This is a genomic window from Curtobacterium sp. NPDC089991 (assembly GCF_044748425.1).
GTDB lineage: Bacteria > Actinomycetota > Actinomycetes > Actinomycetales > Microbacteriaceae > Curtobacterium.
Window position 1 is genome coordinate 287,284 of sequence record NZ_JBIVGB010000002.1, and the last position, 53,649, is coordinate 340,932.

Sequence of the window (53,649 nt, forward strand, 5' to 3'; positions counted from 1 at the left end):
TCGAACCTGCCCAGTGCAGCCGTCGCGCGGTCGTCGTCGAGCACGCGGGCGAGCTGCACGGGGACGAGCGACGTGTAGCGACGGGGAGCCGCTGGGCCGGTGACGAGCTGGTCCACGGCGTCCGCGAACGCCGTGGCGTCGAAGTGCCCCGGTGCCACGACGACCGGCGTCGTCCCCGCGGCGATCGAGCGGGTCAGGACGTTGAGGCCCGCGATGTAGTGCGTGGGCAGCGCCAGCACCCAGCTGCCCGGTCCGCCGAGCGCTGCGTCCGCCGCTGCGGCACCGGCGAGGAGCGCCTCGGACGAGAGGGCCACGCGCTTGCCGGTGCCGGTGGACCCGCTCGTCTCGACCACCAGGGCGACCCGCTGCCGGACGTCGGCCGGTGGCGGGGTCGGCAGCGCCGGTGTCCCTTCGGCGACGGGGAGCAACGCGGGGCCGCCGGCGAGCGCTGCCTCCAGGCCGCGGAGCACCGCCAGCGGATCCGACGTGCCCAGCGCGACCAGCGGACGGGTCATGCCGGCACCGCCGGGCTCAGTAGTGCCACGGGAACGACGTCCACTCGGGGGCGCGCTTCTCGAGGAACGAGTCGCGGCCCTCGACGGCCTCGTCGGTGCCGTAGGCGAGCCGCGTCGCCTCGCCCGCGAAGACCTGCTGGCCGACCATCCCGTCGTCGACGGCGTTGAACGCGTACTTGAGCATCCGGATCGCCGTCGGGGACTTGCCGAGGACGATCTCACCCCAGCGGATCGCCTCACGCTCGAGGTCCTCGTGCGGGACGACCGCGTTCACCGCACCCATCTCGTACGCACGCTGCGCCGAGTACTCCTGCGCGAGGAAGAAGACCTCGCGCGCGAACTTCTGGCCGATCTGCTTGGCGTAGTAGGCGCTGCCGTAGCCGCCGTCGAACGACCCGACGTCGGCGTCGGTCTGCTTGAACCTGCCGTGCTCGGCGCTCGCGATGGTCAGGTCGCAGATCGCGTGCAGCGAGTGCCCGCCGCCGGCTGCCCAACCGGGGACCACGGCGATGACGACCTTGGGCATCATGCGGATCAGGCGCTGCACCTCGAGGATGTGCAGTCGTCCCATCGACGCCTGCGCGGCGGCCGGGTCGACTCCCTCGGGCGGCGCACCCTCGTCGCCGACGTACTGGTAGCCGCTGCGCCCCCGGATGCGCTGGTCGCCGCCGGAGCAGAACGCCCAGCCGCCGTCCTTCGGGCTCGGGCCGTTGCCGGTCAGCAGGACCACGCCGACGCGGGGGTCCTGGCGGGCGTCGTCGAGCGCCCGGTAGAGCTCGTCGACGGTGCGCGGACGGAAGGCGTTCCGTACCTCGGGCCGGTCGAACGCGACCCGGACGATCCCCTTCGAGACGTGCTTGTGGTACGTGATGTCCGTGAACTGCTCCGCGATCGGAGCCGCGGTCCAGACGTCGGGGTCGAACAGGTCGGAGACGGGAGCAGCCATGCCCCCAACGTACCGCCGCCGGTCAGGCGCCCATGCCGGTCAGGACCTCGGGTGCGACGAACACCAGGATCACGATGAGGATCACCGGGTTGGCGAAGAAGGCCACCACGACACCGATCGCCCCGTACCACCGGCCGAGGCCACCGACGGCCGCGACGAAGCCGAGCACCGCCGCGATGAGGGTCAGGAAGACCACGACGAAGCAGATCCCGAACGCGAACTCGGTGTCACCGCCCATGAAGACCGCGAAGGCGCTGGCGTCCACCGCGGCGGACACCACCGCGAGGCCGAGGGCGATCTTGCCGACGATCGGGCTGCGGCGCTTCCGACCCGCCGTCTGGCGGACGTCGACGGTGTTCTGCTGCATGAGCCGCGCGAACTCGTCGGTGTCGCGACCGGGGCGCTGCGCACGCTGCTGCGGTTCCCGCGCCACCGCGCCTCCCTCGTTCCGGACGGTTCGATCCGGGTCGTGACCAGTGCCGACCGAGGCCGACCGATGCATGCTAATGCCCTGCCCTGGCGGTCCCCTCCGAGGAACCGGCAGGTGCCCTGGGTGCGGTGGGAGGATGGCCGACGTGCTCCCCGACCTCGCCGAACTCACCGCCGACGCGCACGTGGTCGCCCTGCCCATGCGGGTGCAGTTCCGCGGCATCACCACGCGCGAGGCGCTCGTCCTCCGCGGCCCCTCGGGCTGGACCGAGTTCTCACCCTTCGTCGAGTACGACGACGCCGAGGCCGCCGCGTGGCTCCGGGGCGCGATCGACTTCGGCTGGACCGAGCACGAGGCCGCCGCCGACTCGGTGCCGGTGAACGCCACGGTGCCGGCGATCGCCCCGGACCAGGTCGCCGCACTGCTCGCGCGCTACCCCGGGTGCACCACCGCCAAGGTCAAGGTCGCCGAACCCGGCACCACCGTCGACGAGGACGTCGCCCGGGTCGCCGAGGTCCGACGGGTGATGGGCCCCGCGGCCGCCGTCCGGGTGGACGCCAACGGACTGTGGAGCGTCGACCAGGCCACCGAGGCGCTCGAACGCCTTGCCCCCTTCGACCTGCAGTACGCCGAGCAGCCCTGTCGGACCGTGCCGGAGCTCGCCGCGCTGCGGGCACGGATCGACGGCCTCGGGGTGCGGATCGCCGCGGACGAGAGCGTTCGCAAGGCCGCTGACCCCCTCGCCGTCGCACGAGCCGGAGCGGCTGACGTCCTGGTCGTCAAGGCGCAACCGCTCGGGGGCATCACCGCGGCGCGTACGGTCATCGCCCAGGCCGGGTTGCCGTGCGTGGTCTCCAGCGCGCTCGACACCTCGGTGGGGCTCGGCATGGGCGCGTTCCTCGCCGCGGCTGCGATGTCCCCGGGGTACGCAGCCGGGCTCGGGACCGCCGCGATGTTCGCGTCCGACGTCACCGCGGACCCGCTCCTGCCGGTCGGGGGCCGCGTGCCGGTGCGACGGGTCGCGGTGTCGGCGGACCTCCTCGACCGGAACGCCGCGTCGCCGGAGCGTACGGCGTGGTGGCTCTCGCGGGTGGCTCGGGTGCACGCCGTACTGGCCGCCGCGTAGACCCGCCCTCCCGGCCCTGCACGCGACCGGACGACGGACGGGAGGCACGGTGCCAGCTGGCACCGTGCCTCCCGTCCGGTTCTGGTCGCGACCAGAGCCGCGTCAGTGACGCGCGTCGCTCACAGGCCCGAGTAGCTGTGCAGGCCCTTGAAGAAGACGTTCACGACCGAGAAGTTGAACATCACGGCGGCGAAGCCGATGAGCGCCAGCCAGGACGACCGCGCACCGCGCCAGCCGCGGGTCGCACGGGCGTGGATGTACCCGGCGTAGACGACCCAGATGATGAAGGTCCAGACCTCCTTGGTGTCCCAACCCCAGTACCGGCCCCAGGCACGCTCCGCCCAGACCGCACCGGCGATCAGGGTGAAGGTCCAGAGGACGAAGCCGACGAGCAGGACGCGGTAGGTCAGGACCTCGAGGCGGTCGGCGTCCGGCAGGGTCGCCATGAAGCGGAGCTTGCCCGAGGCGGTCCGGCCCTGGCGGTACGTCTGCACGAGCTGCGCCACCGCGAGCCCCGCACCGAGCGCGAAGAACCCGGTGCCGGCGATCGCCACGAAGACGTGGATGACGAGCCAGTACGACTGCAGCGCCGGCTGCAGCGGCACGACGGGGACCCAGTAGTTCACCGTCGCGATGCCGAGCAGGATGATCGTCAGCCCGGTGATGAAGACGCCGAGGAACTTCAGGTTCTGCCAGAACTGCACGAGCAGGAAGATGAGCGTGATGAGCGCCGTGCCGGTGAGCGAGAACTCGAACATGTTGCCCCACGGCACACGGTCGGCCGCGATGCCGCGCAGGACCACCGATGCGACGTGCAGCACCAGCGCGAGGATCGTCATGGCCATGCCGACCCGCTCGAACTTCGTGCCGCGCGCGGCCGAGCCGCCAGCGTTCGCCGGGGGTGCCGCGACCGGTTCGAGCACGACGGTGCCGCCCCGGACGGTGGCGACGGTCTTCGCCGAGCGGGCCGCGCCCACCGAGGCGGTCGCCGCAGCGTCGTCCGAGTCCGCACCAGCGTTCTTCGCCGCTGCCGTCACCTCGCCGGAGCGTTTCGCCATGTCCAGCGCGAACGAGATGAACGCGATGACGTAGACCGCCATCGCGGAGTACGTCAGCACGACCGAGTAGGTCGCGAGGTTCGTGGTCATGTCGTTCACTGGGGCATCCTAACTCCGAGGTCCGACGTGTGGCGCTGTGCGATGTCCGCGACGGCCCGTTCGAGGTTGGGGTCCTCACCGCGGGCGAGGCCCGCGTACTCCAAGTCGTACTCGCCGTGCTCTGCGCCCTTGCGGGGGACGACCTTCACCCACACGCGTCGGCGCGGGACGAAGAGCGACGTGAGCAGCCCGAGCGTCGAGAGCAGCGCGAAGGCGGCGACCCACGCCTGCGACGGGTCGTGGTGCACGTCGAGCGACACGTAGCGCTTGACGCCGTCGAAGGTGATCGACCCGGCACCGTTCGGCAGCTTCTTGGTCTGCCCGGGCTCGAGCGCGATGCTCGCCGTGTCGGACTGACGGCCCGCGATCTGCGTGAGGCCCTTGGTGTCGAGCGTGTAGACGCTCTGCGGCACGCCGCTGTCGAGGCCGAGGTCGCCGGTGTAGACCTGCAGCGTCAGCAGCGGGTTCTGCGTGTCCGGGTAGGCGCTCGTGTACGCACCCGAGGCGAGCTTCGACGCCGTCGGGTAGAAGAACCCGACCATGCCGAGCTGGTCCGGCAGCGCGTCCGGCACCTTGATGACGCCGGTGGACGTGTAGTTGGCGTCCTCGGGCAGGAACGGCACGACGTCCTGGAACGCCACGTTGCCCTCGCCGTCGCGCACCGTGACGTTCATCGCGTAGCCGTTGCCGAGCAGGTAGACGTTGGTGCCGCCCACGTGCAGCGGGTCGTTCACGCCCAGGCGGCTGGTCGTCGACTCGCCGCCTTTCTCCTTGCTCGTCACGGTCGCCGAGTAGTCGAGCGCCTGGCCGAGGGCGTCGAGGTTGCGCTCCTCGTACTTCGTGACGAACTTGTCGAGCGTCAGGTTGTAGCCCTTGAGGTCGGTCTGCTGGAACCAGCGGCCCGGGTTGAACGAGTCGTACGAGCCGAGGACGTTCGAGAACGTCTGCCCCTCGACCAGCAGCCGCTGGCCGGTGAACCCGAACCCGCCGCCGACACCGACGGCCAGCAGGACACCGACGAGCGCCGCGTGGAACACCAGGTTGCCGGTCTCGCGCAGGTAGCCGCGCTCCGCGCTCACCGAGTCGCCGAAGCGCTCGACGCGGTACCCGGAGCGCTTCAGGATCGCCATCGCGCGCGTCACCGCGTGCTCGCTGGACGGGAGGCCCGTGGTCACGTCGATCCCGGTGGTGCCGTCGATCATCGCGTCGGGCTGCACCGCCACGGTGCGGAAGCCCGCCAGTCGCGTCAGGCGGACGGGGGTCCGGGGCGGACGGGTGCGGAGCGCCTGCCAGTGGTGCTTCGTGCGCGGCACGATGCAGCCGATCAGGGAGACGAACAGCAGGAGGTAGATCGCCGAGAACCACACCGACGTGTAGGTGTCGAAGACCTGCAGCTTGTCGAGGATCGGGTAGAGCGTGGCGTGGTCGGCCTTGTACTGGACGACACCGTTCGGGTCGGCGGTGCGCTGCGGCACGAGCGAGCCCGGGATCGCCGCGAGGGCGAGCAGCATGAGCAGGAACAGCGCGGTGCGCATGCTCGTGAGCTGTCGCCAGAAGAACCGGAGGGTGCCGACGAAGCCGAGCTTCGGCTGGTTGATGCCGGCGTCGCCGGGGCCGGAGCCGTCGACGTGGTCGGACGGTCGCTGCGGGTCCGACGCGGTGTCGGCGCCCGTCGCTTCGGTTTCGGGATCAGACCGCGGGGACAAAGCTCTGGATCACCGCCCCGACGCTCGACATGACGGCCGACCAGATTCCGGTGACCATGAGCAGACCGATGACGATCAGGATCGCTCCTCCGATGATGTTGACGGTGCGCATGTGCCGCTTCACGGCGCGGATCGCACCGGTCGCCCAGCCGGCCCCGAGGGCGACGAGGACGAACGGGATGCCGAGGCCCAGGCAGTACGCGACGCCGAGCCACATGCCCTGCCAGGCACTGCCCGACTGCACGCTGAGCAGGTTGATGGCGGCGAGGGTCGGGCCGAGGCACGGGGTCCAGCCGAGGCCGAACACGATGCCGAGCAGCGGGGCGCCGACGAGTCCGGTCGCGGGCGTCCAGCTCGGCTTGATGGTGCGCTGCATGAACGTGAACCGGCCGACGAACACCAGCCCCATCGCGATGACGACGACGCCCAGGATCTGCGTGATGAGGTCGCGCCAGCGCACGAGCCAGAACCCGAGCGCGCCGAACACCGTCGTGTACGCGACGAAGACCGCCGTGAAGCCGAGGATGAACAGGAGCACGCCGAGCACGACCCGCCCGCGGCGCTGCCCGCCCTCGGCGATCCCACCGACGTACCCGAGGTAGCCGGGCACGAGCGGGAGCACGCACGGCGACAGGAACGAGACGAGTCCCGCGAGCGCCGCCACGGGCAGCGCGACGGCCATCTGGCCGCTCAGGATCGCCTCGGCGAAGGGGTTGGAGGCCACGGGTCAGGAGGCCTTGCCAGCGTCGACTTCGTCGCTGATCAGGGTCTTCAGGATGCTCGTGCCGTCGACGGCGCCGAGCACCCGGGCAGCCACGCGCCCCTTGGTGTCGAGGACGATCGTGGCCGGCACGGCGTTCGGGGCGATCTGACCGGACAGGGCGAGCTGCATCGTGCCGGTCTTCTGGTCGAGGACGGTCGGGTAGTCGACGCCGAAGGTGCGCTCGAAGGCGGCTGCGGTCGCTGCCTCGTCGCGGACGTTGACGCCGATGAACGCGACGTCGTCTGCACCGGCGTAGGACTCGTGCACCTCGTTGAGGTACTTCGCCTCGGCGCGGCACGGCGGGCAGCTCGCGTACCAGAAGTTCAGGACGACGACCTTGCCCTTGAGGTCCTTCGACGAGACGGTGTCGCCGTCGGAGTCCTTCGCCTCGAAGTCGACCGCGTCGGACCGCTTGTCGGCGGTGACCTCGGTCACCGCGCCGTCGCCGGAGATGTAGTTCTGGGTGGTGCCGTTGCCGTACTGCTTGGCGAGGCCACCGTTGTCCGACGAGCACCCGGACAGGACGAGCGCCGCGGCGACCGCCGTCGCTGCGAGGACCGCGAACCGCTTGCTGATGACGCTCACACTGCTCCTTCGTCGATGGCGGTCGCGCGCAGCTCCTGCGCGGGATCCGTGTACCCGACCTCGGTGAACCGACCGGTCGACGTGGCGGGCACCCGTTCGACGGTCGTGATGCTCGACAGGTCGCAGCGGCGCTTGCGTGGGTCGTGCCAGAGCGACTCCCCCGCGAGCTTCCGGTGGACCGTCCAGATCGGCAGCTGGTGGCTGACCAGGACGACGTCGCCGCCGTCCACGCTCTCCCACGCCGTGGTCATCGCGGCGAGCATGCGGTTCGCGATCGACTCGTACGCCTCGCCCCAGCTCGGCCGGAACGGGTTCGCGATCCAGGGCCACTCCGCCGGACGGCCGAGCGAACGCTTCGTGAAGCCCGGGGGCTGCCCCTCGTACCGGTTCGTCGGCTCGATCAGGCGCTCGTCCAGCGTGACGTCGAGCCCGTACGCAGCCGACCACGGCGCCGCGGACTCCTGCGTGCGCTGCAGCGGCGAGGCGACGATCCGGCGCACGTCGACACCGGCGTCCTTCCACGCGGTCGCCGAGGCAAGGGCCATCTGCTTGCCGAGGTCACTCAGTCCGAAGCCCGGGAGCCGCCCGTACAGGACGCGGTCGGGGTTGTGCACCTCACCGTGCCGGACGAGGTGGAGTCGGGTGGCGGGCATGGGTTCCAGTGTAGGTCGCCCACCGGTGCTCACCGGCCCCACAGCCGATTCACCGGATGCGGAAGCGCTCAGCCGAGCTCGCCCGACAACCGCCCGTGGATGGCCACCGACCCGGTGTTGAGGCCCACGACCTCGACCGTGGACCCGTGCTTGGCGAACCGCTGCTCGACGCCGTCCAGTGCCGCGACCGTCGAGGCGTCGAAGACGTGCGCGTTGGAAAGGTCGATGACCACGTGCTCCGGGTCCACGGCGTAGGAGAACCGCGTGACGAGGTCGTTCGACGACGCGAAGAACAGGGCGCCGCGCACCCGGTACCGCACGGTGTGCTCGTCGACCGGCTCGCGGACGACGGTGACGACGTGCGCCGCCCGGCGAGCGAAGACCAGTGCTGCGACGACGACGCCGACGAGCACGCCGGTCGCGAGGTTCTCGGTCACGACGACCACCACGACGGTGATGAGCATGACGGCGGTCTCCCCGAGGGGCATCCGCCGCAGGGTTCGCGGACGGATGCTGTGCCAGTCGAAGGTCGCCACGCACACCATGAGCATCACGGCGGTCAGCGCGGCCATCGGGATCTCGGCCACGAGGTCGTGCAGCACGATCGTCAGGACGAGTACGGAAGCACCGGCGGCGAAGGTCGAGATCCGGGTCCGTGCGCCCGCGGTCTTCACGTTGATGACCGTCTGGCCGATCATCGCGCAACCACCCGTCCCGCCGAAGAACGCCGACGCGATGTTGGCGACGCCCTGCCCCCAGGACTCCCGCCACTTGCTCGAGCCGGTCTCGGTGATGGAGTCGACGAGCTGCGCGGTCAACAGGGTCTCGATGAGGCCGACGATCGCGACACCGAACGCGTACGGCGCGATGATCTGCAGCGTCTCGAAGGAGAACGGCGTGACGATGCCGTTGAACCCGGGCAGTGCGGTGGGCAGTTCGCCCTCGTCGCCGACCGTGGGGACGACGACGCTGAAGAGCATGGTGATGCCGGTGATCACGACGACCGCGATGAGCGGCGCGGGGACGGCCTTGGTCAGGAACGGGAAGCCGACGATGATCGCGATGCCGAGGGCGGTGAGCGGCCAGACGACGAACGGGACGTCGGGGCCGAGCAGGTTGGGCAGCTGCGCGGTGAAGATGAGGATGGCCAACGCGTTGACGAACGCCACGTTGACACTGCGCGGGATGAAGCGCATCAGGCGCGCGACCCCGAGGAACCCGAGCACGAGCTGGAACACGCCACCGAGGACGATCGCGGGCACGAGGTACTCGATGCCGTGTTCGCGGACGAGCGGCGCGATGACCAGGGCCACCGAACCGGCCGCGGCGGACACCATCGCCGGACGACCGCCGACGATCGAGATGACGACGGCGATGATGACGCTCGAGAACAGGCCGACCGCGGGGTCGACCCCGGCGACGACGGAGAACGAGATCGCCTCGGGGATGAGCGCGAGCGCGGTGACGACACCGGCGAGGACCTCGCGGGTGAGCATGCGGGGTGAGCGGAGGGCGGTGAGGACGCTCGGGGCCGCCGGCGCGTGTGTGATCACGGACATCGATCGGAACTCTACCCTCACGTGAGGGTAGAGTTGTGCACCGTGAGCACCACCGACACCCCGGACACGATGCACATCGGCGAGCTGGCGGACCGTGCCGGCATGTCCCTGCGGACGATCCGCCACTACGACGAGGTCGGGCTGCTCGTGCCGAGCGGCCGCACTACGGGCGGGTTCCGGGTCTACACCGCGCAGGACCTGGACCGGCTGCTCGTGATCCGCCGCATGAAGCCACTCGGGTTCACGCTCGACGAGATGGCGGACCTGCTGCGGGTCGTCGATGCGCTGGCGGCGAAGGACCCCGACGACGAGCCCGCGCTGGCTGCACGCCTCGACGAGTACCTCGACGATGCCCGGGCCCGGCACGCCAAGCTCGTCGAGCGCGCCGGCATGGCCGAGGAGTTCATCGGCACCCTGGGGTCACTCCGCGCTTCGCTCCCCTGAGCGCTCGTACCGCGCGAGCCATCGCCGCTCAGCCTCGGCTGCTTCTTCCGGGGAGTACTCCAGACGTGCCTCCACCCGCTCGAACATGGCGATCATCTTCCGCGCCTTCCGCTTCGGGTACGCGTCGAGGATGACCTGGTTGAGCCGGACCTGCGCACGCCGGCGTTCCTCACCGGTCATGTGCATGAACATGCGTTGCATCGCGTTCCTCTTCTCCGAGTGTTCGTACCAGGACACTCACACCTGGATCGTCGACCCGTCCATGAATCTGCATGTCGTACATCGCGCCCGCGACCATCCGTCCGATCTCGGCCTTGCCGACGTCGTCGGACGACACCATCTCCGCTGCCCAGACAACCTGTTGCCAGACGTACGCTCGCTCGATCGCACGGTGCTCTCGCCGCCACCGCATGAACGACCAGACCGTTGCCGTCGTGGTGCCTCCGAGCGCCAACAACGACGCGACGATCGTCGCGATCGCCGCAGGCGGCCAGGTCGCGAGCTCCCCCGTCCCCGTCCCCACCCGGTCCCCCTCTCGTCTCGCGACCCGGCCACGTCGAGAACGCTACGGACCCACTCGACGCCCCACGGGCCTCCCGGTCAGACCTGTGGACGACGCCGGAAGCGAGCCGCCCTGTGGAGGGGAACACCCTGCGGACCGACGCCGCCGGACGCAGACGGTTAGACTCGACCACCGTGATCGAACGCACCCGCATCGCCGACCTCGCTGCCCTCCCCGACGGCCCCGTCTCCGTGGCCGGATGGGTCGAGACCGTCCGAGACCAGAAGAAGGTGCAGTTCGTCGTCCTCCGCGACGAATCCGGCGCCGTCCAGCTCGTGAACCCCGCCACGCGCGAGGCCGAGGACGGTGACGACGCCACCCAGGCCGCGCTCGCCACCACCACCGAGATCTCGGCCCTCGCCCACGGCACCTTCATCCACGCCACCGGCACCCTGAAGCACGACGAGCGCGTCAAGCTCGGCGGGCTCGAGGTCAAGGTCGGCACGCTCGAGGTGGTGAGCGCCGCGATCCCGGAGACCCCGATCGCCGACGACTCGTCGCTCGACAAGCGGCTCGACTGGCGCTTCCTCGATCTGCGCAACCGCAAGCAGAACCTCATCTTCCGCATCCAGACGACCCTGGAGCACGCGTTCCGCACCTACTGGGTGGACCGCGACTACATCGAGATCCACACCCCGAAGCTGATGGCGTCGGCGTCCGAGTCGCGCGCCGAGCTCTTCCAGCTCGAGTACTTCGAGACGACCGCCTACCTGGCGCAGTCGCCGCAGAACTTCAAGCAGATGGCCCAGCCGGCCGGCTTCGGCGCCGTGTTCGAGATCGCCGACGCGTTCCGCGCGGACCCCTCCTTCACGAGCCGCCACGCGACCGAGTTCACGAGCGTCGACGCCGAGTTCTCGTGGATCGAGTCCCACGAAGACGTCATGGCGATGCACGAAGAAGTCCTGGTCGCCGGCATCACCGCGGTCAAGGAGAAGTACGGCAAGGACATCGAGGAGGTCTTCGGCTTCGAGCTGCAGGTCCCCGCGACGCCGTTCCCCCGCGTGACCCTGGCCGAGGCCCGGAAGATCGTGGCCGACAGCGGCCACGACGTCGTCCGCGCCGACGGCGACCTGGACCCCGAGGGTGAGCGCCGCGTCGCCGCCTGGGCGAAGGAGCACCACGGTTCGGAGTTCGTGTTCGTCACCGAGTACGACGCCTCGATCCGGCCGTACTACCACATGCGCAAGCCGGGCGACCCGTCGCTCACGAACAGCTACGACCTCATCTTCAACGGCGCGGAGATCTCCACGGGCGCACAGCGCGAGCACCGCGTCGACGTGCTCGAGGCGCAGGCCGTCGAGAAGGGCCTCGACCCCGAGGAGCTCGGCTGGTACCTCGACTTCTTCCGCTACGGCGTGCCGCCGCACGGTGGGTTCGGCATGGGCCTCGCGCGCGTGCTCATGCTCATGTTGGGTGAGCCGTCCATCCGCGAGGTCACGTACCTCTTCCGTGGACCGACGCGCCTGACCCCGTAGTCACGTCGCGCGGCGCCCCGCGCGAGCGCACATCGCGCGGCGCCCCGCGCGAGCGCACATGGTGAGTAGAAATTGGTCGCCTCCCGATGCGGGAGGCGACCATTTCTGCTCACGAAGCGCCGCAGCGCACGCAGCGCCGGGGGGCGGGACGGGAGGCCCGGCTCAGCTCTGCCAGTCGATGGCAGCCCGCCCCGTGACCAGTCCACGGATCTCGGCTGCGGCAGCCTGGTGGTCCGGGTGCACCTGGTACTCGTCGAGTCCGGCGAGGTCGTCGAACGACGCGACGACGGCGACGTCGCTGTTCTTCTCCGGGTAGGCGACGTTCTCGACGACCTCGAGCGAACGGATCGACCCGATGGTGCCGGTCAGGCCGGTCAGGAGTTCGCGGATCCGGGCGATGGTCGCGGCGCGGTCGAGGTCTTCGCGCAGGGTCCAGGCGACGACGTGGGAGATCATGCGGGGGAACCGGCCTTCTCGAGGGCACGTGCGAGCCGGTCGGCGTCGACGTGCCAGTTGCTGTGGACGCGCCCGTCGACCAGCACGACGGGGATGTCCTCCGCGTACTCCTGGCGGAGGGCGTCGTCGTCGAGGATCGAGCGTTCCTGCAGGGTCGCGCCGGGGTGTTCGGCGACGACGCGTTCGACCACGGGCCGTGCGTCGTCGCAGAGGTGGCATCCGGGCTTCGTCAGGAACGTCACTGCGGGCATGGCTCCAGCGTAGCCCGCGGTCCGCGTCCCCTGGGGAATGCGAAAGCCCCGGCGAACCGGGGCTTGACGCTGCAGGCTCGGGGCCTACTTCTTGTTGCGACGCTGGTGGCGCGTCTTGCGAAGCAGCTTGCGGTGCTTCTTCTTCGCCATGCGCTTGCGACGCTTCTTGATGACAGAACCCATGTGGACCTCGCTCGGACTGTGCTGATGTATCGGACACCGGGCCGTCGAGACCGCGGAAAATCAACCCGGCCGAGTCTACCGGAGGGCTGACGCGATGTCGAACGCGCCCGGAACGGACGGGTGTGCGCTCAGCCGACGTCTGCGATGCCGCCGCGCAGCACGTCGGCGACGGCTGACTCGGGGACACGGAAGGACCGGCCGAAACGGATGGCGGGGAGCTCACCGGCGTGGACCATGCGGTACACGGTCATCTTCGAGACACGCATCATCTCGGCGACCTCAGCGACGGTGAGGAAGCGCACGTCGTCGAAACTGCCGGTCATGATCCGCCTTCGGTGGCTCGCACGCGATCCGCGCACGGGTTTGGTGTGACCTGTGTGGTCACTGGCAACTGTAGAGGCGCGTGCGACCCAGTGTCCAGGCTCAGTCTTCGTCGCCGCGGCGGGTGAAGCGCTTGCGGCTGCGGTCGACGACACGCTCCCAGCCCTGCTGCGCACCGGAGATCGCCGCGGTGGCCCGGTAGGACGCCTCGGCCATGACACGCCCGAGCTCGGTCCCGACCTCGACGGTGGTCTTGCCGGCAGCACCGTTCCGGCGGACGGACACGGGCTGACCGTCGGGGGTCCAGGCCGTGGTCGCGGGCATGCCGTCGGCGTCGACCGCGCCGGTGAACGGCAGGACCCAGTCCTCCAGCGACACGAGCGGTTCCGGGTCGAGCCGGTAGAAGCGGTGCTGCCCTTCTTCGCGGCTGGTGACGAGTCCGATGTCGCGCAGGACCCGGAGGTGCTTCGACACCGTCGGCTGGCTGGCGCCCAGTCGTTCGACCAGTTGCCCGACGCTGAGTTCCCCGCCGGTGACGTCCGATCCGTACGCGGCGAGGAGGGTCCCGAGCAGCTCGCGCCTCGTGGGGTCCGCCACGACGGAGAAGATGTCGGCCATGCGGGCAAGGCTAGCCGGGGCACCACGGATGTACCATGACGAACCGTCCCGGCCCATGTCCTCGGAGGCATACGATGCTCGACCGTACCGAGCCGCTCCCGCGGCACGTGACCGTCACCCGACGACGCGGCGGACGGATCGCGACGGTCCTGCGCTCGTCGCCGTCACGTCTGGCGATCCTGGTGTTCGTCGCCCTCATCTTCGTGTTCACAGCGCTGTTCATGACCCCGTGGGCTGCGGCCGACGGGACCGGCACGCACTTCTCCGACGCGCTGTTCACGGCGGCGTCGGTGGTCTGCGTCACGGGCCTCGCGACCGTCGACATGGCCACGCACTGGTCGGTGTTCGGCAAGGTCCTCGTGGTGATCGGGACGCAGATCGGTGCGGTGGGCGTCCTGACCTTCGCGTCGATCCTCGGGCTCTTCGTGACCCGCAAGCTCGGGCTCCGCGCGAAGCTGATGGCCGCCGGCGACTCGAACCCGCTCCGCACCCACCACGGGGCGGTCCCCGAGGGGCAGGCCGTCCGCCTCGGCGAGGTCGGCACCCTGCTCGCCACGGTCGCGGTGAGCACCCTGTCGATCGAGATCGTCCTCGGCTTGCTGCTGCTGCCGTCCGTGCTGATCGCCGGCATCCCGTTCTGGACCGCGGTCGGTGACTCCTTCTACTACGCCGCCATGGCGTTCACGAACACCGGCTTCTCGCCGAACGCGGACGGCCTCGACCCGTTCGCCCACGACTACTGGTTCCTGACGCTCCTGATGATCGGTGTCGTCGCGGGGTCGATCGGCTTCCCGGTCATCCGCACCCTGACGAAGCAGCTCCGCACGCCGCGCCGCTGGCCCATCCACGTCAAGCTCACGCTGGCCACGAGCGCCGTCCTGCTCATCGGCGGTGCGATCGTCTACACCGCGCTCGAGGCGTCGAACCCGACGACCTTCGGCGAGGAGGGTGCCGGCCGGACCGCGTTCCAGGCCCTCTTCCTGTCGACGATGACCCGGTCCGGTGGCTTCTCGCTCGTCGACTTCGACCAGCTGAACGGCTCGAGCCTGCTCGTCACCGACATGCTCATGTTCATCGGCGGCGGGTCGGCCTCGACCGCTGGCGGCATCAAGGTCACGACGCTCGCCGTGCTGTTCCTCGCCGCGGTCGCCGAGGCCCGGGGCCGGCAGAGCATGGAGGCGTTCGGCCGCCGCATCCCGAGCGACGTGCTGCGGGTCGCGGTCGCCATCGTGCTCTGGGGGGCGACGATCGTGGCCGTCGCGACCGTGGTGCTCCTGCAGATCACGGACGATTCGCTCGACCGTGTCCTGTTCGAGGTGATCTCGGCGTTCTCCACCAGTGGGCTGTCCTCGGGTGTCTCCGCGAACCTGCCGGAGTCCGGCAAGTACGTCCTGGCCGCCACCATGTTCCTCGGTCGGGTCGGTACAGTGACCATCGCCGCAGCCCTGGCCGCGAGTCAGAGCCGGCAACTGTTCCGCCGTCCCGAGGAGAGGCCGATCGTTGGCTGACCGAACCCGTCCCCCGCACCCGATGGGTGCGATCAGTCACGACGCACCCGTGCTCGTCATCGGCCTCGGCCGGTTCGGCGCCGCCACCGCAGGTCAGCTCGAACGGCAGGACCGCGAGGTGCTGGTCGTCGACACCGACCCGGGCCTGGTGCAGAAGTGGTCGGACCGGGTCACGCACGCCGTGCAGGCCGATGCGACCGACATCGACGCCCTGCGCCAGATCGGTGCGCAGGACTTCGCGATCGCGGTCGTCGGCACGGGCAGCGACCTGGAGTCGAGCGTGCTGATCACCGCGAACCTGGTCGACCTCGGCATCCCGCAGATCTGGGCGAAGGCCATCAGCCGGTCGCACGGCACGATCCTGTCCCGCATCGGCGCGAACCACGTCGTCTACCCGGAGCGCGAGGCCGGCGAGCGCACGGCGCACCTGGTGTCCGGGCGCATGCTCGACTTCATCGAGTTCGACGACGACTTCGCGGTGGTGAAGATGTTCCCGCCGCGGGCGGTGCGCGGCAAGGACCTCGCGACCACGGTGATCCGCACGCGGTTCGGCCTGACGGTGCTCGGCATCAAGCCGCCGGGCAGCCCGTTCGTGCCGGCGACCCCGGAGAGCATCATCGGCGAGAACGACGTGATCATCGTCTCGGGGTCCGAGACGGACCTGGAGCGCTTCGCCGCCTACGAGTAGTCCCGGACGCGGCTACGACGCCGCGATCTCCTCCGCACGAGCGATCGCCGCGCGCGACGCGCGCAGGAACGTGTCGGCGAGGTCGGCGTCCTGCAGCACCGCGACGGCCCGCTCGGTGGTGCCCTTCGGGCTCGTTACGGCACGCCGCAGGTCTGCGGGTCCGCGATCCGACCGGTCGAGCAGCTCGACGGCACCCCGGAGCGTGCCCTGCACCATCGCGGCCGCCTGCTCGGGGGCGAAGCCCAGCGCCTCGGCGGCACGCTGCCACTCCTCGACGAGCAGGAAGACGTAGGCCGGGCCCGAGCCGGACACCGCCGACAGGGCGTCGAGCTGCGCCTCGGGCACCTCGAGCACCCTTCCTGACGCCGTGAACACCGACGACGCGAGCGCGACGGCCTCGGCGTCCGCCGATGCCCCGGCGCTGATCCCGGTGACGCCGTGGCCGACGCCGATCGGCGTGTTCGGCAGCGCCCGGACGACGCGGACCCCGGCCGGCACCCGCGCCTCCATGCTCGCGGTGGTGGTGCCGACCGCGACGCTGACCAGCACCGCACCGGGCTCCAGGTCGGCGGCGACCTCGTCGAGCAGATCCGCGATCACGTACGGCTTCACGCCGACCACGACGAGGGCCGCACCACGCACCGCCGAGCGGTTCGCGTCCGGGTCGGTGTCGCTCGCGGTGGCGTCGAGCCCGCGCTCCCGGTGGGCGGCCGCCGACGCCTCGGACTTCGTCGTGAGGGTCACGGTCGCCGGGTCGAGTCCGGCGGCGAGCAGGCCGTCGAGGACCGAGCCGGACATGGAGCCGACGCCGAGCAGGGCGGTACGGGGCAGGTCGATCGTCATGCTCCCGACCCTACCGACCGGCCTCGCCTAGGATCGTCTTCCAGATCGGGAGAAGGGGACAGCTGTGAGCGCTTCAGGAGGCACGAAGGCGATCCTCGCCGCACTCGGTGCGAACGTCGGCATCGCGATCGTGAAGTTCGTCGCGGCGGCGATCAGCGGGTCCGCATCGATGCTGGCCGAGGGCGTGCACTCCCTGGCCGACTCCGCGAACCAGCTCCTCCTGCTGCTCGGTGGTCGCCGGGCACGCCGTGCCGCCGACGAGGAGCACCCGTTCGGCTACGGCCGTGAGCGCTACGTCTACGCGTTCGTCGTCTCGATCATCCTGTTCTCCGTCGGCGGCGTCTTCTCGCTCTACGAGGGCATCGAGAAGCTCGCCCACCCGCACCCGCTCGAGAACTGGTGGCTGCCGCTCGTCGTGCTCGTCATCGCGATCGGGCTCGAGGGCTTCTCGCTCCGCACCGCACTGAAGGAGGCCCGGCCGCAGAAGGGCACGCTCAGCTGGGTCCAGTTCGTCCGCCGCGCCAAGGCCCCGGAGCTGCCCGTCGTCATGCTCGAGGACACCGCGGCACTGCTCGGCCTGGTGTTCGCACTCTTCGGCGTCGGGCTGACCGCGATCACCGGCAACGGCGTCTTCGACGCGATCGGCACGATCTTCATCGCCGCACTGCTCATCGCCGTCGCGGTCGTCCTGGGCATCGAGACGAAGAGCCTCCTCGTCGGGGAAGGCGCGACCGCCGCCGACGTCGAGCGGATCAAGCACGCGGTGCTCGACGGCCCGGAGGTCGACTCGATCATCCACATCAAGACCCTGTACCTGGGTCCGGACGAGCTGATGGTCGGCGTGAAGGTCGCCGTCGACGGCGACCGCCGCCTGGGTGACGTCGCCGCGGGCATCGACACGGTCGAGCAGCGGGTGCGCTCCGCGGTGCCGATCGCCCGGGTCATCTACGTCGAGCCCGACGTGCTCCGCACCGGTCCGCGCCCGCCGACCGAGGCGATCGTCATCCTCGCCGCTGACTGAAGAACGCGTCGAGCAGCGCGGCGCACTCGCGTTCGAGCACGCCGCCGACGACCTCGGAACGGTGCGGCAGCCGGCGGTCCCTGGCGATGTCGTAGACGCTGCCGGTCGCGCCCGCCTTCGGGTCCCAGGCGCCGAACACGACCCGCGGCACGCGTGCGGCCAGGATCGCCCCGGCGCACATCGGGCACGGTTCGAGGGTCACGACGAGCGTGTGCTCGTCGAGGTGCCAGTCCCCGGTGACCGCGGCGGCCGCGCGGAGCGCCAGTACCTCGGCGTGGGCGGTCGGGTCCTGCAGCGCCTCGCGCTCGTTCCGGCCGACGGCGACGACGACGCCGTCGCGGTCGAGCACCACCGCCCCGACGGGCACGTCGCCGGTCGCCAGGCAGGCCCGGGCCTCGTCGAGCGCGCGCTCCATCGCCGGGACGAACGGACGGGCAGCGGGCGCTTCCACGGGACCTCCAGGTGGTCGGCAGCACGGTAGGCTCGACCCTATGCGAGTCCACGTCGCCGACCACCCGCTCATCACCCACAAGCTCTCGGTGCTCCGCGACCGGACCACACCCTCCCCCACGTTCCGCGCCCTGACCGAAGAGCTCGTCACGCTCCTCGCGTACGAGGCCACGCGGAACGTCCGGGTCACCGCGACGCCCATCGACACCCCCGTGGCGCACACCATGGGCGTCTCGATCGCCAAGCCGCGTCCGCTCGTCGTCCCGATCCTGCGTGCCGGCCTCGGCATGCTCGAGGGGATGGTCAAGCTCGTGCCGACGGCCGAGGTCGGGTTCCTCGGCATGGCCCGCAACGAGGAGACGCTCGAGCCGCAGACCTACGCCGAGCGCCTGCCCGACGACCTGTCCGGCCGTCAGTGCTTCGTGCTCGACCCGATGCTGGCCACCGGCGGGACCCTCGCCGCTGCCATCGACTTCCTGTTCGCCCGCGGTGCCGAGGAGATCACCTGCGTGTGCATCCTCGGTGCGCCGGAGGGGCTCGCCATGGTCGAAGAGGCCGTCGGCGACCGCAACGTCTCGATCGTCCTCGGCGCCCTCGACGAGAAGCTCGACGAGAACGGGTACATCGTCCCCGGTCTCGGCGACGCCGGCGACCGCCTCTACGGTCTGGCCGAGTAGGCAGTCGACGTCACCGACGATCGACGGGAGACCCGTGGCGACACCGCCACGGGCCTCCCGTCGTCCGTCAGCCCGGTCCACCGCCACCGGTGCGCGGAACGCACCGTCTGCTCGGACGGTTGACACCACCTTGGTATACCGCCGATACTCGTCCCATGACTGCAACCGTGTCCACCCGCGTCCTCTCCGAGGTCCAGGGGACTGCCGGCATGATGATGTCGGTCGCCGTCATGCGTTGTCGAATGTGTGCCTGATCGGCACCCGTTCCAGCCGGATCCCCCGCGACACCACCCCGGTCGCGAGCGTGTGATCCCCGGGTGACGGACACCGTCGGCGACGCGCACCACGTCACGAGGTCTGTCTCCCGTTCCCCCGGGTCCGCCCCGGTCCGCAGCAGGACCGCAGGGCACATCGGCATCCAGCCGTACCCGGGTCGACGCATTCGACACCGCCGCCAGCGCCACACGCGCACCGGCCACGTCGACGCATTCGACACCGCCGCCAGCGCCACACGCGCACCGGCCACATCGCCCGGAGAACCACCATGTCGCTCACCATCGCCCAGCCCCGCACCGCGCTCCGCACCGCCGCTCCCGCGCCGACTGACCTCGGGACGGTCACCCCGATCCGTCCGCGTCCCGCGACACCGGCCACGACCGGGCAGACGAGCGTGCCGACCAGCCCGGTCGTCGCGCCGCAGCGCAACCGCTCCCTGCCCGAGGGCACCGAGGCCCGTGGCTTCGCGCTCTACGTCGGGATCGACGAGGCGAAGGCGGCAGCGGCCGGCACGACGCTCGCAGCCGTCGTCGAGCAGCTGAAGGCACTGACCGCGCAGCTGGTGCCGAACTCGGAGACCTACGCGGCCGTCGCCGTCGCCGCGGAGCAGTCCGGTGGCCGTGACGTCGACGTCGTCCGCCTGGCCCTGCAGGACCGGTCCGCGGTCGCCGCCCGCAAGCAGGCCGAGAAGCCCGAGCCGGAGGAGACCGGGGTCGTCATCGACATCTCCCGCAAGCGCGTCACGCTCGACGGCGACGCAGCTCCCCTGACCTACAAGGAGTTCGAACTCCTGCAGTTCCTGGTGCTGCGCGAGGGCCAGACGGTGGACCGCTCGGCCATCATCGACGGCCTGTGGTCCGACGGCGAGGACGAGACCCCGAACGAGCGCACCATCGACGTGCACGTGCGTCGTCTCCGCTCCAAGCTCGGCGCGTTCGAGGAGATCGTCCGCACCGTCCGCGGCGTGGGCTACCGGTTCGACCGGCACGCCGACGTGGCCGTGCGCTACGCCTCCACGCCCTCACCCGACCTCTTCTGATCCTGATCGGTCGCTCTTGGTGAACTCGCAGCGAACGACGCACGGGGAGGCTAGCGCGCCGTTACCGCTTCGTTATACAGTCGGTGGTGCAGACGGTGTTTGCTGTGGCACCGCCTGCGGAATGTGATTGCAGGAAACTCTTGGTGCAAGGGAGAGGGCCGGTCGCTCGGAAGAGCGGCCGGCCCTCGTGCATGTCCGAGCGCGTGCATGTCGAACCCGCGCCTGTCGGGGGCCGTCGGTAGTGTGGACGGACCGTCCGACCAGAGGGGAGCGCCATCGTGAGCGAGTCACGCCGCAGCGAGAAGGCGACCGCCGTCGCTGCCTGGGAATCACTGTTCCGCGCCCAGGTCACCGTGATGCGGAGCCTCAACGCGGACTTCCCCGGCGGCGAGATCTCCTTCAACGAGTACGACGTCTGCTTCAACCTGTCGACGCAGCCCGGTCGACGCTGCCGCATGCGTGACCTCACCGGCCACCTGCTCCTCACCCAGCCGAGCGTGAGCCGTCTGGTCGATCGCCTGCTCGCCCGCGGGATCGTCGAGAAGCAGCCGGATCCGTCCGATGCCCGCGGTGTCATCGTGGCACTCACCCCGCACGGGTTCGACGTCTACCGCCACGTGGCCGTGCAGCACGCGGCGAGCATCGCGCAGCAGGTCGGCGCCGGACTGTCCGACGCCGAACTCCGCACCCTCACCGAGCTCTGCACGAAGCTGCGCCTCGCGGTCGGCACCGCCCCGGGCCGACGGGCCGTCGCGCGCTCGGTCTCCGAGTCGGACCCGGCAGCGGTGTGACCGGCGCGCTGGTCTGGCTCCGCGACGACCTGCGGCTGGCCGACAACCCCGCACTGCGTGCTGCGATCGACCACGGCGGCGACGTCACGGTGGTCTACGTCCTCGACGACGAGTCCCCCGGCATCCGTCCCGCGGGCGCGGCGAGCCGCTGGTGGCTCCACCACTCGCTCACCGCACTGGACGGCGAACTCCGTGACCGTGACTCGCGGCTGGTGCTGCGACGGGGTGCGGCCGCCGCGGTGATCGACGCCCTCGTCGCCGACACCGCTGCCGACGCCGTGTTCTGGAACCGTCGGTACGGTCCGGCCGAGCGCGAGGTCGACGCCGGCATCAAGAGCGCCCTGCACGACCGCGGCATCGAGGCGCACAGCTTCGCGGCGAGCCTGCTCTGGGAACCGTGGACCGTCCGCACCGGACAGGGCGAGCCGTACAAGGTGTTCACCCCGTTCTGGCGCGCTGCCCAGGCGATGCCGGAACCACGGCACCCGCTCCCGAAGCCCCGCGACCTGCCCGCCCCGGCCCGGGTCGCGAGCGACGACCTGAGCGAGTGGGACCTGCTGCCGACCCGTCCCGACTGGGCCGGCGGACTCCGCGATGCCTGGGAGCCCGGCGAGCACGGCGCACACCAGCGGCTCGAGCACTTCGTCACCCATGCGCTCGAGGACTACGACCAGCGCGACGAACCCGCCATGGCCGCCACGAGCGACCTGTCCCCGCACCTGCGCTGGGGCGAGGTCAGCCCGTACCAGGTGTGGCACCGGCTGCACGGAGCGCTCGAGCCCGAGCAGCGACAGAACGCCTCGGCCTTCCTGCGACAGCTGGCCTGGCGCGAGTTCAACTGGAACGAGTACTTCCACTGCGAGGACATCACGACGGTGAACGTGCGTCGCGAGTTCGACGCGTTCCCGTGGCGGGACGCCCCCGATGCCGAGGTCGACCGGTGGCGCACCGGGACGACCGGGTTCGACCTCGTCGACGCCGGCATGCGCGAGCTGTGGCACTCCGGCGCCATGCACAACCGCGTCCGGTTGGCGACCGCGAGCTTCCTCGTCAAGAACCTGCTCGTCGACTGGCGGGTGGGCGAGCAGTGGTTCTGGGACACCCTCGTCGACGCCGACTCCGCCAACAACGCCGCGAACTGGCAGTGGGTCGCCGGGTCGGGCTTCGACGCGGCGCCGTACTTCCGGGTGTTCAACCCCGACCGACAGCTCGAGCGCTTCGACCCGCACCGCGAGTACGTGCACCGGTGGGTGCCGTCGGAGGAACTCCGGCCCGAGCCGATGGTCGACCTCAAGGCGACCCGGCAGCGCGCACTCGACGCGTACGCCGAGATGCGTCGGTCATGAGCCCGTGGGACACCGCCGTCGCGCAGGTCGACGCGCTCTTCCGTGACCGTGTCGACCGTGGCGTCGCGCCGAGCAGTGCGTGGGGTGTGTTCGACCGGACGGGTCTCGTCGCTTCCGGGGGCCACGGCGACCGCGGCGACGGGCAGCGGCCGGACGCCGACACCGTCTACCGGATCGCGTCGTGCACGAAGAGCGTCACCGCGGCGACGCTGCTGACGCTGGTGTCCGACGGTCGACTGGACCTCGACGCGCCGATCACCGCGTTCGTCCCGGCGTTCGGCGCCGTGCCCCTGCCCACACCGGACTCCCCCGTGCCGACCGTGCGGATGCTGCTGACCATGTCGGCCGGCTTCCCCACCGACGACCCCTGGGCGGACCGGCAGGAGTCGATCAGCGACGCCGAGCTCGACGACGTCCTGCGCGGCGGGCTGTTGTTCGACTCGGTGCCCGGCATCCGGTTCGCCTACTCGAACCTGGGCTACGCCCTGCTCGGGCGGGCCGTCGCCGTCGTCACCGGCCGTCCGTTCACCCGGGCAGCACGTGACACCGTGCTCCGACCGCTCGGTCTCGACCACACGGTGTTCAGCGCGGCCGAGGCGCAGGGACCGGTCGTCACCGGGTTCCGCCCGCACGACGGCGACTGGGAGCCCCTGCCGATGACCGGCCCGGGTGCGTTCTCGTCGATCGGCGGACTGTTCTCCACCGTCCGCGACCTCGCACGCTGGGCGACGCACCTCGGGTCGGCGTCCTCCGACACCCCGGAACCCGGCCCGGTCTCCCCCGCGGACCGCCGTCTCATGCAGCAGGCGATGCGGGTCGTGCCGTCGTCCGTCGTCCCCGGCTCGTCACGCGCCACGGCGTACGGCTTCGGGCTGTTCGTCGAACAGGACGACCACTTCGGCGAACTCGTCTCGCACTCCGGCGGCTACCCGGGGTTCTCCGCACACATGCGCTGGTCCGCGCAGACCGGTCTCGGTGTCGTCGCGTTCGAGAACGCCACGCAGGCGAAGGTCTCCGCCGCTGCCCAGCAGGCACACGACCTGCTCCTGGACGCAGCGCGTCCGGCGGCGTCCGACGGGCACCCCGACACGACGACCGGACCGGTGCGCCGCCCCGGCGCCGAGCCGACCGTCCGGGCGACGCGAGCGGCGCAGGCTGCCGTGACGGGCCTCCTGGCCGACTGGCAGGACGACGGAGCGGACGCGGTCTGCACGCCGAACGTGGCGATGGACGACCCCTACGACCGACGCCGGCGGGCGATCGCGGCGGCGGTGGCCGAGGTGGGTGCCGACCTGACCGCCGCTCCCGTCGCCGAGCAGTCGTCGGCGCCGTCGCACCTGCGGTGGTGGCTGCCCGGCACCTGCGGGCGCCTGCGCGTCGAGATCCGGCTCGCCCCTGGCGCGGCAGGACGCGTCCAGACCCTCACCGTCGTGGCGGAGCCCGCCGAGCACTGACACACCGGACCGCACGCGACGGGCCGGCCAGGTCCGTGTCGGTACCGGTCTGACGACTGCCCGTCACACCGGTGGGCGACCCCCCACGAACCCGAGTGCTCGGGCCGCGACGCGCGTGCCCTCACGTGCAGCCGCTCCGACGCGCACGGGATCGGTCGCCCAGGCACGCACGAAGCCCGCGGCGAACGCGTCACCGGCGCCGACGGTGTCGACGACCGTGGCCGGCGTCGCGGGGACGCGGTGGACGCTCCGTCCGCGTCGCCCCACCAGCACGCCGTCGGCGCCCACCGTGACCACCACGAGCGGCACGTGCTCGGTGAGTCGCCGCACCGCGTCGTCGAGGTCGGTCGTCCCCGTCAGTTCGAGGGCCTCCTGCCGGCCGGGGAAGAGGACGTCGACGCCGACGAGGGCCTCGAGGAAGGCGGGGGCACCGACCGACCGGATGATCGCTGCCGAGGACGGGTCGAGCGACACCCGGGCAGATCCCGTCCGGGCGCGGGCGACCAGGGACGCGATGCGGTCGGCGCCACCACCGAGCATCGCGTGCCCGGTCAGGTGCACGATGTCCGCGCGTCGGGCCACGGCCTCGGGGACGTCGGCAGCCGTGAGCTTCCCGCTCGCGGCCGGGTCGGACATCGCCGTGCGGCCGCTGTCGTTGCGCACGGACACCACGACCCCGGTGGAGGTCATCGCGTCGTAGCGCAGGTGCGGGCGGACACCGGCGTCCTCCAGCGAGCGCTCGTGCCGGTAGACGTCGTCGACGCCGACCCGCGCGACGAGGTCCACCTCGGCACCGAGCCAGCCGAGCCAGGCGGCGGTGTTGCCGGCGGCACCCGTCGGTCGGTGGCGGATCACGGCGGCGGGGTCGTGCACCCCGATGGTGTGCGCGGTCGTCTGCACGAGCACGCCGTCCAGGACGTCGCCGATGACCAGGAACCGTTTTCCGGCGCCACGACGGCGGCCCGCGACCACCCGTCCGGCACGGGTCCCCTCGGGCTGCGACACGGGCACGGAGGCCTCTTGCGGCATGGACATCTGCTCCAGTGTACGGGGAACCGAGTAAAGCTCCGTTTTCGGGACCGCACGGACCTTCATCGTGGTGGCCAATCGCACTGCCCGACCGGTAACATACGCAATGCCACCATGTGGCGGGTCGTGTGCCCGCCGCCGACGATCCGACGGAGATGCCATGCCCCGGAAGCCCGACCCGACGCTCAAGCCGGCGATCCTCGAGAAGGTCACCCTGCACCTGCTGGACACCAAGCTCGAGGACGTCTCGGTCCGCAGCCTCGGGCGCATCCTGGGCACCAGCGCGTACCCAATCGTCTACCACTTCGGCTCCCGCGACGCCCTCATCGACTCCGTGGTCGTGCACCTGGCCGACACGGTCTGCCATGCTGCGCTCGATCCCGCGGCAGACCGCTCCGCCCTCGCTAGCTACTTGGTGACCAGCTTCGGTCGCCTCGACGACCCGCACCGAGCACTCGCGGCCCGACTCACCTTCGAGCTCGGGTCCGTCGAGGCGATGGACGGCCGGGTCCGGCAACGCGGTCTGCACCGGGACCACGTGGCAGCGGTCGCCGCGTGGTGCCGCGCACACGGCTACGACGCCGAGGCCGCCGAGCGCGTCGCACGCGACGCCGTGACGACTGCCCGCGGTGCCCAGTGGACCGCGATCGTCGACCGCGAGCGCGCCGACACCGACGCCGCGCTCCGGGCGATCGCCGACCGGCTCGCCGCCGGCGCGGCAGTCACCGCGGCGTGATGCACGAACGGGAGGCACGGTGCCAGCTGGCACCGTGCCTCCCGTTCGTCCGTCGGTCGCGTCACGCGACCCGCGGTCGGTGGATCAGAGCGTCACGAACGACTGCGACTTCGCGTTGGCGAAGCGAGCCGCGACGTTCTCCCAGTCGACGATGTTCCAGACGGCCTTCACGTAGTCCGCCTTGACGTTGAGGTAGTCGAGGTAGAAGGCGTGCTCCCACATGTCGAGCAGGAAGATCGGCACGAGGCCGAACGGCACGTTCGCCTGCTGGTCGAACAGCTGGAACGTGGTCAGCTTCTGGCCGACGGTGTCCCAGGCCAGGACGGCCCAGCCGGAGCCCTGGATGCCGTTCGCGACGGCGGCGAACTGCGCCTTGAAGGTGTCGAACGAGCCGAAGAACTCGTCGATCGCCGCGGCGAGCTCGCCCTCGGGGACCTTCGTGTCCGGGCCGAGGTTGGTCCAGAAGATCGAGTGGTTGACGTGGCCACCGAGGTGGAAGGCCAGGTCCTTCTCGAGCTTGTTGATCGCACCGAAGTTGCCCGACTCGCGCGCTTCACCGAGCTGCTGCAGCGCGGTGTTCGCTCCGGTCACGTAGGCCTGGTGGTGCTTGTCGTGGTGCAGCTGCATGATCTTGCCGCTGATGTGCGGCTCGAGTGCGGCGTAGTCGTACGGCAGCTCCGGCAGGGTGTACTCAGCCATGTGAGGTCCTTTCGATCAGTGGGTTGCGGATGGGATTCCGCGGCTCACGAGAGCCGGGAACGATCGGTGAGGGAGTGGAATTCCCGGTTGTGGTAGACCAGCGGCTCGCCGTGCTCGAGGCCGACGACGATGTCGAGGACCTCGGCGACGACGACGGTCGAGCTGCCGATCGGGGTCGTGGAGAGCGGGCGGCACCGGAGCGCGCTCGCGGCACTGGGCAGGTAGCGGTCACCCGAGGGCAGGGTGCCCCAGATCGGGTCGTCCGCGGTCGGGCTGCCGGTCGAGGCGAACCGCCGGGCGAGCGCCACGCTGAGCGAGTCGACCAGGTGCACGACGAAGACCGGGGCGCCGAGCACGACCCCGGCGGACCCGGAGTTCGTCGACAGCGAGAAGACGAGCACCGGCGGGTCCACAGCCACGCTCGCGACGCTCGAGGCGGTGAGTCCGGTCGGACCGTCCGGTCCCTCGGCGGTGATGACGGCGACGCCGGCCGGGTGCCCGCGGAACGCGGACTTGTACGCTTCGGCGATGTTCGCCGGGGCTTCGTCGGGCATGGTGTTCGTCGTCGTTCCTTCGCGCGGGGGTGTGCCGTCACTGGGCGGGCATGTCCCAACGTATGACCTGAACCATGGTTGAGGTCAACGATTCACAGGTTCGACGGCTCCCGGGCGCGCCGTGGCGATGACTTCGTGAGCAGAAATGGTCGGGTCGCGTGGCGCAACCCGACCATTTCCGCTCACGAAGCGGCGCGCGTCAGCGGCGCTTGAGCATGACGACGGCGCCTGCGGCAGCGATCACCATGAGCACCGCGGCGACGCCGGCCGTGATCGTCACGCCGGAGTCGAACGCCGCCCGTGCCGATTCGAGGAGCGCCTGGCCGGTCGGTCCGCCGAGGGACGACGCGGCGGACACCGCACCACCGAGCGTCTCCTGGGCAGCGGTGTGCGCCGTCGAGCTCAGCCCGCCCGGAACCACGACGTGAGCCCGGTAGGTGGTCGCCAGGATCGTGCCGAGGACGGCCGTTCCGAGGACCGCACCGATCTCGTACGCCGTCTCGGACATCGCGGACGCCGCACCGGCCTTGTCCGCCGGAGCGGTCGAGATGATGAGGTCGTTCGTGACGGTCTCCGACGCGCCGATCCCGATGCCGAGCAGCACGAACGCGAACGCCAGTGCCGCGATCGACGCGTGGTGTCCGAGGACCGCCACGAGGGCGTACGCCGCGGCGGAGAACAGCAGGGACACCGACACGACCCAGCGCGGTGCGACCCGTGCGACGACCGGCACCACCGCGAGGCCGGCGACGATCGTGAGCACCGATCCGGGGATGAGCACGACGCCCGAGGCGAACGGATCGAGCCCCGCCACGAGCTGCAGGTGCTGCGCGATGAAGAACAGGAAGCCGGTCAGCGAGAACATCGCCATCAGGTTCATGAGCACGCTGCCGGTGAACGCCGTGCTGCGGAACAGACGCAGGTCGAGCATCGGCGTACGGGACCGCAGCTGCCGGCGGACGAACGCGATGCCGCACACGACGCCGACGGCGAGCATCGCGACGGCGAACCCGCGCTCCTCCGGGTGCACGAACGACTTGATCGCCCAGGCGATCGGCGCCAGCGCACCGAGGGACAGGAACATGCTCGGCACGTCGACCGGCCCGGGCATCGGGTCGCGCGACTCCGGCACGCAGAACGGGACGCCGACGAGCATGAGCACGAGGATCGGCACCGCGACCAGGAAGACGCTGCCCCAGTGGAAGTGCGCGAGCAGCGTGCCACCGACGAGCGGACCGAGGGCGTTGCCGGCCGCGAACATGGTCGACCAGACGGCCAGCGCCATCCGCCGCTCCCCCGCGTCGACGAAGACGTTGCGGATGATCGAGAGTGTCGCGGGCATGAGCATCGCGCCGAACACCCCCATCGCGATCCGGGCGGCGACGAGCATCCAGGCGTCGGTCGCGAAGGCCGCGGCGACGGAGAACAGCGCGAAGCCGGTGGCCCCGATCACCAGGATCCGACGGCGGCCGATGCGGTCACCGATGCTGCCCATCACGACGAGCAGCCCGGCCAGGACGAGCGGGTACGCGTCGACGATCCAGAGCTGCGTGGTGGCGTCCGGGTTGAGCGCACGACTGATCGACGGCAGCGCGAAGCTCAGCACGGTGTTGTCCACCGAGATGAGCAGGACCGGCAGCATCAGCACGGCGAGCGCGAGGAACCGTCGGGCGCGGCTGCCGGTGACGCGGGTGGCGATGGGACTGGTGAGCAGTGCGGACACGGCGGACTCCTGGGACTTCGAGCCGGACCTGGTCGACGGCGGGCGGTGCGTGGGGCAGACGAGACGGGACGCGGGATGGACACGCGCCCCGTCAGGACTCCGTCAGTGTACCGTCTGGACGGTGATGGTTGCAAATGCAACCATCAAGCGGACGGGAGGCCCGTGGCGGGCTCGCCACGGGCCTCCCGTCCGACGGCTGGTCCCGCCCAGGGCGGGAGGCTGGGGCGACGGCACGACCTGCGTCCGGTGCCGGGGTTCCGGTGCCGGAGTTCCGGTGCCGGGGTTTCGGTGCCGGGGTTCCACAACACGCCGCGTGGTCTCCGCCCGGGTTCCGATGTCGGGCGGCCTGAGCGCCGACATGCCGAGATTTCGGAACCTCGGGGGCGGGACCGGGGCGGGGCGGGGCGTGCCTGCGGGGGCGGGCGGGCGGGGCGCGCCGTCAGGCGGAGTCGCGGACCAGCAGGCTGTGGCGCACGGTGCGCTGCACTGCGGCGCCGTGCCGCGGCAGCTCACCGGCGAGCATGCCGAGCGCGAGCGTGAGGGCCTCGCGCGCGACGGCGTCGAGGTCGACCGCCAGGGTCGTCAGCATCGGCGACACGAGAGCGCCGAGCGGCAGGCCGTCGACGCCGACGACCCGGACCTCACCGGGGACGTCGACGCCCGCGCGGCGGCAGGCCTGCAGCACGCCGAGCGCCATCACGTCGTTGAAGGCCAGGATCGCGTCGAGTCGGCGCTTCCGAGCCAGGATCCGCGCCGTCTCGTCGGCACCGCACTCGGCGGTGCCGTGCGGCGCGTGCACGAGCTCCGGCAGGTAGCCGCGGCGGCGCAGCGCGTCCAGCATGAGCAGGCCGCGCGCACTCGTGTGGTCCGGCGACGAGTTGTCGAGCACGACCGGGTGCCGCACCCCGGTCGCCACCAGGTGGTCGGCAAGGGCCTCGATCGCGTCGGCGGGGTCGATCCACACCGCTGCCGTGGGCGGGTCGGAGGACGGGTCGAGCTCGACCATCGGCACGTTGCCGAGGAGCTCGCTCCACCGGTGCCGGCGCGAGCCGAGGTAACCGATGACCACGTCGGTCTGCGCACCGAGCGCCTGGACCATCCGGTCGGCGTCACTCGCCAGGTCGACGTCGGCGAGCATGACGTTCCACCCCTGCTCGGCGGCGAGCCGGAACACGGCGGACGCGAGCTGGGGCGTGTACGGGTTCCGCAGGTCGTTCACGACGAGCCCGAGCTGGTGGTCGCCGCCGGTCACCAGCCCGCGGCCGAACCGCGACGGCCGGTAGTCGAGCGACGCCGCGACGGCGAGCACCCGTTCCTTCGTGGTCGCGCTGATGCCGGACATGCCGTTCATCGCGCGGGTGACGGTCTGCCGGGACACCCCGGCGGCCGCGGCGACGTCGATGATCGTCGCGCGGCCGCCGGAGTGCGGGCCGTCCGGTGGCGACTGGGTCAGTCGCGGAGGTCCAGCCATGCCACCTGTTCCGGGGTGAGGTCGACGGAGAGGCCCGTCATGGACGATCGGGCTTCCGCGATCGTACGCGGTCCGAAGAGCGGGAACGTCGGGAACGGCTGGTTGAGCACGTACGCCAGGGCGATCGCCGTGGCGGGGACGCCGAACCGGTCGCCGAGCTCCCGCGCGCGACGGAGCCGCTCGAAGTTCTCGTCGCTGTAGTAGCAGCGGACGAGTTCGGCATCGCTGGTGTCCTCCGGCGTCGCACGGCCGGTGAAGAAGCCACGGGCCTGCGACGACCACGGCAGCAGCGGGACCTGACGCTCCTCGAGCCACGCCTTCGACGCGGCGTCGGTCGCGTGCTCGCAGCCGTCCCACGGCACGTCGTACGCCTCAGCCAGGCCGAAGTGGTTGCTGAGGACCTCGAACTCGTGCTTCCCGTTCGCCCGTGCGTAGGCGTTGGCCTCGTCGAAGCGTGCCGGCGTCCAGTTCGACCCGCCGTACACGCGGATGCGGCCGGCGCGGCGGTGCTCGTCGAGGACGTCGACGAACTCCCCCACCGGGATGTCCGGGTTGTCGCGGTGCATCATGTAGATGTCCGCGTAGTCGGTGCCCTGGCGCTCGAGGCTCTCGAGCAGCTGCTTCGTCAGGGACTCCGGGTCGCAGAACGGCGTGTGCGCACCCTTCGTGATGACGACAACGTCCTCGCGGATGCCGCGGTTCTGGATCCACTTGCCGAGCCGACCCTCGAGCACACCGCCGCCGTAGATGTAGCCGGTGTCGAAGACGTTGCCGCCCTGCTCGACGAACAGGTCGAAGATCGCGCTGGCGTGGGCGAGGTCGGGCTGGTTGTCGACGCCCATCACCAGGCGCGACAGCCGCTTGCCGACACCCGGGATCTCGCCGTACTGCATGGGGTTGCCGTCCTGCACCCGGAGCGGCCGACCGCTCACGGTGGGGATGTCGGCGGACTCGGCCTCGAACGGGTAGCGCAGGCCGATCGCGGCGCGCCACTTGTCGAGGGTGCGGGCGGTCGCGAGCGACTCGTCGATCGTCATCTGTGCTGCCTCGACCGCACCGGCACGCAGGGCGTCGGTGGTGGCGTCGGCCTCACGTGCGTAGGGGTGCTCGCCGGCGAAGGACAGCGTGCGCGGATCCTCGTCGACGGTGTGCACCTCGATCGTCGGGTCGGCGCCGAGGGTCCACGGGTCGGCGAGCAGGAGGCGACCGCGCGTGCCGTACACCGCGACCGCGTTGTCGTCCTGCACGAAGACGCCGGTGCGGACGGACGCCGTGATGCCGCCGCGGTAGGTCAGCTGCGCGACGGTCCACTCGTCGACACCGGTCGGCCCGAGGGTGCCGGTGGCGGTGAGCTCGGTCGGCTCGGCGACGGCGACACCGGTCGCGGCCTGCACGATCGCGGCGGCCATCGTCACCGGGTACCCGCCGACGTCGAGGATCCCGCCGCCAGCCGTGTCGACGTCGAACAGTCGGCCGGTCCGCTCACCGGTCCGGAACGCAAACGAGGCGTCGATGTGCGTGACCTCGCCGATCACGCCGTCCCGCACGAGGTCGAGCAGTGCGGCGGTCTGCGGGTGGAAGCGGTACATGAACGCCTCGACCAGCGGCAGGCCGGCCTGGCGTGCGGCATCGGCGAGCGCCATGGCGGTGCCGTGGTTCGGGGCGAGGGGCTTCTCGCACAGGACGGCCTTGCCGGCCTCGAGCGCGGCGAGGACGAGCCGCGCGTGCCCGGTGTGCACGGTCGAGACGTACACGGAGTCGACGCGCGGGTCGGCGAGGACCTCGTCGTAGGTCGCAGCGGAGACGTCGGCGAACCCGAGCTGCGCGGCTTCGTCGGCGAAGGTCTGCGCCCGCTCGGTGGACGAGCTGCCGGCAGCCACCAGGGCACCACCGCTCGCGGGCAGCTGGGAGAGGAAGCGGCGGGCGATGCCCCCGGGGCCGAGGACGGCCCAGCCGGGGCGGTCGGCGACCGTCGGAGTCGGGGTGCTGGCGGTGTTCGCGGTCTGCGCTGACATGCGGATCCTTGTCGTCTCGTGAACCTTCACGGTCACGACGACGCTAGTGCCACACGCCCGGCGGATCAATGCGGAAGTGCTTGACACGGCGTGTCTCACAGAGGATGCTCTGGACCACTTCGTGAGCGTTCACGGTCGAACGCTCCGGGGACCCGGTATCGCTGTTTCCAACCCGATCTCAACGACGAGAGCAGGTAGTTTCGTGACGTCATCTCCATCGATCAGTCTCAGCAGGCGGGGGTTCCTCGCCGGCGCAGGTGCCCTCGGAGCCCTCGCCACCACCGCCTTGTTGGCCGGGTGCTCCACGAGCACCGCCATCTCCAAGGACCCTGACGAACTCGTCCTCTGGTACTGGAACCGGTCGCTCGACCCGAAGTTCCTGCGGCAGGCCGCCGGGGGGATCGCCGGGCAGGGGTCCAAGCGGCTCCGCCCCGACCTGATCGGCGGCGCCTCGTACGACACCAAGTTCCGGACGGCACTCGCCGGGAACGCGTTCATCCCCGACGTCCTCATGGTCAACTCGAACTGCTGGCTGTACTTCCCCGACGAAGACCTGTTCACCGACTTCGACGACCACGGCGGCGCGGCGAAGCGGGACGAGTACTACGACTGGAAGAGCGCGCTCGGCCGGACGCCGAGCGGCCGGCAGTGCTTCTGGCCCGTCGACACCGGACCGACCGGCTTCTTCTACCGGCAGGACGTCCTGGCGAAGGCCGGGCTGCCGACCGACCCGGACGAGGTCTCCGACGCGATCGCGACGTGGGACGGGTTCCGCTCCTTCGGCGCGAAGATCCGGAAGGGTGCGGACGCCGCGACGGTCATCACCGCAAACCAGCTCTTCAACCAGTACGTCTACGCCAGCCCCACGCGGTACTTCGACCGCGACGACCAGCCGGTCTTCGAGCAGGACGACAGCTCGGTGCGGCAGGCGTGGGAGAACGCCGTCGCCTGCGTCCGTTCCGGCCTCACCGGCAACCTGCAGTCCGGCACTGACCAGAACGCCGGGTGGGTGTCCGGCCGGGTCGCAGGACAGATCGAGGGAGCGTGGTGGACGCAGGTCATCCACGACACGGCTCCCGACGCCGCCGGTACGTGGCGGGTCGCCCGGCAACCGGATCGCCCGGGCAACAGCGGCGGGTCGTTCCTCGCCGTCCCGAAGACCTCGAAGGACCCGGCCGCGGCCGCCGCGTTCGCGCAGTGGATCACCTCGCCCGAGGTGCAGTCGCACACGTACAACGACATCCAGCTGTTCCCCTCCACCCCGGCGTCGTTCGACAACGGGATCATGCGGAAGCCCGGCGACTACTTCGGCGACCAGGACCCGCTGGCGTTCTTCAACGCCTCGGCGATGGACGTCCCGGTGACGTACATCTCCAACTCCGAACGGTTCATCGGTGCGTTCGCGACCGAGATCACGAACGTCGAAGCCGGGGGCAAGGACCCGGACCGCGCCTGGCAGGACGCCGTCGACCAGACCAACCGGGTCCTCGACAAGCGGGGGGTCCGCGCATGAGCACCAAGCAGGCACCACCGACCACGAGCATCCCCGCGGTCGTCGGGACCCCGACGTCCTCCATCACCACCGCAGCGACCGGCAAACGGTACGGGTTCCGCCGGTTCTGGCCGCAGTACGTCGCGATCGCGCCGTTCTACGTGCTCTTCCTGGTGTTCGGGCTGTTCCCGATCGTGTTCTCGATCGTGCTGTCGTTCACCGACTGGGACGGGGTCGGCTCCCCCGCGTTCGTCGGTCTGGCCCAGTACCAGTACCTGCTCGGCGACCCGCGGTTCTGGAACGCCGTCGGCAACACGTTCCTCATCTGGGTCATGTCGACGATCCCGATGCTGTTCCTCGCGCTCGTGCTCGCGTTCCTGCTGCACGGCAACATCCGGGCGAAGGGCTTCTACCGCGTCGCGTTCTTCGTGCCGAACGTCACGAGCATGGTCGCGATGGCGATCGTGTTCGGCTCGGTGTTCTCCGACGGCTTCGGCCTGGTGAACGCGGCACTGCGCGCACTCGGCGCGGACCCGGTCGGGTGGCTGTCGTCGTACTGGGGCATCAAGGTCACCATCTCGGTGATGGTGATCTGGCGCTGGACGGGCTACAACGCGATCATCTACCTGGCCGGACTGCAGTCCATCTCGACCGAGTTGTACGACGCCGCCAAGGTGGACGGCGCGAACGCGTGGCAGATCTTCTCGCGCATCACCGTGCCGCTGCTGCGCCCGGTGATCCTGTTCACCCTCATCACGTCGACGATCGGTGGGCTCGGGCTCTTCACGGAGCCGCAGATCCTGTTCAACGGACAAGCGGTGGGCGGCCCCGACGAGGCCGGCATGACGATCGTGCTCTACCAGTACGAGCAGGCGTTCAACCAGTTCGACTTCGGGTACGGCTCGGCGATCGCCTGGGTGCTGTTCCTGTTCTCCGTGGTGTTCGCGATCATCAACTGGCGTCTGCTCAGTGAACGCGACGGCCTGAAGACCCCACGACGACTCCGCGTGGCCCGCACGGTCCGCACCAGCACGAAGGGGGTCGACGCATGACCGCGACACCGACCACGACGACGACCAACACCGCCGCGGCACTCGGGCGACCGGGCGCCGCGGGGAACGACCGCGGCCGCGGGTTCCGCCGCGGCTGGCTCGGGACCGCCGTCACGCACCTCTGCCTGATCATCGGGGTGCTGCTGTCGATCTTCCCGTTCTGGTGGCTCCTCGTGATGTCGACGTCGACGAACGCCGAGATCTTCGGCTACCCGCCGTCGCTCTGGTTCGGGGACAACGCCCTCGCGAACGTGGCGTCCGTCTTCAGCAACGTGGACATGCTGCGGGCACTCCTGAACACCGTGCTCGTGGCCGGCAGCACCGCCGTCCTGGTCATGCTGTTCGACTCGCTCGCTGCGTTCGCGTTCGCGAAGTACGAGTTCCCGTTCAAGCGCACGCTCTTCACCGTCATGCTCGCCACGTTCCTGGTGCCCGGCAGCCTGTCGCTGGTGCCGAGCTTCGTGCTCATGGCGAACCTCGGGTGGATCGGTGGTCTGCAGGCGCTCATCATCCCGGGGGCGGCGAACGCGTTCGGCATCTTCCTGCTCCGGCAGTTCGCCACCTCGTCGATCCCGAACGAGGTCATCGACTCGGCCCGGGTGGACGGAGCGGGTTTCTTCCGCACCTGGTGGTCGGTGGCGGTCCCGATGCTCCGCGGCGGGCTCGCGTTCCTCGGCATCTTCACCTTCATCACCGCCTGGAACGACTACGTCTGGCCGCTCATCGTCCTCATCGACCCGAAGGGACAGACCCTGCAGGTGGCCCTGGCCGGACTGAGCTCGGTGAACGCGACCGACCTCGGGGCGGTGATGGCCGGCGCCGTGATCAGCGTGTTCCCGCTCATCGGCGTGTTCATCATCGGCTCGCGCCACTTCATCGCCAACATCGCCGCCGGAGCGCTGAAGGGCTGACGCCCCGAGCGCCCCGACCGGCAGGGTGCAGGCGTCGCGGGACGGCCCGCGACGCCTGCACCTGCTCGTGCACAACTCCTCCTAGACTCGTGCCCATGGCCAGTGCCCGCGACCGCGTCCTCGACAGCTTCGTCGCCATCGTGTGCGAAGACGGCGAACGTCCCGCGACGCTCGACGCCGTCGCCGCCCGCGCCGGTGTCTCCAAGGGCGGGCTGCTGTACCACTTCGGCTCCAAGGCGGCCCTGGTCGAGGGGCTGTGCGAGCGACTCTCCGACCTGTCCGCGATCGACGTCGAGCGCATGGCCGAGGCCGAGGACGGTGCCGCCCGCTACTTCGTCCGAAACTGCCTGTTCGTCGGCAGCGAGCTCGACCTCGCGCTCCTCGCCGCGAGCCGCCTGCAGCAGGCCGGCTACGAAGAAGCGGGCCGGACCCTCGACGACACCGAGAACGCGTGGCTCGTGACCCTCGTCGACGCCCTCCACGACGAGCCCACCGCCCAGGCGGTCAAGCTCCTCGGCGACGGCCTGTACCACCAGGCCTCCCTCGGTGCCGCGAGCGACGGTCGACCGAAGCGGAGCACCGTCGACATGGAGGCCCTCCTCGCCGTCGTGGACCGTCTGATCGCGACGAAGCCCGGCACGTGAACGACCATCCCCGTTCCTGGGGATAGACTTGGCGACGTTCCACTCGTCGACACCCGGAGGTATCCCGTGGGCCGCGTCATCGCCGCTGTTTTCTCGATCCTGCTGCTGCTGGTGTCGATGTACCTGTTCGGGTTCGCGTTCCAGGTCGACTCGGGCCAGGCGTTCATCTTCATGGGTGGTCTCATCCTGATGACCCTCTCCTTCTTCCTGCCGATCCACGTGTTCGGCAAGCGGTAACCACTCCGCACGCAGAACGGCCCCGCACCTCTCGAGGTGCGGGGCCGTTCCGCGTGCGGGCGCCGTGTGAACCAGCCGCGCTAGGCGAGCACGCGCAACGAGCGCAGCATCACCGCGGTCGCGACCGCGGCGTGCACGGCCTCGGCGCCCTTGTCCTCCTTCGAGCCGGGCAGCCCGGCCCGGTCGATGCCCTGCTGCTCGTCGTCCAGGGTGAGCACGCCGAACCCGACGGGCTTGCCGGTGTCGATCGCCACGCGGGTGAGCCCACTCGTGGCGGCGTCGGACACGTACTCGAAGTGCGGGGTGCCGCCCCTGATGATCACGCCGAGCGCGACCGCGGCGTCGAACCCGGCCTCGAGGGCGGTCTTCGCGACGACGGGCAGCTCGAAGCTCCCCGGGACCGGGAACACCGACGCGGTGGCGCCGAGCCGCTCGACCTCGCGCTGCGCCCCGGCGAGGAGGCCCGCCGCGATCGTGTCGTGCCACTGCCCGGCGACGATGGCCACCCGGATCCCGGTGCCGTCGACGTGGTCGCGGTCCGCCGCGCCTGCTCCGCTCATCGTGCTGTTCCTTCCGTGGACAGGGCAGCTGCTGCCGTTGTCCGGTCTGCCGCGTCCAGCCACTCGACGAGCGCGGCGATGGTGATGACGGGCACGCCCTCGCGCGCCCCGAGTGCGACGAGCGCCGGCAGCCGCATCATGCTGCCGTCCTCGTCGACGATCTCGCAGATCGCCGCGGCAGGCCGGAGCCCGGCTGCGGTGACGAGCTCGATCGCGGCTTCGGTGTGTCCCGCACGTTCGCGGACCCCGCCCGGTCGTGCCCGCAGGGGGACGACGTGGCCGGGGCGGTGCAGGTCGTCGCGCACGGAGGTCGGGTCGGCGAGGACCCGCAGCGTGCGCGCTCGGTCGTGGGCGCTGATGCCCGTGGTGACCCCGACGGCTGCGTCGACGGTGACGGTGTACGCGGTGCCGCGGACGTCCTCGTTGTGCTGGACCATCGGCGGCAGGTCGAGGGCGTCGGCGATCTCGACGCTGACGGGCGCGCAGATGAACCCCGACGAGTGCGCCACGGTCCAGGCGATCCACTCCGGCGTCGCGAGCTCGGCGGACAGGATGACGTCGCCCTCGTTCTCGCGGTCCTCGTCGTCGACGACGATCACCGGGCGGCCGGCCGCGACCGACGCGATCGCGGCCTCGATGCTCGACGAACCGAGCGTCTGCGGGACCGAGGCGACCATCACCGGGCCTCCGATCCGACGGGCTCGAGGGAGCCGACCGCGGCGTCGAGCCGCAGCATCCGGCGCACGTGCCGCGCGAGCACGTCGGTCTCGACGTTCACCCGGTCCCCCGGCACGCGCAGGCCGAGGGTCGTGGCCTCGAGCGTCTCCGGGATCAGGCTGACCTCGAACCAGGCGGCGTCCGGCGCGGTGTCCTCGGGCGAGACGGCGCTGACGGTGAGCGAGACGCCGTCGAGCGCGATCGACCCCTTGTCGACGACGAGCGGGCTGAGCGCCGGCGCGAGCGAGAACCGCACCCGGCGCCAGCCGTCGCCGTCCGCGGTCTCGAGCACGGTGGCGGTGCCGTCGATGTGGCCCTGCACGATGTGGCCGCCGAGCCGGTCGCCGACCGACGCCGCGCGCTCGAGGTTCAGGCGGTCGCCCACCCGCAACGCTCCGTGCGCGCTCATGTCGAGCGTCTGCTTCATGACGAACGCGGTGAAGGAGTCGGGGGTCTGCTCGACCACGGTCAGGCAGACGCCGCTGGTGGCGATGGAGTCGCCGTGGCTGGCGTCCGCGACCACGATCGGCCCGCGCACGGTGAGCGCGACGGAGTCGCCGTGCTGCTCGACGGCGGTGACGGTGCCGAGTTCCTCGATGATGCCGGTGAACACTGGTGTCCTCTCAACGGGACTCCGGGGGTGTTCGACGATCGTCGGCATCGACGGACGGGTCGTCCCACGCAGGGTGAGTCGTCTCGTCCGCCAGCGCGCCTCCCATCCGGACTCTCACCGTCGGTCCCGGAGTTTCACCGAGTCAACCTCTGCCGGGTTCGCACCCGTCATCAGTTCGTGGACTGTCACCACCGGTTCGGAATTGCACCGACCCCGGAGCGCTTGCGTAGTCGGAACGATACCCCAGACCGGTGACCGACGCGTCGGGCCGGAGCGGGGCACGTAACGGGGCGACGCAGCGCACGACCGGGAGGCCCGTGGCGGGCCCGCACCGCGCCTCCCGTCCGCCGCCCGGTAACGTCCACCGCACCGGCCCGTCGACCGTGCCGCCTCAGCCGCGTCCGCGCGCGAGCGCGACCGCCTGCCGCAGGGACAGGTCCGGCAGGTACGCCCGGACGACCGCGAGGCCGATCGACGGCAGCGCGACCGGGTCGGGGTAGGCGAGGACGAGCGGGTGCAGGTCGGGGCCGAACTTCTGCTTGAACCGGAGCAGCGACCGGAAGCCGTAGACCGGTTCGAGGACTCCCCCGACGAGCTCGAGCAGGCTCTGCACGCCGTCGCTCGGTGCCGCGTTCTCGCCCGCCTGCGCGAGCGGTGCCGCCGACAGGCTGAGTCGTTCGACGCCGTCGTCGCGCATCCGTTCGGCGGCGCTCGCGACGAGGAACTCCATCACGCCGTTCGGCGCGGCCTCGGTCCGGCGCATCACGTCGAGGGTCCAGCCGACGACCCGCCCCTCGCGGTGGCTCGGCAACCAGCTCGTCACGGCGAGCACCCGCCCGGTGGCGTCCTGCGCGACGAGCGTCCGGACGGCGGGGTCGCGCATCTCGTCCACCCCGCCGAGCGTGAAGCCCATCTCAGGGAGCTCGCGCTCGGAGACCCACTCCTCCGAGATCGCCTCGATCTGCCGTGCCGTCGACGGCGGCAGGTCCTGCCAGGACGACCAGGTGGCGGTGATGCCCTCACGGCGCGCCCGGTTCACGGCGGTGCGGACGTCCTGCTTGCGTTTGCCTGTCGTCGTCCACGTGCGGGGGTCGAGGTCGGCGTCCTCGGCGACCGGCAACGTCGACCACCCCTGCGTCGTGAGCAGCTCGGCCGTCCCGGCGTCGATGCCGTAGAAGACCGTCGTCCACCCGTTGTCGTCGCAGTACCGGGCGAAGTCCGTCATCGCGGCGGCGCGGGCATCCGGGTAGCCGAACGGGCCACCCACGGTGACGGCCACCCCACCGTTGCGCCGGAACGCCACCCCGGCGCGCCCGTCGGCCGCGAACCAGTAGGCGTTGCCGCGCCAGGTCGTCATCCACCCGAAGGTGTCGCCGCCGCCGGCGAGCACCAGCGCCCGGGCCCGTTCGCGGTCGGACCGGGCGCCGTCCGCGTCGGTGTCGGGTTCCACTGCGCCGGTGGGCCGGACCGCGGCGAGCGCGACGACGAACCAGAGCACGGGTCCGGCGAGTCCGATCACGATGCGGAGCGCCGTGCCGAGCGAGGGCAGTTGCTCCCAGAAGGTCAGCGGCGAGAGGGGGCCGAGGGCGGCGACGGCGAGCCGGAGCGGGTCCTCGACGTGCTCCGGGGCCGACGCCGCGAACACCGCGACGGTGCCGACCACGACGGCGACCGCCGCGACGACGGTCACCGCGAAGGCGACCACACGCCGCCGTGAGGGCAGCACCGTGAACGACCGGCGCCGGAGCACGAGGACGGCCGCGGTCGCGAGGGGCACCACGATCGACGCACCGACCGACAGCGCCGTGACGAACTCGTCGGCGGTGCCCTGCAGCCCACCGGCCCGCGCCGGCAGCACCCCGTAGGTCACCGCGGCCGCGACCGCCGTCACCACGTCGACCGCCACCACGAGCCAGACGGCGAACCGGCTGCCCCGGAAGAGCCCGAGGCCGCCCACCACGAGGACGAGCAGCGGCGCGATGGCGAGCAGCAGCGTCCACGGGTCCGTCGCCCGGTACGCGAGCAGCGCGCGGAGGCACTGCCCAGCGGCCCCGTCGGTGCCGCAGCCGCTCACGGGGGTGACCGGCCCGGTGCCGAGCACCGCGGCGATCGGCGCGAGCAGTCCGATCCGTGCGCGGGAGACGAGCGCCACCACGGGGCCGATCGCCGACACCAGCACGACCGTCCCGAGCAGGACCCGGGTCTCGCGGTGCGAGCTGCGCACCCATCCGCCGCGCTCCGGGGTGCGGCGGAGCAGCTCACCGAGCACCCACCCCGCAGCGGCGGCGAGCACCGCGTACAGGTCGGAGGCGTGTCCGGCGTAGAGCAGGAGCGCGGCCACGACGGCGAGCGCGTTCACGCGGATGCGCCGTCGCCAGAGCGGTCCGGCGAACGCGCTCGCGGTGACGATCGTGCCGACGATCGCGGTCCAGGGGTCGAAGGCCGTCGCGCGCCCGAGCAGCAGGCCGGTGAGGTCGCGGCCGTCCGTGTCGACGAACGCGGTGAGCGCGCCGGCCGCGGTGCCGACGACCGTGGTGACGACGAACGCCAGGGCGGTCCGCCACGACCCCATCAGCCGCTCGGCGGCACCGACGAGGACGACGACGCCGGCGATCGTGGTGAGCAACGCGACCGCGCCGGTGGACGCCGCGAAGATCCGGAAGGGCCCGTACGGGGCCGGGTCGGCACCGTGCAGCACCCGGACGACGATGCCGAAGACCGCGGTCGCGACCACGAGGAACGTGATGGCGGCCGTCACCGGATGCCGGACGAGGGCGGAGCGCACCCCCTCATGGTGGTGCCGGCCGGCCGTTCGGACAACTCCGGGCACGGTGACGAGGGGCGCCGGCGGTGCGACGCCCCTCGGTCACCTGCTGTCAGCGCGTCCCGTCGGTGTCGACCGCCGAGTGCCGGCGACGGAGCACGAGCGTGCCCGCCCCGGCGAGCAGCAGCAGGAGCGCGAACCCGACGGGGACGACCGGCGAGGTCGCTCCCGTGTAGGCGAGCGCGGTCGCGCCGTCACCGGCGGCACTCACCGTGTCGGCCACCGTCCGAGTGACGGCCGGGATCCCGCTGGTCGCGGCGGCCGTGGTGGTCACCACACCCGCTGTGGAGGCCCGGGTCGGCCCGTCCGCGCCGGTGGCACCGGCCGGAGTGGTCACGGTTCCGGGCACGGTGCCGTCGCCGGCGTCCGTCCCGTCACCGGGGGTCGTGCCCGGGTCCGTACCGGGGTCGGTGCCCGGGTCCGTACCGGGGTCGGTGCCCGGGTCCGTACCGGGGTCCGTGCCGTCGCCCGGGGTCGTGCCCGGGTCCGTACCGGGGTCGGTACCGGGGTCGGTGCCCGGGTCCGTACCGTCGCCGGGCGTCGTGCCGGTGCCCGGGGTGGTGGCGGTGCCGTCACCGACGACGCCGATGCCGTTCCCACCGATGGTGATCGGCAGGCTGATCACCGGGACCACCTGGGTGCCGGAGAGCAGGCCGCCGTCACCGGAGGTCGCACCCCCGGCCGACGGGGTCGTGCTGCTCGGGGTGGTGCCCGCCGGGGTCGCCCCGCCGGTGCTGGTGCCGTCGCCGACCACGCCGATGCCGTTCCCGCCGATGGTGATCGGGACCGCGACCACCGGGGCCACCTGGGTGCCCGAGGCGGTGCCGTCCGCCCCGTCCGTCGTGCCACCGGCAGCCGGAGCCGGACCGGCAGCCGTGCCGGTGCCCGCGGCGGGCGTCGCGCCCGCCGAGGTGCCGTCACCGAGCAGCCCGATGCCGTTGCCGCCGATCGTGACCGGGACGTCGACCAGTCCGCCGACCTGCGTGCCGGAGAGCAGCCCGTCGTCGCCGGACGTGCTCGGCGTGGTCGTGGCCGGAGCGGCCGGTGCCGGCGTCGCCGCCGGGCCGGACCCCGCAGCGGTGCCGTCCCCGAGCACCCCGATGCCGTTGCCGGACACCGTCACCGGGACCGACACGACCGGGGCGACCTGGGTCCCCGAGGCTGTGCCGTCCTCACCCGAGGTGACCGGTGCCGGAGCAGCGGGCTCGGCCGGTGCTGCCGGGGTGGATGCTGCCGGTGTGGGCGGCGTCGTGGTCGACACCGCGTCACCGCCGACGGCGACGGCGTTGCCACCGACCGTGACGGGGACGGTCACGGCGCCGGCGACCTGGGTCCCCGAGCCGGTGCCGTCCGAACCGGACGTGGTCGGAGCAGCGGCGGCAGCCGGAACCGGAGCAGCCGGAGCAGGCGCAGCCGGAGCAGCCGGGGCCGACACCGCGTCGCCACCGACGGCGACGGCGTTGCCACCGACGGAGACCGGGGCGGTCACAGCCGGCGCCACCTGGGTGCCGGAGGCCGTGCCGTCGGCGCCCGAGGTCGTCGGCGCGGGAGCTGGGGCCGGTGCAGGAGCGGCGGCTGGAGCTGCAGGAGCCGCGGGCGCCGCGGCGGGCGAGGTCACCGACGACACCGCGTCGCCGAGCACCCCGAGGGCGTTGCCGGTGAGGGACACCGGAGCGTCCACCGACGGAACCACCTGGGTTCCGGACACGGCGCCGTCCGCTCCGGAGGTCGTGGCAGCGTTCGCCGCTGCCGCCCCTCCGAGCGTGAGGCCGCCGACGAAGAGGGCGAACCAGAGCCCTCTCGAGACGTACTTGTTCATGGTCGTACTCCCTGATCGAGATCGTTGGCCGACCGCGGTCGCGGTCGGTGTGTGTGCGTGCCTGCCGTGCCGGACAGGCGCACCGATCTCAGTCAGGGGCGACGTCGTGCTCGCCGACGACCGATGCGGGGACCGCGTCGTCGGAGAGCGTGCCGCGCGACCCCGCGGCGAGGGAGACGATGTCGTCGGTCGAGCCGACGATGCCGACGGCTGCGACGCCGCCGGGCGTCGAGGTGGCACTGCCACCGAGGACGCCCGCGCCGCCCTGGCCGTCGGACGGCACTCCGTGGCCGTCGCCCGGCTCGGGGACGAGCAGGGCGGTGCCGCCCAGCGTCGCGTCCTGCACGGCACCTGCGACGGGGCCGGCGAGCGGTCCGGTCACGAAGGTGGACGGGACGGCCAGACCGGGACGGCGCTCGACGCTCGTTCCGAGAGCGGCATGATCGTCGGTCGACGCGACCGCGGGCGCGGACGGGGTCGTCGCCGGGGCGGCAGCCTGCGCCGGTCGCGCGGACGGGACAGCTGAGCCGGGCACACCGGACGGGGTGGTGCCGACGACGACCGGAGGTGCGGGGACGTCGATGACGGGATCCGAGCCTCCTGGCAGGACGCCACCGACCGACGGGACCACGCCCGCGACGACGTCGGGGACCTGTCCGACGATCGTGCCGACACCGCCGAGGGTGTCGTCGACCAGGCCGGTGACCGGAGCGGTGACCGTGCCGAGGGTGTCGTCACCGACGATGGGGCCGACCACCGGGACGCTGCCGACCACGTGGTCGAGCGTGTCGACGACCGTGGTCACGGGTCGCGCGTCGGTGACCGTCTGCACGGTCCCGGTGACGGGGCGCAGCGCCGTCGCGACGGTGTCGGTGACGGGCCGGGAGGCGGTGCCCACGTGCTCGACGACGCCCTGCACCGGGTGCGTGGCCGGCTCGGCCGCAGGGGCGGTCGTGGCCGGCACCGCGGGCGCGGTCGCCGGAGCGGCGGGGGTCGGAGCTGCGGGAGCCGGAGCTGCTGGGGCGGGGGCGACGGGAGCTGGCGCAGGCGCGGGCGCTGCCGGGGGTGCCGCGGGCGCCGGGGCCGGCGTCGGGGGTGCCGCTGCCGGTGCCGGAGCCGGAGCCGGTGCTGGTGCTGGTGCCTGCTTCGGAGCTGGCGCAACCACCGCGCGGACGGGGTCCACGACGCCGCCGACGACCTGTCCGACACCGCCGGACACGTCGTGCACGGTCTCGCCGAGCCCGTCGACCACACCGCTGACGTGCCCGCGCTGCTGCGTCTGGGCGGGCGGAGTGGACGCGGCCTCGGCAGCCGAGGCCGGACGGGCCCCGAACGCCAGGGACAGCAGCACGAGGGCAGCGAGGGTCCCGACGCCCAGCAGGGCGATCCGGAGCACCGCGAGCCAGGGTGCGCGCGACGTCGTGTCCATGCGCTCACCTCCTGAACTCGGCTGCGCACGTAGAGTGGTTGACCGGCAATGTACGCCGGTCCGTTCCGGAACGCGCCCCGTTCTGGAAGAAATTCTCAGGAAAGGCCGTCCGTGGTCTCGATCTTCTCCGCCCCGACCCGCAACCTGGACATCGTCACGCTGCACGAGATCCTCCGCCTGCGACAGGACGTCTTCGTCGTCGAGCAGGGGGCCGCGTACGGCGACATCGACGGGCGTGACCTCGAGCCCGGCACCGTGCAGTTCTGGGCGGGCCAGGGCTCGGTGGACGCCACGCTCCGGCTCCTGCGCGAACCCGACGGCACCGAGCGCATCGGCCGGGTCGTCACGGCGGCGCACGCCCGCGGTCAGGGCCTGTCCGGGCGGCTGATCGAGGCCGCGATCGCCGAGTCCCGCTCCGCGAGCATCGCCCTCGGTGCCCAGTCGCACCTCGAGCAGTGGTACGCCCGCTTCGGGTTCGTGCGCTCCGGAGACGAGTACCTCGAGGACCGGATCCCGCACGTCCCGATGACCCGGCAGCGCTGACCGGACCGGCTCGTCAGGCGCGTCTGACTGAGGGCGCGCGTCAGGCGCGCCAGCGGCGGAGCTCGTCGAACGAGCGACCCTGCGTGGACCGGTCGGCGACGAGCCGCTCGAACACGATGTTCGTCTGGGTCGTCGCCACCGACGGGTCGCCGCTGAGCTCGTCGGCGACGAAGTCCCGCAGCTGCTCGGTCGACTCGCACGCGATGTGCACGAGGAAGTCCTTGTCGCCGGCCAGGAACGAGACGTCCTGCACGACGGGCACCCGGAGCAGTCGCTTCGCGAAGTCCCGGAGTTCGTGGCGGGCCGCGGCGTGGACCCGGACGGAGACCATCGCCTCGATCGAGAAGCCGAGGCGCGCGATGTCGACCTCGGCCCGGTAGCCGCGGATCACCCCGGCGTCCTCGAGGGCCCGGACCCGGGTCAGGCACGTCGACGGCGCGATGCCCACCGCGGCGGCGAGCCGGTTGTTCGGGATCCGGGCGTCGCCGGCCAGCGTCCAGAGGATGCGCTCGTCGACCTCGTCGAGGCGCGGGGCGGGGTCGGGACGGCGGGCTGGTCGGTCGGACACGGCTCGACGCTACCGCGACGGTGCGAGCAGGGCGCGGAGCGCGTCGTCGAGTGCCCCGGCCACGACGTCGTCGTCGGCCGACGCGAGCGGCTCCACCGCGGTGGACCGCCGGAGCATCGTCATCCCGAGCACCACCGACAGCGCGATCTCGGCCCGGACGAGCAGTTCCTCGGTGACCTCGCCGCCGACGGCCGTGGCGAGCCGTTCCGCGTACCGGCGGAGGGTCTCGCGGCGGATGGCGTCGGCACCGTCGTCGCCGGAGGACCGGAGCAGCAGCATGAGCTGGAGGGAGTCGTCGTCCGTCGGCGCGCGGACCACGTGTGACACCAGGCCGGCCAGCGCGCGCTCGAGGCCGCGCTCGACGGGCTGCTCGACCCCGAGGTCCTGCACCACCCGGTCGAGGCAGGCACGGAACAGCCCCTCCTTCGAACCGAAGTAGCGGTTGATCAGCGCGACGTTGACCCCGGCGTCGGCGGCGATGTCGCGCACCGTCGTCGCCTTGTACCCGTCGAACGCGAACCGGTGCCGCGCCGCCCGCACGAGCAGCAGTCGGGTGGCGGCGGCGTCCTTGCTCATGGTCGAAGCGTACCGGCCCGACCCGGGATGTAAGCAAGTGTTGACATCGCGTGAGAACTGCGTACCCTCGTCAAGTCAGCAATTGTTTACATCACCCGAGACACGGAGCACGATGACCGACACCATGCAGAGCCCCCGCACGGGCTCGCACCCCACCACCGCCGGACACCGGCCGAACAGCACGGCGATTATCGTCTACCTGTCCCTCGGCGGTCTGTCGTTCGCGGTCCTGCAGTCACTCGTCGCCCCGGCGCTGTCGACCATCGGACAGGACCTCGGCGCCTCGACGAGCGCGACGAGCTGGGTGCTCACCGCCTACCTGCTCTCCGCGTCGGTGCTCACGCCGATCCTCGGGCGTCTCGGCGACATGATCGGCAAGCGCAAGGTCCTGATCGTCGTGCTGTCGATCCTGCTCGTCGGTGCCGTGCTCGCCGCGCTGGCACCGAACCTCGGCGTCCTCATCGTCGGCCGTGCACTGCAGGGCGCCGCCGGTGCGGTGATGCCACTGTCGATCGGCATCGTCCGCGACGAGCTGCCGAAGGAGAAGGTCAGCGTCACGATCGGTCTGCTCTCCGCGATCTTCGGCATCGGCGCCGGCGTCGGCATCGTCGCCGCCGGACCGATCGTCGAGCACCTGTCGTGGCACTGGCTGTTCTGGCTGCCCGCCGTGCTCGTCGTCATCGCCCTGCTCGGCGCGATCTTCGGCATGCCGGAGTCGCCGGTCCGCAAGCCCGGCCGCCTCGACATGGTCGGCACGTTCGTCCTCGCCGTCTCGCTCGTGTCGATCCTGCTGGCCGTCAGCGAGGGCGAGACCTGGGGCTGGGGTGACGGCAAGACCATCGGCCTGCTGGTCCTCGGCGCCGTGGCACTGGTCGCGTTCGTCCTGGTCGAGCTCCGCGTCGCCGAACCGCTCATCGACGTCCGCCTGTTCGCCGTCCGCGGCGTCTGGACGGCCCACGTCGTCGCGCTCGTCTTCGGCTTCGCGATGTTCGGCACCTTCGTGCTCGTGCCGACCCTGCTGCAGCTGCCGAGCGCGCTCGGCTACGGCTTCGGCAAGGACGTCACCCAGGCCGGTCTCTTCCTGCTGCCGACCGTCCTGATGATGATCGTCGCCGGGCCGATCGCCGGCATCCTCGTCCGCAAGGTCGGTCCGAAGCCGCCCATGCTGCTCGGCGGGATCGCCATCGTCGCGGCGTTCCTGCTGCCCGCGATCGCGCACGGTGAGCTCTGGCAGGTCGTCGTCTCCGGCGTCCTGACCGGCATCGGCATCGGCCTGGCCCTCGCCGCGTGCTCGAACGCCATCATCGAGAGCGTCCCCGCGAACCAGACCGGCGAGGCCATCAGCGCCAACACCGTCGTCCGTACGATCGGCTCGAGCGTCGGCACCGCGGTCATCGCGGCGCTCATCACCTCGCACAGCACCCCGCAGGGTCTGCCGACGGACGACGCCTTCACCATCGGGTTCTGGGCGTGCACCGGCGTGGCGGTCCTCGCCGTGCTCGCCGCGCTCGCGGCCCCGTCGATGCGCGCGCGCCGCGCAGCGGCGGCGGCCCGTGGCATCGACGACCTCGAGGAGATCGCCGAGTAGGGCTCTCGGCCCGACCACCCCGGGAGGCCCGTCCTGCGTCGTCGACGCGGGGCGGGCCTCCCGGCGGTCGCGCCCACCGCCACCGGCGGCTCCGCAAGCTGGGAAGCGACCGAGCACGCCGCCGCCGACGTGACGATCATCGGACCGGACGCGTCACAGCAGGTGGACGCGATCACCGCGCCCCGGACAGGAGACCCATGAGCACCACGGACCACGACGACACCACGACCAGTAGCAAGCCGTCCTTCCGCGACACGGTCACCGCCGGCCTGGTGCAGAAGGCGCTGGAACCCGTGCTGCGCGCCGTCCGTGACGAGGTGGCCTCGGCTCGGCGGGAGATCAGCGAACGGGCGAACGGCGCGAAGACCGGGCTGGTGCTCACCGGCGCCGCGGTGGCCTTCGCACTGACCACGCTCGTGCTGCTGGCCGGCCTCGTGGTGGCGCTCCTGGCCCTGGCACTGCCGATCTGGGCCGCGACGGGGATCACGTTCATCGTGTTCGCCGTCGTCACCGCGATCCTGTTCGTCGTCGGACTCCGAGGCATCCGACGGGGCGTGCCGCCGGTGCCGAAGGACACCCTCCGCGCAGCGAAGGACCGTGTCACGCACACGGGCGACGCGTCGCCCACGACCGACTGAGCCCCGACAGCGCTCGAGCGCTACATCGCGAGGGTCATGCCGACGACGGCGACCGTCATCGCGAAGACCTCGCCGCTGCGCACGGCCCGGCGGTCCTCCTGCGCCCACTCGTACCGCAGGAGCCACCCGCTGAACGCACAGTAGCCGATCACGCCGGCACCGAGCACCGCGGACAACGCGATGCCGTGTCCCGCGTGCCCGTCGGCGACGCCGGTCGCGTGGCCCATCAGGAGCATGCCGGCCATCACGACCGCCGACAGCGCGCGGTGCACGTCCATCGGCTCGGCGCGGCGGCCGTCGGCACGGCGTCGGCGCATCACCGGCAGCGGTGCGAGCAACAGCAGGAGCGTCGCCGCGAAGAGCGTCCACACCGCACCCGCGTGCACCACGGGCATGAGCATCGCGACGAGCATCACCGCAGCCGGCACGATCACGCCGGGGCGCGGTCGGTAGCGGTCACCGACGATGCAGCACACCGACGCGAACTGCGGCACGACGAGCATGGCGTCGGCGACGGTCTCGTGCACGGCGGGTCCTCAGCTGCGGCGGCGCGGTGCCGGGCGGGTCAGTCCTCGGCGCGGGCAGCGGCCTTGGCGGCGCGCTCCTGCTTCACACGGGCGTTCTCGACGTGCACGGCGGCCTGCGTCTCGCGCTCACGGACGAGCCACTCGGGCTTCTGCTCGAGCAGCGTCTTGATCTCCGCCGTGGTGAGCGCGTCGTCGATCCCCGCACGGGTAAGCCCCGAGATCGAGATGCCGAGCTTCTGCGCCACGACGGGTCGCGGGTGCGGGCCGTCGCGTCGGAGGTCCTCGAGCCACGTCGGGGGTTCGGTCCGGAGCTCGTCGAAGGCGGTCCGTGTGACGGGAGCGCCCTGGAAGGACTCCGGAGCGGCCGCCAGCAAGATGCCGAGCTTCTTCGCAGCCGTTTCGGGCTTCATGGTCTGTTCCTGCGCCATGCCCCCTAGAGTACGGCCCCTATGCTCGTCTGCATGACCGCGGCACTCACCATCGCATTCGTGCCCGGGGTCTCCCCGGCCAAGTGGGCCCGTGTCTGGCGGGATCGACACCCCTCGATCGAGCTGCGACTGCGGCCGATCGGGTCCGACGACGTCGACGACACGCTCGCCGGCGAGGTCGACATGGTCTTCGCACGCATGCCCGTCTCCGACCAGCACAACGCCATCCCGCTCTGGACCGAGACCGCCGTGGTCGCGATGCCGAAGGACTCCCCCCTCGCCGACCTGGCCGAGGTGGACCTCGCCGACGCCGAGGTGCACGTCGTCGACGCCGGTCCGGTGCCGGCCGACATCGCCGCCGCGCTCGACCTGGTCGAGGCGAACGTCGGCGTGGTCGTGCTCCCCCAGTCGCTCTTCCGCGCGGCGAGCCGCAAGGACCTCGTCGCGCGCCCGCTCTTCGGCGCCCCCGGCACGCAGATCGCGCTGGTCTGGCGTGACGAGGACGCCACCGAGACCACCGAGGAGTTCATCGGCGTGGTGCGCGGACGCACCGCCAACAGTTCGCGGAACCAGCCGACCGGCACCGATCGCGACGTCGAAGAGGCCCTGCGTGCGACGCAAGCTGGCTCGAAGGCCGGCGGCGGATCAGGCAAGGGCGGATCGGGCAAGGGCGGCGCCGGCGCCGGCGCCGGCGGCAAGGCGAAGGCCAAGTCGCCCGGCAGCGGCAAGTCCGGCAGCGGCAAGAAGTCCAACACCGGCAAGGGCCCCACCCCCGGCCGCGGGAAGATGCGCGGCAAGCCGAGCCGGGGTTCGAAGGGCAACCGATGACGGACACGCGCCTGCAGGAGATGCCGGCCACGCGCCTCCCGGCCTGGCTCGACCGGACCATGGCCGAGTACGTGGCGTCGCGGATGCAGGCGGGTGAGACCCGCGAACAGGCCGAGGCGAACAAGCAGAAGTCGCTCGACCAGTGGTTCCCGGGCGGGTCCCCGGCCGACGGACACCTGGTGTGGGACGTCCTCGACCAGAACGACACCACGGTCGGGTACCTCTGGATCGGCCCGTTCGCTCCGGGCGGGACCGACTGGTGGGTGTTCGACGTCGAGATCGACGAACCGCACCGTCGTCGCGGGCACGCCCGACGTGCGCTCGAGCTCGGCCACCAGGCCGCAGCGGAGCACGGCGCGACGAGCATCGGGCTCAACGTGTTCGGCTACAACACCGGCGCGCAGGACTTGTACGCCTCGCTCGGGTACGAGGTCACGGCGACGCAGATGCAGAAGCCGCTGGTCTGAGGGCCCTGCCGCTGGGTTCTGCCGCTTCGTCGCGGCAGGTGCGTCTTCAGGGCAGGTGCGTCGTCGCGGCGCTGTGTCGTCGCGGCGCTGTGTCGTCAGGGCAGCTGTGTCGTCACGGCAGGACGGCGGCCGCTGCGCGGGTGACCCGGTCCCCGCGAGCTGCCTCGGCCGCAGCCCGTGCGCGGGCGACCACGACGGCGTCGGCGCGCTCCGCGGAGCCCGCGTCGAACGGCGGCTGCGGGTAGTACTCGATCTGCAACTGGATCGTCTCGGCCGATGCCCGCCCCGCGAGCTCGGCCGCCAGCCACAGCGCCATGTCGATGCCCGCACTGACGCCGGCCGCCGTGACGACGGCACCGTCGTCGACGATCCGCTCGTCGACCGGTTGCGCCCCGAACGCCTCGAGCATCGGCTTCGACGCCCAGTGGGTCGTCGCACGCTTGCCGGCGAGGAGTCCCGCGGCACCGAGGACGAACGCGCCCGTGCAGACCGAGGTCACCCAGGTGGCGCGTTCGGCCTCGCGCCGGACGAACCCGATGACCTCGGGGTCGAGCATCGCGTCGAAGGCACCGTCACCGCCGGGGACCACGAGGACGTCCGCCGGACCCGCGTCGGCGATGGTCATCGTCGGGACCAGCGCGAACCCGCAGTCGGTCGGCACCGGGTCGAGCGTCGCCGCCACGTACTCGACGCGTGCGCCGGGCACACGCGAGAGCACCTGCGCCGGGCCGGTGAAGTCGAGCTGCGTCAGGTCCGGGAAGAGCAGGAAGGCGATCCGGACCTCGGCGGGGTCGTGGCCCGGCTCCGTCGCCGAGTCCCCGGCTGTGTCCGTCTCCGTGTCCGGCGTGGGGGCCGGCACGTCGACGGGCACGTCGACGACGTCGGCGTCGACCGGGTGGACAGGACGCACGCGCGGGTTCGGCTGGTCGGTGCTCATGCCGCGACCCTAGCCCGGTGCCCTCGCTGCCGGTGGGGTCGGCGTCCTGGTCAGTTCCAGACGCCCGAGGTCCCGCGCCGGTGGCTGCCGAGCAGGTGCGTGTCGACGATGCCGAGCGCCTCCATCAGGGCGTGCATCGTGGTCGGACCGACGAACGCGAAGCCGCGCTTCCGCAGTGCCTTCGACAGTGCGACGGACTCGTCGGAGGTCGTCGGGACCTGGGCGTACGACTCCGGTTCGGGCGTCGTCGCCGGACGGAACGACCAGACGAAGTCGGACAACCCGCCGTCCTGCCGCAGGGCGACCGTCGCGTTCGCGTTCGTGATGGTCGCGAGGATCTTCGCCCGGTTCCGGACGATGCCGGCGTCGGCCATCAGCCGAGCGACGTCGTCCTCGCCGAAGCCCGCGACGGTGTCGGGGTCGAAGTCCGCGAACGCCGCACGGAACGCCGGACGCTTCGCCAGGATCGTGCGCCACGACAGGCCGGACTGGAACGCCTCGAGTGACAGCCGCTCGAACACGCCGCGCTCGTCCCGCACCGGCATGCCCCACTCGGTGTCGTAGTAGTCGCGGAGCAGCTCGTCCGTCGATGCCCACACCGGCCGGGCGAGTCCGTCGTCGCCGATCACCAGGTCGGAGTGGGGCGCGGGCTCGGTGGCTGCGGGCTCGGTGCTCATCGCACCATCCTGGCGTGCGCCGCCGACACCGTCGTTGCCGGCCGTGTGGTCACTCGGACGGCGGGCCGTCCTGGGCGGCCTGCGGGTCCATCCACACGTACTCCCACCGGTGGCCGTCCGGGTCGGTGAAGCTCCGCTGGAACATGAAGCCGAGGTCCATCGGCGCGCGGTCCTCGCTCCCGCCGGCCGCGACGGCGGCGTCGACGATGCGGTGCACCTCGTCCTTCGACCCGGCGGTGAGCGAGTTGATGACCTCGACGGTGCCGGCGTCGGCGATCGTCTTGTCGGTGAAGTCGGCGAACTTCGCGTGGGTGAGCGCCATGACGTAGATCGTGTCGCTGATGACGATGCACGCAGCGGTGTCGTCGCTGAACATCGGGTTGATCGAGTAGCCGAGGGCTTCGTAGAACGCCTTCGAACGGTCGAGGTCGGTGACGGGCAGGTTGATGAAGACCATCGTGTCCATGGGGAGGTTCCTTTCGTCACGCTCAACCTGGCCCGTGGCGCGGCGATGCGCAACCGTTCCGTCGCGGTACGGACTGATACGCAATATGCTGGGCCGATGCGGGCGTACGTCGACGAATCGGAGCCGGGCGGCGGACGCGACCACACGACGTACGTCATGGCGGCCGTGGTCATCACGGCATCCGCCTGCGAAGCGGCACGTGTGGACGTGCGGGCGGCGACACCGAGGCGGATGCGGAAGCTGCACTGGTACGAAGCCCTCCCCGGTCAGCGGCTCTCGTGGCTCGACCTCCTCCGACACGCCGTCTCGGTCCTGGTCGTGCGCTACGACGGCGCGGTGGCACGTACCGAATGCCGACGACGGCGCTGCATCGAACGACTCGCGCACGAGCTCGAACTCCGACAGGTCCACCAGGTGATCCTCGAGACTCGGGGGCCGGCTCGCGATGCCGACGACAGAGCGATGTTCGACGCTCTGCGAGACCGGGGCATCGGCAAGGAGCTCCGGTTCGAGCACGCTTCTCCGTCTGATGAACCGCTCCTCGCGCTGGCCGACGTAGCGTGCGGCGGCCATGTCGCGGCGATGCCTGCACCCCACGACCTGTCGAGCGCCCTCATCGTGTCGTGACGCGCTTGTGGCACCGTCGGGAAAACGCAAATCCCCGGGCCCGCGCTGGCTGCAGGACATCCGGGGGTAACTTTCGACCGAGCAGCACCCGATCGACATATCAATACTACTGCCGCTCCGCGAGGGCGTCAACCGCCCGCGTTCATCGACCCGGAACGACGAAGCCGCTGTCGTGCGACAGCGACTTCGTCGTTCCGGGTCGGCTCAGTGGCGCGCGACCGAGGTCAGGCGGACGCTCGACCCTCGCCGGCGGCCTTCTGGTCGGCCTCGGCCTCGGCCTGGCCGATGATGTCCTCGGCCGGCACCGGGTTCAGGCGGTCCCAGAGGAAGAACAGCAGGCCGCCGACGAGCATCGACAGTCCGACCCACAGGTTGATGTGGATGCCGCCGGTCTTCTCGGGGTCGGTGTCC

The 53,649-nt window shown here is 71.4% G+C and carries 61 protein-coding genes and 1 riboswitch (2 of these 62 cut by a window edge); of the genes, 23 read left to right on the forward strand and 38 right to left on the reverse strand.

The window, feature by feature from the left end; genetic code table 11:
* The 3 genes in view from ACIPV1_RS06455 to ACIPV1_RS06465 are tightly spaced (at most 22 nt apart) and all read right to left on the reverse strand, a layout consistent with a single transcriptional unit that may run on beyond the window.
* Positions 1-515 carry the start of an AMP-binding protein gene (locus tag ACIPV1_RS06455; RefSeq protein ID WP_402725980.1) on the reverse strand. It extends 616 nt beyond the left edge of the window, so the window shows 515 of its 1,131 coding nt (coding positions 1-515); the start codon lies at positions 513-515; the stop codon falls past the left edge of the window.
* Positions 516-531: 16 nt separating this feature from the next.
* Positions 532-1,461 (reverse strand): 1,4-dihydroxy-2-naphthoyl-CoA synthase, encoded by a 930-nt coding sequence (locus ACIPV1_RS06460; protein ID WP_111084280.1) that lies wholly within the window; start codon positions 1,459-1,461, stop codon positions 532-534.
* A 22-nt stretch (positions 1,462-1,483) separates the two neighbouring features.
* Positions 1,484-1,894, reverse strand: a complete 411-nt coding sequence (locus tag ACIPV1_RS06465) for a hypothetical protein (RefSeq protein ID WP_123292094.1) — start codon at positions 1,892-1,894, stop codon at positions 1,484-1,486.
* A 133-nt stretch (positions 1,895-2,027) separates the two neighbouring features.
* Here ACIPV1_RS06465 and ACIPV1_RS06470 point away from each other — a divergent pair, with 133 nt between their 5' ends.
* Positions 2,028-3,017, forward strand: coding sequence for an o-succinylbenzoate synthase (locus ACIPV1_RS06470; protein ID WP_402725981.1), 990 nt, complete (start codon positions 2,028-2,030; stop codon positions 3,015-3,017).
* A gap of 119 nt (positions 3,018-3,136) precedes the next feature.
* On the opposite strand, the gene ccsB is transcribed toward ACIPV1_RS06470, so the two are convergent.
* The 6 genes from ccsB to ACIPV1_RS06500 form a co-directional block, all read right to left on the reverse strand.
* On the reverse strand, positions 3,137-4,165 hold the full coding sequence (ccsB, locus tag ACIPV1_RS06475; RefSeq protein WP_123938775.1) for a c-type cytochrome biogenesis protein CcsB: 1,029 nt from the start codon (positions 4,163-4,165) through the stop codon (positions 3,137-3,139).
* Between the two features lie 5 nt (positions 4,166-4,170).
* Positions 4,171-5,880, reverse strand: a complete 1,710-nt coding sequence (locus tag ACIPV1_RS06480) for a cytochrome c biogenesis protein ResB (protein ID WP_235036025.1) — start codon at positions 5,878-5,880, stop codon at positions 4,171-4,173.
* Positions 5,864-6,562, reverse strand: coding sequence for a cytochrome c biogenesis CcdA family protein (locus tag ACIPV1_RS06485; RefSeq protein WP_123292336.1), 699 nt, complete (start codon positions 6,560-6,562; stop codon positions 5,864-5,866). The genes ACIPV1_RS06480 and ACIPV1_RS06485 overlap by 17 nt, the downstream gene beginning before the upstream one ends.
* Positions 6,563-6,607: 45 nt before the next feature.
* Positions 6,608-7,228 carry a TlpA disulfide reductase family protein gene (locus ACIPV1_RS06490; protein ID WP_123339052.1) on the reverse strand — a complete coding sequence of 207 codons (621 nt, stop codon included), beginning with the start codon at positions 7,226-7,228 and terminating at the stop codon, positions 6,608-6,610.
* On the reverse strand, positions 7,225-7,881 hold the full coding sequence (locus tag ACIPV1_RS06495; RefSeq protein ID WP_123292091.1) for a histidine phosphatase family protein: 657 nt from the start codon (positions 7,879-7,881) through the stop codon (positions 7,225-7,227). Before ACIPV1_RS06495 ends, ACIPV1_RS06490 begins: the two co-directional genes overlap by 4 nt.
* 68 nt (positions 7,882-7,949) lie before the next feature.
* Positions 7,950-9,440 carry a SulP family inorganic anion transporter gene (locus ACIPV1_RS06500; RefSeq protein ID WP_402725982.1) on the reverse strand — a complete coding sequence of 497 codons (1,491 nt, stop codon included), beginning with the start codon at positions 9,438-9,440 and terminating at the stop codon, positions 7,950-7,952.
* A 69-nt stretch (positions 9,441-9,509) separates the two neighbouring features.
* Between ACIPV1_RS06500 and ACIPV1_RS06505 the strand changes: the two genes are divergently transcribed.
* Entirely contained in the window at positions 9,510-9,884 is a 375-nt protein-coding gene (locus ACIPV1_RS06505; protein ID WP_111084475.1) for a MerR family transcriptional regulator, read from the forward strand.
* On the opposite strand, the gene ACIPV1_RS06510 is transcribed toward ACIPV1_RS06505, so the two are convergent.
* Together ACIPV1_RS06510 and ACIPV1_RS06515 are read right to left on the reverse strand one after the other, a co-directional pair.
* Complete coding sequence (locus ACIPV1_RS06510) at positions 9,861-10,085, reverse strand: hypothetical protein (RefSeq protein ID WP_123938606.1); 225 nt, start codon at positions 10,083-10,085, stop codon at positions 9,861-9,863. The two genes, ACIPV1_RS06505 and ACIPV1_RS06510, sit on opposite strands and share 24 nt — an antisense overlap.
* On the reverse strand, positions 10,054-10,407 hold the full coding sequence (locus ACIPV1_RS06515) for a hypothetical protein (protein WP_131879312.1): 354 nt from the start codon (positions 10,405-10,407) through the stop codon (positions 10,054-10,056). The genes ACIPV1_RS06510 and ACIPV1_RS06515 overlap by 32 nt, the downstream gene beginning before the upstream one ends.
* A 173-nt stretch (positions 10,408-10,580) precedes the next feature.
* Here ACIPV1_RS06515 and aspS point away from each other — a divergent pair, with 173 nt between their 5' ends.
* The gene (gene aspS, locus ACIPV1_RS06520) at positions 10,581-11,921 is read left to right on the forward strand and encodes an aspartate--tRNA(Asn) ligase (RefSeq protein WP_402725983.1); all 1,341 of its coding nucleotides are present in this window, start codon (positions 10,581-10,583) and stop codon (positions 11,919-11,921) included.
* A gap of 162 nt (positions 11,922-12,083) precedes the next feature.
* On the opposite strand, the gene ACIPV1_RS06525 is transcribed toward aspS, so the two are convergent.
* The 5 genes from ACIPV1_RS06525 to ACIPV1_RS06545 form a co-directional block, all read right to left on the reverse strand.
* Positions 12,084-12,377 carry a Dabb family protein gene (locus ACIPV1_RS06525; protein WP_123292087.1) on the reverse strand — a complete coding sequence of 98 codons (294 nt, stop codon included), beginning with the start codon at positions 12,375-12,377 and terminating at the stop codon, positions 12,084-12,086.
* A complete protein-coding gene (locus tag ACIPV1_RS06530; RefSeq protein ID WP_123292086.1) occupies positions 12,374-12,628 on the reverse strand; it encodes a glutaredoxin family protein in 255 nt (84 codons plus the stop codon). The genes ACIPV1_RS06525 and ACIPV1_RS06530 overlap by 4 nt, the downstream gene beginning before the upstream one ends.
* 84 nt (positions 12,629-12,712) lie before the next feature.
* Positions 12,713-12,811, reverse strand: coding sequence for a 30S ribosomal protein bS22 (locus ACIPV1_RS06535; protein WP_003792170.1), 99 nt, complete (start codon positions 12,809-12,811; stop codon positions 12,713-12,715).
* Positions 12,812-12,939: 128 nt separating this feature from the next.
* Positions 12,940-13,134 (reverse strand): helix-turn-helix domain-containing protein, encoded by a 195-nt coding sequence (locus ACIPV1_RS06540; RefSeq protein WP_022902482.1) that lies wholly within the window; start codon positions 13,132-13,134, stop codon positions 12,940-12,942.
* A gap of 100 nt (positions 13,135-13,234) precedes the next feature.
* On the reverse strand, positions 13,235-13,750 hold the full coding sequence (locus ACIPV1_RS06545; RefSeq protein WP_402725984.1) for an ArsR/SmtB family transcription factor: 516 nt from the start codon (positions 13,748-13,750) through the stop codon (positions 13,235-13,237).
* Between the two features lie 74 nt (positions 13,751-13,824).
* On the opposite strand from ACIPV1_RS06545, the gene ACIPV1_RS06550 reads away from it, so the two are divergent.
* Together ACIPV1_RS06550 and ACIPV1_RS06555 are read left to right on the forward strand one after the other, a co-directional pair.
* Positions 13,825-15,258, forward strand: coding sequence for a TrkH family potassium uptake protein (locus tag ACIPV1_RS06550; RefSeq protein WP_248703615.1), 1,434 nt, complete (start codon positions 13,825-13,827; stop codon positions 15,256-15,258).
* A 22-nt stretch (positions 15,259-15,280) separates the two neighbouring features.
* Positions 15,281-15,946, forward strand: coding sequence for a TrkA family potassium uptake protein (locus ACIPV1_RS06555; protein WP_111084290.1), 666 nt, complete (start codon positions 15,281-15,283; stop codon positions 15,944-15,946).
* A 12-nt stretch (positions 15,947-15,958) separates the two neighbouring features.
* Here the strand turns inward: ACIPV1_RS06555 and proC are convergent, their stop codons facing one another.
* Complete coding sequence (gene proC, locus ACIPV1_RS06560) at positions 15,959-16,789, reverse strand: pyrroline-5-carboxylate reductase (RefSeq protein ID WP_123292083.1); 831 nt, start codon at positions 16,787-16,789, stop codon at positions 15,959-15,961.
* 64 nt (positions 16,790-16,853) lie between these two features.
* On the opposite strand from proC, the gene ACIPV1_RS06565 reads away from it, so the two are divergent.
* Positions 16,854-17,810 (forward strand): cation diffusion facilitator family transporter, encoded by a 957-nt coding sequence (locus ACIPV1_RS06565; RefSeq protein ID WP_123292082.1) that lies wholly within the window; start codon positions 16,854-16,856, stop codon positions 17,808-17,810.
* Here ACIPV1_RS06565 and ACIPV1_RS06570 read toward each other — a convergent pair.
* On the reverse strand, positions 17,791-18,225 hold the full coding sequence (locus tag ACIPV1_RS06570) for a nucleoside deaminase (RefSeq protein WP_123938773.1): 435 nt from the start codon (positions 18,223-18,225) through the stop codon (positions 17,791-17,793). The two genes, ACIPV1_RS06565 and ACIPV1_RS06570, sit on opposite strands and share 20 nt — an antisense overlap.
* A gap of 76 nt (positions 18,226-18,301) precedes the next feature.
* Here ACIPV1_RS06570 and upp point away from each other — a divergent pair, with 76 nt between their 5' ends.
* From upp to ACIPV1_RS06595, 5 genes are all read left to right on the forward strand, one after another.
* Positions 18,302-18,937, forward strand: coding sequence for a uracil phosphoribosyltransferase (gene upp / locus ACIPV1_RS06575; RefSeq protein ID WP_111084293.1), 636 nt, complete (start codon positions 18,302-18,304; stop codon positions 18,935-18,937).
* 544 nt (positions 18,938-19,481) lie between these two features.
* Positions 19,482-20,252, forward strand: a complete 771-nt coding sequence (locus ACIPV1_RS06580; protein WP_123292081.1) for a winged helix-turn-helix domain-containing protein — start codon at positions 19,482-19,484, stop codon at positions 20,250-20,252.
* Positions 20,253-20,530: 278 nt separating this feature from the next.
* Positions 20,531-21,043 (forward strand): MarR family winged helix-turn-helix transcriptional regulator, encoded by a 513-nt coding sequence (locus tag ACIPV1_RS06585; RefSeq protein WP_123672374.1) that lies wholly within the window; start codon positions 20,531-20,533, stop codon positions 21,041-21,043.
* Positions 21,040-22,389, forward strand: coding sequence for a cryptochrome/photolyase family protein (locus tag ACIPV1_RS06590; protein WP_402725985.1), 1,350 nt, complete (start codon positions 21,040-21,042; stop codon positions 22,387-22,389). Before ACIPV1_RS06585 ends, ACIPV1_RS06590 begins: the two co-directional genes overlap by 4 nt.
* On the forward strand, positions 22,386-23,843 hold the full coding sequence (locus ACIPV1_RS06595) for a serine hydrolase domain-containing protein (RefSeq protein ID WP_402725986.1): 1,458 nt from the start codon (positions 22,386-22,388) through the stop codon (positions 23,841-23,843). Before ACIPV1_RS06590 ends, ACIPV1_RS06595 begins: the two co-directional genes overlap by 4 nt.
* 63 nt (positions 23,844-23,906) lie before the next feature.
* Here ACIPV1_RS06595 and ACIPV1_RS06600 read toward each other — a convergent pair whose 3' ends face one another.
* Positions 23,907-24,878, reverse strand: a complete 972-nt coding sequence (locus ACIPV1_RS06600; protein WP_402725987.1) for a carbohydrate kinase family protein — start codon at positions 24,876-24,878, stop codon at positions 23,907-23,909.
* A 154-nt stretch (positions 24,879-25,032) separates the two neighbouring features.
* On the opposite strand from ACIPV1_RS06600, the gene ACIPV1_RS06605 reads away from it, so the two are divergent.
* Positions 25,033-25,608: a hypothetical protein gene (locus ACIPV1_RS06605; RefSeq protein WP_131879327.1), complete on the forward strand. Its 576-nt coding sequence runs from the start codon at positions 25,033-25,035 to the stop codon at positions 25,606-25,608.
* 84 nt (positions 25,609-25,692) lie between these two features.
* On the opposite strand, the gene ACIPV1_RS06610 is transcribed toward ACIPV1_RS06605, so the two are convergent.
* From ACIPV1_RS06610 to ACIPV1_RS06630, 5 genes are all read right to left on the reverse strand, one after another.
* Positions 25,693-26,307 carry a superoxide dismutase gene (locus ACIPV1_RS06610; protein ID WP_111084300.1) on the reverse strand — a complete coding sequence of 205 codons (615 nt, stop codon included), beginning with the start codon at positions 26,305-26,307 and terminating at the stop codon, positions 25,693-25,695.
* A 44-nt stretch (positions 26,308-26,351) separates the two neighbouring features.
* On the reverse strand, positions 26,352-26,861 hold the full coding sequence (locus ACIPV1_RS06615; protein ID WP_111084301.1) for a flavin reductase family protein: 510 nt from the start codon (positions 26,859-26,861) through the stop codon (positions 26,352-26,354).
* 199 nt (positions 26,862-27,060) lie between these two features.
* Entirely contained in the window at positions 27,061-28,584 is a 1,524-nt protein-coding gene (locus ACIPV1_RS06620; RefSeq protein WP_402725988.1) for an MFS transporter, read from the reverse strand.
* A gap of 439 nt (positions 28,585-29,023) precedes the next feature.
* Positions 29,024-30,055, reverse strand: a complete 1,032-nt coding sequence (locus ACIPV1_RS06625) for a LacI family DNA-binding transcriptional regulator (protein WP_131845717.1) — start codon at positions 30,053-30,055, stop codon at positions 29,024-29,026.
* Positions 30,034-32,070: an aldo/keto reductase gene (locus tag ACIPV1_RS06630; RefSeq protein WP_402725989.1), complete on the reverse strand. Its 2,037-nt coding sequence runs from the start codon at positions 32,068-32,070 to the stop codon at positions 30,034-30,036. The genes ACIPV1_RS06625 and ACIPV1_RS06630 overlap by 22 nt, the downstream gene beginning before the upstream one ends.
* A 202-nt stretch (positions 32,071-32,272) precedes the next feature.
* Here ACIPV1_RS06630 and ACIPV1_RS06635 point away from each other — a divergent pair, with 202 nt between their 5' ends.
* The 5 genes from ACIPV1_RS06635 to ACIPV1_RS06655 all read left to right on the forward strand — a co-directional run bounded on the left by ACIPV1_RS06635 (position 32,273) and on the right by ACIPV1_RS06655 (position 36,406).
* A complete protein-coding gene (locus ACIPV1_RS06635; protein ID WP_402725990.1) occupies positions 32,273-33,583 on the forward strand; it encodes an ABC transporter substrate-binding protein in 1,311 nt (436 codons plus the stop codon).
* A complete protein-coding gene (locus tag ACIPV1_RS06640; RefSeq protein WP_132100037.1) occupies positions 33,580-34,614 on the forward strand; it encodes a carbohydrate ABC transporter permease in 1,035 nt (344 codons plus the stop codon). The genes ACIPV1_RS06635 and ACIPV1_RS06640 overlap by 4 nt, the downstream gene beginning before the upstream one ends.
* Positions 34,611-35,525: a carbohydrate ABC transporter permease gene (locus ACIPV1_RS06645; RefSeq protein WP_123292072.1), complete on the forward strand. Its 915-nt coding sequence runs from the start codon at positions 34,611-34,613 to the stop codon at positions 35,523-35,525. Before ACIPV1_RS06640 ends, ACIPV1_RS06645 begins: the two co-directional genes overlap by 4 nt.
* Positions 35,526-35,620: 95 nt before the next feature.
* The gene (locus tag ACIPV1_RS06650; RefSeq protein ID WP_402725991.1) at positions 35,621-36,169 is read left to right on the forward strand and encodes a TetR/AcrR family transcriptional regulator; all 549 of its coding nucleotides are present in this window, start codon (positions 35,621-35,623) and stop codon (positions 36,167-36,169) included.
* 66 nt (positions 36,170-36,235) lie between these two features.
* Positions 36,236-36,406, forward strand: a complete 171-nt coding sequence (locus ACIPV1_RS06655) for a hypothetical protein (protein WP_159574085.1) — start codon at positions 36,236-36,238, stop codon at positions 36,404-36,406.
* Positions 36,407-36,486: 80 nt separating this feature from the next.
* Here the strand turns inward: ACIPV1_RS06655 and ribH are convergent, their stop codons facing one another.
* The 6 genes from ribH to ACIPV1_RS06685 all read right to left on the reverse strand — a co-directional run bounded on the left by ribH (position 36,487) and on the right by ACIPV1_RS06685 (position 44,368).
* Positions 36,487-36,966, reverse strand: coding sequence for a 6,7-dimethyl-8-ribityllumazine synthase (gene ribH, locus ACIPV1_RS06660; protein WP_123338824.1), 480 nt, complete (start codon positions 36,964-36,966; stop codon positions 36,487-36,489).
* Positions 36,963-37,643, reverse strand: coding sequence for a 3,4-dihydroxy-2-butanone-4-phosphate synthase (gene ribB / locus ACIPV1_RS06665; RefSeq protein ID WP_402725992.1), 681 nt, complete (start codon positions 37,641-37,643; stop codon positions 36,963-36,965). The genes ribH and ribB overlap by 4 nt, the downstream gene beginning before the upstream one ends.
* On the reverse strand, positions 37,643-38,296 hold the full coding sequence (locus ACIPV1_RS06670; protein WP_402725993.1) for a riboflavin synthase: 654 nt from the start codon (positions 38,294-38,296) through the stop codon (positions 37,643-37,645). The genes ribB and ACIPV1_RS06670 overlap by 1 nt, the downstream gene beginning before the upstream one ends.
* 90 nt (positions 38,297-38,386) lie before the next feature.
* A riboswitch (FMN riboswitch) is annotated at positions 38,387-38,521 on the reverse strand.
* Positions 38,522-38,687: 166 nt separating this feature from the next.
* On the reverse strand, positions 38,688-41,081 hold the full coding sequence (locus ACIPV1_RS06675) for a bifunctional lysylphosphatidylglycerol flippase/synthetase MprF (protein ID WP_402725994.1): 2,394 nt from the start codon (positions 41,079-41,081) through the stop codon (positions 38,688-38,690).
* A 91-nt stretch (positions 41,082-41,172) separates the two neighbouring features.
* Positions 41,173-42,939 (reverse strand): hypothetical protein, encoded by a 1,767-nt coding sequence (locus ACIPV1_RS06680; protein WP_402725995.1) that lies wholly within the window; start codon positions 42,937-42,939, stop codon positions 41,173-41,175.
* Positions 42,940-43,027: 88 nt separating this feature from the next.
* Positions 43,028-44,368 carry a hypothetical protein gene (locus ACIPV1_RS06685; RefSeq protein WP_402725996.1) on the reverse strand — a complete coding sequence of 447 codons (1,341 nt, stop codon included), beginning with the start codon at positions 44,366-44,368 and terminating at the stop codon, positions 43,028-43,030.
* A 111-nt stretch (positions 44,369-44,479) separates the two neighbouring features.
* Between ACIPV1_RS06685 and ACIPV1_RS06690 the strand changes: the two genes are divergently transcribed.
* Positions 44,480-44,911, forward strand: a complete 432-nt coding sequence (locus ACIPV1_RS06690; RefSeq protein ID WP_123292065.1) for a GNAT family N-acetyltransferase — start codon at positions 44,480-44,482, stop codon at positions 44,909-44,911.
* A gap of 40 nt (positions 44,912-44,951) precedes the next feature.
* Here the strand turns inward: ACIPV1_RS06690 and ACIPV1_RS06695 are convergent, their stop codons facing one another.
* Both ACIPV1_RS06695 and ACIPV1_RS06700 read right to left on the reverse strand, forming a co-directional pair.
* Positions 44,952-45,479: an Lrp/AsnC family transcriptional regulator gene (locus tag ACIPV1_RS06695; protein ID WP_123292064.1), complete on the reverse strand. Its 528-nt coding sequence runs from the start codon at positions 45,477-45,479 to the stop codon at positions 44,952-44,954.
* Between the two features lie 9 nt (positions 45,480-45,488).
* Positions 45,489-46,055, reverse strand: a complete 567-nt coding sequence (locus ACIPV1_RS06700; RefSeq protein WP_123338818.1) for a TetR/AcrR family transcriptional regulator — start codon at positions 46,053-46,055, stop codon at positions 45,489-45,491.
* A gap of 112 nt (positions 46,056-46,167) precedes the next feature.
* On the opposite strand from ACIPV1_RS06700, the gene ACIPV1_RS06705 reads away from it, so the two are divergent.
* Both ACIPV1_RS06705 and ACIPV1_RS06710 read left to right on the forward strand, forming a co-directional pair.
* Entirely contained in the window at positions 46,168-47,643 is a 1,476-nt protein-coding gene (locus tag ACIPV1_RS06705) for an MFS transporter (RefSeq protein WP_123292062.1), read from the forward strand.
* A gap of 197 nt (positions 47,644-47,840) precedes the next feature.
* Complete coding sequence (locus tag ACIPV1_RS06710) at positions 47,841-48,281, forward strand: phage holin family protein (protein ID WP_131845725.1); 441 nt, start codon at positions 47,841-47,843, stop codon at positions 48,279-48,281.
* Between the two features lie 20 nt (positions 48,282-48,301).
* Here the strand turns inward: ACIPV1_RS06710 and ACIPV1_RS06715 are convergent, their stop codons facing one another.
* The gene (locus tag ACIPV1_RS06715; protein ID WP_123292060.1) at positions 48,302-48,808 is read right to left on the reverse strand and encodes a hypothetical protein; all 507 of its coding nucleotides are present in this window, start codon (positions 48,806-48,808) and stop codon (positions 48,302-48,304) included.
* Between the two features lie 38 nt (positions 48,809-48,846).
* Positions 48,847-49,236: a DUF5997 family protein gene (locus tag ACIPV1_RS06720; RefSeq protein WP_123292059.1), complete on the reverse strand. Its 390-nt coding sequence runs from the start codon at positions 49,234-49,236 to the stop codon at positions 48,847-48,849.
* 33 nt (positions 49,237-49,269) lie between these two features.
* Between ACIPV1_RS06720 and ACIPV1_RS06725 the strand changes: the two genes are divergently transcribed.
* Complete coding sequence (locus ACIPV1_RS06725; RefSeq protein WP_402725997.1) at positions 49,270-50,064, forward strand: LysR family transcriptional regulator substrate-binding protein; 795 nt, start codon at positions 49,270-49,272, stop codon at positions 50,062-50,064.
* The gene (locus ACIPV1_RS06730; RefSeq protein ID WP_123938586.1) at positions 50,061-50,531 is read left to right on the forward strand and encodes a GNAT family N-acetyltransferase; all 471 of its coding nucleotides are present in this window, start codon (positions 50,061-50,063) and stop codon (positions 50,529-50,531) included. Before ACIPV1_RS06725 ends, ACIPV1_RS06730 begins: the two co-directional genes overlap by 4 nt.
* Positions 50,532-50,643: 112 nt before the next feature.
* Here ACIPV1_RS06730 and ACIPV1_RS06735 read toward each other — a convergent pair whose 3' ends face one another.
* Genes ACIPV1_RS06735 through ACIPV1_RS06745 form a run of 3 tightly spaced genes read right to left on the reverse strand, consistent with a single transcriptional unit; the run spans position 50,644 to position 52,611 of the window.
* Positions 50,644-51,468, reverse strand: a complete 825-nt coding sequence (locus ACIPV1_RS06735; protein ID WP_185094238.1) for a DJ-1/PfpI family protein — start codon at positions 51,466-51,468, stop codon at positions 50,644-50,646.
* Positions 51,469-51,518: 50 nt separating this feature from the next.
* Positions 51,519-52,145 (reverse strand): DNA-3-methyladenine glycosylase I, encoded by a 627-nt coding sequence (locus tag ACIPV1_RS06740; RefSeq protein WP_123938585.1) that lies wholly within the window; start codon positions 52,143-52,145, stop codon positions 51,519-51,521.
* Positions 52,146-52,194: 49 nt separating this feature from the next.
* Positions 52,195-52,611 (reverse strand): VOC family protein, encoded by a 417-nt coding sequence (locus tag ACIPV1_RS06745; RefSeq protein WP_123938584.1) that lies wholly within the window; start codon positions 52,609-52,611, stop codon positions 52,195-52,197.
* A gap of 45 nt (positions 52,612-52,656) precedes the next feature.
* Between ACIPV1_RS06745 and ACIPV1_RS06750 the strand changes: the two genes are divergently transcribed.
* Positions 52,657-53,238 (forward strand): DUF3800 domain-containing protein, encoded by a 582-nt coding sequence (locus ACIPV1_RS06750; RefSeq protein ID WP_402725998.1) that lies wholly within the window; start codon positions 52,657-52,659, stop codon positions 53,236-53,238.
* Between the two features lie 224 nt (positions 53,239-53,462).
* On the opposite strand, the gene ACIPV1_RS06755 is transcribed toward ACIPV1_RS06750, so the two are convergent.
* Positions 53,463-53,649, reverse strand: the 3' portion of a protein-coding gene (locus ACIPV1_RS06755; RefSeq protein WP_111084327.1) for a hypothetical protein. Its footprint extends 149 nt past the window's final position; the window shows 187 of its 336 coding nt (coding positions 150-336); the start codon falls outside the window, past its right edge; it ends in the stop codon at positions 53,463-53,465.

Excerpts from the sequence above, each read along its gene's own strand:
- ACIPV1_RS06460 (WP_111084280.1), bottom strand. The coding sequence starts at position 1,461 with ATGGCTGCTCCCGTCTCCGACCTGTTCGACCCCGACGTCTGGACCGCG.
- ACIPV1_RS06470 (WP_402725981.1), top strand. The coding sequence starts at position 2,028 with ATGGCCGACGTGCTCCCCGACCTCGCCGAACTCACCGCCGACGCGCAC.
- ccsB (WP_123938775.1), bottom strand. The coding sequence starts at position 4,165 with ATGACCACGAACCTCGCGACCTACTCGGTCGTGCTGACGTACTCCGCG.
- ACIPV1_RS06485 (WP_123292336.1), bottom strand. The coding sequence starts at position 6,562 with ATGGCCGTCGCGCTGCCCGTGGCGGCGCTCGCGGGACTCGTCTCGTTC.
- ACIPV1_RS06495 (WP_123292091.1), bottom strand. The coding sequence starts at position 7,881 with ATGCCCGCCACCCGACTCCACCTCGTCCGGCACGGTGAGGTGCACAAC.
- ACIPV1_RS06500 (WP_402725982.1), bottom strand. The coding sequence starts at position 9,440 with ATGTCCGTGATCACACACGCGCCGGCGGCCCCGAGCGTCCTCACCGCC.
- ACIPV1_RS06505 (WP_111084475.1), top strand. The coding sequence starts at position 9,510 with ATGCACATCGGCGAGCTGGCGGACCGTGCCGGCATGTCCCTGCGGACG.
- ACIPV1_RS06510 (WP_123938606.1), bottom strand. The coding sequence starts at position 10,085 with ATGCAACGCATGTTCATGCACATGACCGGTGAGGAACGCCGGCGTGCG.
- ACIPV1_RS06525 (WP_123292087.1), bottom strand. The coding sequence starts at position 12,377 with ATGATCTCCCACGTCGTCGCCTGGACCCTGCGCGAAGACCTCGACCGC.
- ACIPV1_RS06530 (WP_123292086.1), bottom strand. The coding sequence starts at position 12,628 with ATGCCCGCAGTGACGTTCCTGACGAAGCCCGGATGCCACCTCTGCGAC.
- ACIPV1_RS06535 (WP_003792170.1), bottom strand. The coding sequence starts at position 12,811 with ATGGGTTCTGTCATCAAGAAGCGTCGCAAGCGCATGGCGAAGAAGAAG.
- ACIPV1_RS06540 (WP_022902482.1), bottom strand. The coding sequence starts at position 13,134 with ATGACCGGCAGTTTCGACGACGTGCGCTTCCTCACCGTCGCTGAGGTC.
- ACIPV1_RS06545 (WP_402725984.1), bottom strand. The coding sequence starts at position 13,750 with ATGGCCGACATCTTCTCCGTCGTGGCGGACCCCACGAGGCGCGAGCTG.
- ACIPV1_RS06550 (WP_248703615.1), top strand. The coding sequence starts at position 13,825 with ATGCTCGACCGTACCGAGCCGCTCCCGCGGCACGTGACCGTCACCCGA.
- ACIPV1_RS06555 (WP_111084290.1), top strand. The coding sequence starts at position 15,281 with ATGGGTGCGATCAGTCACGACGCACCCGTGCTCGTCATCGGCCTCGGC.
- proC (WP_123292083.1), bottom strand. The coding sequence starts at position 16,789 with ATGACGATCGACCTGCCCCGTACCGCCCTGCTCGGCGTCGGCTCCATG.
- ACIPV1_RS06570 (WP_123938773.1), bottom strand. The coding sequence starts at position 18,225 with ATGGAGCGCGCGCTCGACGAGGCCCGGGCCTGCCTGGCGACCGGCGAC.
- upp (WP_111084293.1), top strand. The coding sequence starts at position 18,302 with ATGCGAGTCCACGTCGCCGACCACCCGCTCATCACCCACAAGCTCTCG.
- ACIPV1_RS06580 (WP_123292081.1), top strand. The coding sequence starts at position 19,482 with ATGTCGCTCACCATCGCCCAGCCCCGCACCGCGCTCCGCACCGCCGCT.
- ACIPV1_RS06595 (WP_402725986.1), top strand. The coding sequence starts at position 22,386 with ATGAGCCCGTGGGACACCGCCGTCGCGCAGGTCGACGCGCTCTTCCGT.
- ACIPV1_RS06600 (WP_402725987.1), bottom strand. The coding sequence starts at position 24,878 with ATGTCCATGCCGCAAGAGGCCTCCGTGCCCGTGTCGCAGCCCGAGGGG.
- ACIPV1_RS06605 (WP_131879327.1), top strand. The coding sequence starts at position 25,033 with ATGCCCCGGAAGCCCGACCCGACGCTCAAGCCGGCGATCCTCGAGAAG.
- ACIPV1_RS06610 (WP_111084300.1), bottom strand. The coding sequence starts at position 26,307 with ATGGCTGAGTACACCCTGCCGGAGCTGCCGTACGACTACGCCGCACTC.
- ACIPV1_RS06615 (WP_111084301.1), bottom strand. The coding sequence starts at position 26,861 with ATGCCCGACGAAGCCCCGGCGAACATCGCCGAAGCGTACAAGTCCGCG.
- ACIPV1_RS06625 (WP_131845717.1), bottom strand. The coding sequence starts at position 30,055 with ATGGCTGGACCTCCGCGACTGACCCAGTCGCCACCGGACGGCCCGCAC.
- ACIPV1_RS06630 (WP_402725989.1), bottom strand. The coding sequence starts at position 32,070 with ATGTCAGCGCAGACCGCGAACACCGCCAGCACCCCGACTCCGACGGTC.
- ACIPV1_RS06640 (WP_132100037.1), top strand. The coding sequence starts at position 33,580 with ATGAGCACCAAGCAGGCACCACCGACCACGAGCATCCCCGCGGTCGTC.
- ACIPV1_RS06645 (WP_123292072.1), top strand. The coding sequence starts at position 34,611 with ATGACCGCGACACCGACCACGACGACGACCAACACCGCCGCGGCACTC.
- ACIPV1_RS06650 (WP_402725991.1), top strand. The coding sequence starts at position 35,621 with ATGGCCAGTGCCCGCGACCGCGTCCTCGACAGCTTCGTCGCCATCGTG.
- ribH (WP_123338824.1), bottom strand. The coding sequence starts at position 36,966 with ATGAGCGGAGCAGGCGCGGCGGACCGCGACCACGTCGACGGCACCGGG.
- ribB (WP_402725992.1), bottom strand. The coding sequence starts at position 37,643 with ATGGTCGCCTCGGTCCCGCAGACGCTCGGTTCGTCGAGCATCGAGGCC.
- ACIPV1_RS06680 (WP_402725995.1), bottom strand. The coding sequence starts at position 42,939 with ATGAACAAGTACGTCTCGAGAGGGCTCTGGTTCGCCCTCTTCGTCGGC.
- ACIPV1_RS06685 (WP_402725996.1), bottom strand. The coding sequence starts at position 44,368 with ATGGACACGACGTCGCGCGCACCCTGGCTCGCGGTGCTCCGGATCGCC.
- ACIPV1_RS06700 (WP_123338818.1), bottom strand. The coding sequence starts at position 46,055 with ATGAGCAAGGACGCCGCCGCCACCCGACTGCTGCTCGTGCGGGCGGCG.
- ACIPV1_RS06705 (WP_123292062.1), top strand. The coding sequence starts at position 46,168 with ATGACCGACACCATGCAGAGCCCCCGCACGGGCTCGCACCCCACCACC.
- ACIPV1_RS06710 (WP_131845725.1), top strand. The coding sequence starts at position 47,841 with ATGAGCACCACGGACCACGACGACACCACGACCAGTAGCAAGCCGTCC.
- ACIPV1_RS06720 (WP_123292059.1), bottom strand. The coding sequence starts at position 49,236 with ATGGCGCAGGAACAGACCATGAAGCCCGAAACGGCTGCGAAGAAGCTC.
- ACIPV1_RS06725 (WP_402725997.1), top strand. The coding sequence starts at position 49,270 with ATGACCGCGGCACTCACCATCGCATTCGTGCCCGGGGTCTCCCCGGCC.
- ACIPV1_RS06730 (WP_123938586.1), top strand. The coding sequence starts at position 50,061 with ATGACGGACACGCGCCTGCAGGAGATGCCGGCCACGCGCCTCCCGGCC.
- ACIPV1_RS06735 (WP_185094238.1), bottom strand. The coding sequence starts at position 51,468 with ATGAGCACCGACCAGCCGAACCCGCGCGTGCGTCCTGTCCACCCGGTC.
- ACIPV1_RS06740 (WP_123938585.1), bottom strand. The coding sequence starts at position 52,145 with ATGAGCACCGAGCCCGCAGCCACCGAGCCCGCGCCCCACTCCGACCTG.
- ACIPV1_RS06745 (WP_123938584.1), bottom strand. The coding sequence starts at position 52,611 with ATGGACACGATGGTCTTCATCAACCTGCCCGTCACCGACCTCGACCGT.
- ACIPV1_RS06750 (WP_402725998.1), top strand. The coding sequence starts at position 52,657 with ATGCGCAACCGTTCCGTCGCGGTACGGACTGATACGCAATATGCTGGG.